General features: G+C 68.4%; 34 protein-coding genes and 1 tRNA gene. 19 read left to right on the top strand and 16 right to left on the bottom strand.

Annotated elements, in window-relative coordinates:
* The first annotated feature begins 239 nt into the window (after positions 1 to 239).
* Entirely contained in the window at positions 240 to 1,466 is a 1,227-nt protein-coding gene (locus OWR29_RS27035) for a DUF4407 domain-containing protein (protein WP_267566059.1), read from the top strand.
* A gap of 82 nt (positions 1,467 to 1,548) precedes the next feature.
* Here OWR29_RS27035 and OWR29_RS27030 read toward each other — a convergent pair whose 3' ends face one another.
* The 6 genes from OWR29_RS27030 to efeU all read right to left on the bottom strand — a co-directional run bounded on the left by OWR29_RS27030 (position 1,549) and on the right by efeU (position 11,863).
* Complete coding sequence (locus OWR29_RS27030; protein ID WP_267566058.1) at positions 1,549 to 6,303, bottom strand: ExeM/NucH family extracellular endonuclease; 4,755 nt, start codon at positions 6,301 to 6,303, stop codon at positions 1,549 to 1,551.
* 197 nt (positions 6,304 to 6,500) lie between these two features.
* Entirely contained in the window at positions 6,501 to 8,069 is a 1,569-nt protein-coding gene (locus OWR29_RS27025) for a DHA2 family efflux MFS transporter permease subunit (protein WP_267566057.1), read from the bottom strand.
* Positions 8,070 to 8,216: 147 nt separating this feature from the next.
* On the bottom strand, positions 8,217 to 8,600 hold the full coding sequence (locus OWR29_RS27020; RefSeq protein WP_267566056.1) for a BlaI/MecI/CopY family transcriptional regulator: 384 nt from the start codon (positions 8,598 to 8,600) through the stop codon (positions 8,217 to 8,219).
* Between the two features lie 31 nt (positions 8,601 to 8,631).
* Positions 8,632 to 9,867, bottom strand: a complete 1,236-nt coding sequence (efeB, locus tag OWR29_RS27015) for an iron uptake transporter deferrochelatase/peroxidase subunit (protein ID WP_267566055.1) — start codon at positions 9,865 to 9,867, stop codon at positions 8,632 to 8,634.
* A gap of 15 nt (positions 9,868 to 9,882) precedes the next feature.
* Positions 9,883 to 11,019, bottom strand: coding sequence for an iron uptake system protein EfeO (gene efeO, locus OWR29_RS27010; protein WP_267566054.1), 1,137 nt, complete (start codon positions 11,017 to 11,019; stop codon positions 9,883 to 9,885).
* 7 nt (positions 11,020 to 11,026) lie between these two features.
* Positions 11,027 to 11,863, bottom strand: coding sequence for an iron uptake transporter permease EfeU (gene efeU, locus OWR29_RS27005; RefSeq protein WP_267566053.1), 837 nt, complete (start codon positions 11,861 to 11,863; stop codon positions 11,027 to 11,029).
* Positions 11,864 to 12,110: 247 nt separating this feature from the next.
* Here efeU and OWR29_RS27000 point away from each other — a divergent pair, with 247 nt between their 5' ends.
* Both OWR29_RS27000 and OWR29_RS26995 read left to right on the top strand, forming a co-directional pair.
* Entirely contained in the window at positions 12,111 to 13,718 is a 1,608-nt protein-coding gene (locus tag OWR29_RS27000) for a glucuronyl esterase domain-containing protein (protein ID WP_267566052.1), read from the top strand.
* 141 nt (positions 13,719 to 13,859) lie between these two features.
* The gene (locus OWR29_RS26995) at positions 13,860 to 14,813 is read left to right on the top strand and encodes an FAD-dependent oxidoreductase (RefSeq protein WP_267566051.1); all 954 of its coding nucleotides are present in this window, start codon (positions 13,860 to 13,862) and stop codon (positions 14,811 to 14,813) included.
* Here the strand turns inward: OWR29_RS26995 and OWR29_RS26990 are convergent.
* Complete coding sequence (locus OWR29_RS26990; RefSeq protein ID WP_267566050.1) at positions 14,800 to 15,813, bottom strand: alcohol dehydrogenase catalytic domain-containing protein; 1,014 nt, start codon at positions 15,811 to 15,813, stop codon at positions 14,800 to 14,802. The genes OWR29_RS26995 and OWR29_RS26990 overlap by 14 nt on opposite strands.
* 121 nt (positions 15,814 to 15,934) lie before the next feature.
* On the opposite strand from OWR29_RS26990, the gene OWR29_RS26985 reads away from it, so the two are divergent.
* Complete coding sequence (locus OWR29_RS26985) at positions 15,935 to 16,816, top strand: helix-turn-helix domain-containing protein (protein ID WP_267566049.1); 882 nt, start codon at positions 15,935 to 15,937, stop codon at positions 16,814 to 16,816.
* 15 nt (positions 16,817 to 16,831) lie between these two features.
* Positions 16,832 to 17,767 carry an aldo/keto reductase gene (locus OWR29_RS26980; protein ID WP_267566048.1) on the top strand — a complete coding sequence of 312 codons (936 nt, stop codon included), beginning with the start codon at positions 16,832 to 16,834 and terminating at the stop codon, positions 17,765 to 17,767.
* Here OWR29_RS26980 and OWR29_RS26975 read toward each other — a convergent pair.
* Positions 17,764 to 19,377, bottom strand: coding sequence for a methyl-accepting chemotaxis protein (locus tag OWR29_RS26975; protein ID WP_267566047.1), 1,614 nt, complete (start codon positions 19,375 to 19,377; stop codon positions 17,764 to 17,766). The two genes, OWR29_RS26980 and OWR29_RS26975, sit on opposite strands and share 4 nt — an antisense overlap.
* Positions 19,378 to 19,511: 134 nt before the next feature.
* Positions 19,512 to 20,594 carry a glycoside hydrolase family 19 protein gene (locus tag OWR29_RS26970; protein WP_267566046.1) on the bottom strand — a complete coding sequence of 361 codons (1,083 nt, stop codon included), beginning with the start codon at positions 20,592 to 20,594 and terminating at the stop codon, positions 19,512 to 19,514.
* A gap of 144 nt (positions 20,595 to 20,738) precedes the next feature.
* Between OWR29_RS26970 and OWR29_RS26965 the strand changes: the two genes are divergently transcribed.
* Both OWR29_RS26965 and OWR29_RS26960 read left to right on the top strand, forming a co-directional pair.
* Positions 20,739 to 21,374, top strand: coding sequence for a hypothetical protein (locus tag OWR29_RS26965; protein WP_267566045.1), 636 nt, complete (start codon positions 20,739 to 20,741; stop codon positions 21,372 to 21,374).
* Complete coding sequence (locus OWR29_RS26960; RefSeq protein ID WP_267566044.1) at positions 21,371 to 22,222, top strand: hypothetical protein; 852 nt, start codon at positions 21,371 to 21,373, stop codon at positions 22,220 to 22,222. Before OWR29_RS26965 ends, OWR29_RS26960 begins: the two co-directional genes overlap by 4 nt.
* A 43-nt stretch (positions 22,223 to 22,265) precedes the next feature.
* On the opposite strand, the gene OWR29_RS26955 is transcribed toward OWR29_RS26960, so the two are convergent.
* Complete coding sequence (locus OWR29_RS26955) at positions 22,266 to 23,495, bottom strand: WD40 repeat domain-containing protein (RefSeq protein ID WP_267566043.1); 1,230 nt, start codon at positions 23,493 to 23,495, stop codon at positions 22,266 to 22,268.
* 190 nt (positions 23,496 to 23,685) lie between these two features.
* Here OWR29_RS26955 and OWR29_RS26950 point away from each other — a divergent pair, with 190 nt between their 5' ends.
* The 4 genes from OWR29_RS26950 to OWR29_RS26935 all read left to right on the top strand — a co-directional run bounded on the left by OWR29_RS26950 (position 23,686) and on the right by OWR29_RS26935 (position 28,724).
* Positions 23,686 to 25,329, top strand: coding sequence for an SdrD B-like domain-containing protein (locus OWR29_RS26950; RefSeq protein WP_267566042.1), 1,644 nt, complete (start codon positions 23,686 to 23,688; stop codon positions 25,327 to 25,329).
* Positions 25,330 to 25,379: 50 nt separating this feature from the next.
* Entirely contained in the window at positions 25,380 to 25,946 is a 567-nt protein-coding gene (locus OWR29_RS26945) for a hypothetical protein (protein WP_267566041.1), read from the top strand.
* A 127-nt stretch (positions 25,947 to 26,073) separates the two neighbouring features.
* Entirely contained in the window at positions 26,074 to 27,048 is a 975-nt protein-coding gene (locus OWR29_RS26940) for a hypothetical protein (protein WP_267566040.1), read from the top strand.
* A 56-nt stretch (positions 27,049 to 27,104) separates the two neighbouring features.
* Complete coding sequence (locus OWR29_RS26935; RefSeq protein ID WP_267566039.1) at positions 27,105 to 28,724, top strand: hypothetical protein; 1,620 nt, start codon at positions 27,105 to 27,107, stop codon at positions 28,722 to 28,724.
* 84 nt (positions 28,725 to 28,808) lie between these two features.
* Here OWR29_RS26935 and OWR29_RS26930 read toward each other — a convergent pair whose 3' ends face one another.
* The 4 genes from OWR29_RS26930 to OWR29_RS26915 form a co-directional block, all read right to left on the bottom strand.
* Entirely contained in the window at positions 28,809 to 29,792 is a 984-nt protein-coding gene (locus OWR29_RS26930; protein ID WP_267566038.1) for a hypothetical protein, read from the bottom strand.
* Position 29,793: 1 nt separating this feature from the next.
* On the bottom strand, positions 29,794 to 30,306 hold the full coding sequence (locus tag OWR29_RS26925; protein WP_267566037.1) for a SigE family RNA polymerase sigma factor: 513 nt from the start codon (positions 30,304 to 30,306) through the stop codon (positions 29,794 to 29,796).
* A 143-nt stretch (positions 30,307 to 30,449) separates the two neighbouring features.
* Positions 30,450 to 30,539, bottom strand: a tRNA-Arg gene (locus OWR29_RS26920).
* Positions 30,540 to 31,484: 945 nt separating this feature from the next.
* Complete coding sequence (locus OWR29_RS26915) at positions 31,485 to 31,697, bottom strand: hypothetical protein (protein WP_267566036.1); 213 nt, start codon at positions 31,695 to 31,697, stop codon at positions 31,485 to 31,487.
* Between the two features lie 486 nt (positions 31,698 to 32,183).
* Here OWR29_RS26915 and OWR29_RS26910 point away from each other — a divergent pair, with 486 nt between their 5' ends.
* On the top strand, positions 32,184 to 34,748 hold the full coding sequence (locus tag OWR29_RS26910; RefSeq protein WP_267566075.1) for a 5'-methylthioadenosine/S-adenosylhomocysteine nucleosidase family protein: 2,565 nt from the start codon (positions 32,184 to 32,186) through the stop codon (positions 34,746 to 34,748).
* 80 nt (positions 34,749 to 34,828) lie between these two features.
* Here OWR29_RS26910 and OWR29_RS26905 read toward each other — a convergent pair whose 3' ends face one another.
* Positions 34,829 to 35,803, bottom strand: a complete 975-nt coding sequence (locus tag OWR29_RS26905; protein ID WP_267566035.1) for a hypothetical protein — start codon at positions 35,801 to 35,803, stop codon at positions 34,829 to 34,831.
* 385 nt (positions 35,804 to 36,188) lie between these two features.
* Here OWR29_RS26905 and OWR29_RS26900 point away from each other — a divergent pair, with 385 nt between their 5' ends.
* The 3 genes from OWR29_RS26900 (at position 36,189) to OWR29_RS26890 (ending at position 40,394) form a co-directional block, all read left to right on the top strand.
* Positions 36,189 to 37,343, top strand: a complete 1,155-nt coding sequence (locus tag OWR29_RS26900; RefSeq protein WP_267566034.1) for a hypothetical protein — start codon at positions 36,189 to 36,191, stop codon at positions 37,341 to 37,343.
* Positions 37,344 to 37,467: 124 nt separating this feature from the next.
* Positions 37,468 to 38,883, top strand: coding sequence for a tyrosine-type recombinase/integrase (locus OWR29_RS26895; RefSeq protein WP_267566033.1), 1,416 nt, complete (start codon positions 37,468 to 37,470; stop codon positions 38,881 to 38,883).
* Positions 38,884 to 39,245: 362 nt separating this feature from the next.
* Positions 39,246 to 40,394 carry a DUF4238 domain-containing protein gene (locus OWR29_RS26890; RefSeq protein ID WP_267566032.1) on the top strand — a complete coding sequence of 383 codons (1,149 nt, stop codon included), beginning with the start codon at positions 39,246 to 39,248 and terminating at the stop codon, positions 40,392 to 40,394.
* Between the two features lie 46 nt (positions 40,395 to 40,440).
* Here OWR29_RS26890 and OWR29_RS26885 read toward each other — a convergent pair whose 3' ends face one another.
* Entirely contained in the window at positions 40,441 to 41,718 is a 1,278-nt protein-coding gene (locus tag OWR29_RS26885; protein ID WP_267566031.1) for an MFS transporter, read from the bottom strand.
* Between OWR29_RS26885 and OWR29_RS26880 the strand changes: the two genes are divergently transcribed.
* From OWR29_RS26880 to OWR29_RS26865, 4 genes are all read left to right on the top strand, one after another.
* On the top strand, positions 41,673 to 42,158 hold the full coding sequence (locus tag OWR29_RS26880; protein ID WP_267566030.1) for an arsenate-mycothiol transferase ArsC: 486 nt from the start codon (positions 41,673 to 41,675) through the stop codon (positions 42,156 to 42,158). The two genes, OWR29_RS26885 and OWR29_RS26880, sit on opposite strands and share 46 nt — an antisense overlap.
* A 63-nt stretch (positions 42,159 to 42,221) precedes the next feature.
* A complete protein-coding gene (locus OWR29_RS26875; protein ID WP_267566029.1) occupies positions 42,222 to 42,953 on the top strand; it encodes an aquaporin in 732 nt (243 codons plus the stop codon).
* Positions 42,950 to 43,369, top strand: a complete 420-nt coding sequence (locus tag OWR29_RS26870) for an arsenate reductase ArsC (RefSeq protein WP_267566028.1) — start codon at positions 42,950 to 42,952, stop codon at positions 43,367 to 43,369. Before OWR29_RS26875 ends, OWR29_RS26870 begins: the two co-directional genes overlap by 4 nt.
* A gap of 131 nt (positions 43,370 to 43,500) precedes the next feature.
* Positions 43,501 to 44,967, top strand: a complete 1,467-nt coding sequence (locus OWR29_RS26865) for a hypothetical protein (RefSeq protein WP_267566027.1) — start codon at positions 43,501 to 43,503, stop codon at positions 44,965 to 44,967.
* Positions 44,968 to 45,529: the final 562 nt, after the last annotated feature.

The following is a 45,529-nucleotide window of genomic DNA, read 5'->3' as shown; positions in this document are numbered from 1 at the left end:
CTTCAACGTCGAACCGGGAGAACTCGACGACAACCGCCGCGAGACGCTGACCAGTGGCGAGAAGGCCGCACTGACCGACGGCGAGACCGACGAACAGGATCCGGGACTGCGTGAGGAAGATGTCTGAGACCACGGTCATCCTTCCCCGCCACGGCTCGGGGGCGGGTGACGATGACGATCGCCGCGATCCGCTGCGCCCGGCCCGTCCGCAGCACGGGATCGGCCGGCTGCTGCGCCGGGTGGCCGGTGTCGACGAGGACATCCTCGACTGGGTGCCGGAGGAACGACCGCGCTACACGCGGCTGGGCGCCATCGTGCTCAACACCGGCGTGATGGCCGCCCTGTCGATGAGCGTGCTGCTTACCAGGGTCGACATCGCATCGTGGCTGATCCCCCTCGTCGCCCTGGTCTGGGGCTACCTCATCGTCAGCTTCGACGGCTGGCTGGTTGCCAGCACGCACGGCGTACTCGGCATGGCAAAGCTACGCATTTTCCTGCCGCGTCTGCTGATCTCGGTGTTGATGGGTGCGGTCATCGCCGAGCCGCTGCTGCTTCGCGCCTTCGCGCCCGCCATTCACACCGAGATCAACGAAAGCCGGCTGCAGCAGGTCGCCGACTACGAGAGCGAGTTACGGCGCTGCAACCCGGTCGAGTCGAGCACGACGCCGGCCGGGTGCGACGGCTTCGTTCTCAATGTCGGCAGCAGCCCCACCGGCGTACGCCAAGAACTGACTCTGGCGACTCGGGAGCGGGATCGGTTGAAGACTCTCATCAACGGCATCAACACCGAGCTGACCAGACGGGAGAACCTCGCCCGAGCCGAATGCAACGGCGATCCTGGTCCCGGTCTGACCAACCGCCGCGGCGAGGGCCCGAACTGCCGGCGCAACCGGGCGGAGGCTGACCGCTATCGGGCATCCAGCGGGCTGGACCGGCATCAGGCCGATCTGGTGACGCTCAACCGCCGGATCGACGACCTGACCGGCCGGGTGGGCTCAGCGAGCACTACCTATGCCGCCGCCCTCAACGTTGCGATCACCGACCAGGTTGATCAGAAGAGGAGCAGCCGGGAAGAGATCGGGATTCTGGACGAGGACAAGGCACTCGGTGTTCTGACCTCGCAGAGCATGTTCGTCCTGATCGGCTCTTGGCTCCTGCGGCTGCTTCTTATCGTGATCGACTGCCTGCCCGTGCTGACCAAGCTGATGAGCCGGACGACGACCTACGACGCCTTGGTCGGCCGGCAGCTCAACATCAGCAACCGCTTGCACGACAAGCGCAGTGCCCAATGGGCACAGGAGGACGTCGGTCGCGCTGACGTGGCGATGTATCGCAACGAGCATCAGACCCGCCTCGAGAAGGAGGAGATCGACGAGCGCACTCGCAAGGCTCGCGCTCGGCACGAGGCCGATCTCGACAACCAGATCGAGGATCTGGCCCGGCGACTCCGCGACGCTCGCGGTTGAGGCACGGTAAACGCCGCATGAACCCGTAAGCGAAAGCCCCCGCCTCCGGTGGTCGGAGACGAGGGCTTTCGCGTTGTCCGGACTATTTGGTGATCTTCACCGTGTAGGTCTGGGCCGCGGCGGTGTTACCCGCTCGGTCCGTTGCCGTGTAGGTGACCTTCAGGGTGCCCTTTTCGACGCCCTTCACGTTGACGGTCCAGTAGCCCAGCAGCAGGGACGGGGTGTCGGTCAGGACCTTCGCCTTGGCCGCCGCGTCGGACTGGGACGACGTCTTGAGCCACTTGCTGCCGTCGTAGAAGTGCCACTGGCCCGCGCGCTCCTGGATCAGGGTGACCCGGGCCTGGGCCACGCCGACGCCCTTGTCGAGGGCGAAGCCGGAGACCGAGCGCCACGAGGACGCCGACGCCGGGTTGCGCGGCGCGTCCAGCTTGACGATCGGCGCCGCCGTGTCGGCCGTGACCTTCACCGAGCCGGCCTTCGCCGCCGTGCCCGCTCCGGCCGCGTTGTGCGGCGTGACCGTGACCGCGTACGTGCCGGCCTTGCTGTAGGTGTGCGTGATCAGCGTGCCGGTGGCCGGCACGTCGGCCGAGGCGCCGTCGCCCCAGGTGACGACCAGCTTCGAGGCGCCGCTGACCTTGCTCACCGCGAGCACCGTGAACTGGCCGGCCCAGATCGACTGCGGGGCCAGCAGGTACTTGCCCGTCGGCTGGGCGGTGACCTTGACGACGGCCGCGCCCTGGATGGTGGCCGTCGCCTTGTTGCCCGCCTTGTCGGTGAGCTGCACCGACACGGTGTAAGAGCCGGGCTTGGCGTACGTGTGGGTCAGGCCCTCCGAAGTGGAGCCGTCACCCCAGTTGACGACGACCTGAGCCACGTCGTCGTCCAGCGCCACCTTCGTCAGCGTCACCGACTGGCCGGCCCAGAGCGCGGTCGCGCCCAGCTTGAAGGTGCCGGTCGGCGGCGTGGTGTCGGGCGGGGTGGCCGTGCCGGGCGTGCTGCGCGGCGTGGCGTCGGCGGTGACCGGCGTGTTGGCCGCGAAGTAGTTGACCAGCATCGTCAGGTCGTTGTCGCCGGTGGTGACCTTGTTGGTGCCCTGGCCGAGCGTGACGAAGTTGTCGCCCCCGGCGGCCAGGAACGAGTTCGACGTGACGCGGTAGGTGCCGGCCGGGTTGAGCACGACGCCGTTCAGCTTGAGCGTGGACGCGATGATCCGCGAGCCGCGGGGCTGGTTCACGTCGTACGAGTAGGTCAGGCCCTTCGAGACGCCGAGGTGCAGCACCGGGCGGGACGCCCCGTCCGGCTGCCACTGCTCCTCGAGCACCTGCTTGATCTGCGCGCCGGTGAGCGTCTGGGTGACGACGTCGTTGGCGAACGGCTGCACCGAGAAGGCGTTGGCGTAGGTGACCGTGCCGTCGGTGCCGTAGAGCAGATCGGCCCGCAGACCACCCGGGTTCATGAAGGCGATCTGGGCGCCGCCGCGACCGGCCGCGCTGGTCTGGTCGAGCTGCACGTCGGCGATGAAGTTGCCGAGCACCGACTCGGCGCCCCGGTCCTCGGCGCCGGCGGCCGAGTAGGCCCGCTTGATGTCCGCCGTGATCTTGCCGAGCGGCTGCTTGCCCAGCTCGTCGGCGGTGACCTTGGCCTTGGCCACGATGTCGGCGACCGCGGCGTCGGCCGGGAAGCCGGTCACGTTGAGCAGTTCGGCGGTCGACTTGGTGACCGTCTTGGTGGCCGGGTCGACCGTCAGGACCGCCTTGCCGACCCGCAGGCCGTAGTCCTCGGCCTGGATCACCGGACGGGTGCGGTCGGTGCCGGGAACCGGAACCTCGAACGCGTACGGCTGGTGGGTGTGCCCGCTGAAGATGGCGTCGATGTCGGCGCTGACCCGGGTGAAGTCGCCGAAGACCGGGTCGGCCTGCAGCGCCGCCGCCGAGCCGATGTTCTCGGTCGCCGCGCCCTCGTGGGCCAGCAGCACGAGCACGTCGGCCTCGCCGTTGGCCTCGTTGCCGTCGGAGAGCTGCGCGGCCAGGGTGTTGGCCTCGGCCACCGGGTCACGGAACTGGACGCCGGCGATGCCGTCCGGGCTGACCAGCGACGCGGTCTGCTCGGTGACGACGCCGATGTAGCCGACCTTGACCCCGCCCAGCGTCTGCACGCTGTAGCCGGGCAGCACCCGCTGGCCGTCCTTGTAGACGTTGGCCGCCAGGTAGGGGAACTGGGCGCGGTCCTCGACGCGACCCTGCAGGTCGGCCAGGCCCTTGTCGAACTCGTGGTTGCCGACCGCCGAGACGGCCAGCCGGCCCGCGTTCAACGCGTCGATCGTCGGGTTGTCGCCGTCGATGGCCGAGATGAAGGTGGAGGCGCCGATGTTGTCGCCGGCCGAGACCCAGGCCGTGTTCGGGTTGGCCGCCCGCAGTTGGTTGACCATGCCGACGAGCTGAGCCGCGCCGCCGTTGCCGGCGGTGGGCTGCTCGAGGCGGCCGTGGAAGTCGTTGATGCTGAGCAGCTGCAGGTCGACCGGGCCTTTGTTAAGAGACAGGCCGACCACTACCGGGTCGTGGTCGCTGGCCCGGTACGGGCCGTCGTCGTAGAACGGCGCGTAGCCGTCGTACTCGTAGGCGAACGACTCGACCGAGTTGATGTTCCAGACGTCGACGCCGGTCACCTTCGACGCCAGCGACGCGCTCGCGAGGGCGTGGTCGAGCGAACCCGACTCGCCGCCGAAGACGTACGACGACTGGTCGGGGTCGGCGACGTTCTGGTAGCCGGCGTCGGCCAGGACCTGAATCGGGTCTTCCTGGCTGTACGCGTTGAAGTCGCCCAGCAGGAGCACGTCCTCGGTCCCGAGCGACTTCACGAACGCAGCCAGCGCGGCCGCCTGCCGCTTGCGGTCACCGTTGTACGCGCCCTGACCGTCCCCGGTGTCCACGTTGTCGCCGGTCGGCTCGACCGAGGCGCTCTTGGACTTGAGGTGGTTGGCGACCACAGTGAAGGTGGCCGACCCGGCCGTGAAGGTCTGGGCGATCGGCTCGCGCGCGTTCGACCACACCGACTCGTCGTTGACCGAGCGTGAGGCGCCCTTCGGGGTCACCGCGGCCGGCTTGAAGATGATCGCGGTGGTGATGAAGTCCTGCTGCTCGGCGGCCGGCAGGTCGGCCGGTGAGCGCACGTAGTCCCACGTGCCCGCGCCGTCCTTGGCGTTGAGCGCGCCGACCAGCGTCTTCAGGGCCACCTGGGGGTCGTCCGGCTCGAAGCGGACCGAGTTCTCGATCTCCATGAGCGCGACCACGTCGGCGTCGAGCGCGCTGATCGCCGAGACGATCTTCGCCTGCTGCTTGGCCAGGGCGGCCGCGTCGGTCGCGCCGCGGGCCTCGCCACCGAAGTGGACGAAGTAGTTCAGCACGTTGAAGCTGGCCACGCGCACGTCGCCGCCCACGTTGGCCGGGGCCGCCGTACGCGGGTGGCTGTCCTTGAAGGTCGTGCCGAGCGCGGCCGGGTCGGTGGGCTGCAGGCGCCACTCGCTGAAGCCGAAGCTGAGCACGCTCGGGCCGAACTTCTCGACGGCGTCGCCCACCCGGATCGGGTTGTCCTTGGTCAGGTAGGCCGGCGGCAGCCCCGCGGTGGCGAGGTTGGTCGTCTTGCCGTCGTCGAGCAGGATCCGGCGGGCCTTGTTCCCGGCCTTGATCGCGTTGGCCTCGGCCGAGCCGGGACGGGCCAGGTCGGTCGGGATCCGGGCGACCTCGTTGCCGGCGGCCAGGATGACCTCGCCGTACCGGTTGGTGTTGTAGACGTCCGAGACCGTGTACGCGCCGACGGGCGCCACCAGCATCGACTCGACCGACTCGCGGGCCGCGTCGTCCAGCGGCAGGCTCAGCGCCACCGGGGCGGGCAGCGCCACACCGGTCGCGCAGACCGCCGTGTCGCCCTTGGCGGCGGTGGTGATCTCGGTCAGGCCGTTGAACTCGGTGACCGTGCCGGTCACCCGCACCTGGTCGCCGATCGCGACGGTGGGAGCGTTGGCGGTGCTGGTGCCGAAGTAGACGAACACCGCGTCCGAGGCGGTGGCGGCCGCGACCGGGCGGTCGCCGCCGGTGCCCGCGGTCTGCACGTAGACGCCGTTGTAGCCGCCCGCGCGGTGGTCGGCGGTCACAACGCCCTCGACGGTGACCTTGGTGTTCGCCACGGGGGTGTCGGCGCCGGTGCCCTGCACCTGGGCGATCGTGTGAGTGACGGCGGTGTCGCACGAGGCCGGCGGCTCTTCGGGCTCTTCCGTTCCGGCGGCGTTGATCTTGCCGAAGCTGGCGGCGGCCGGGGCCTGCCACTTGCCGTCGATCTTCTGCAGCGAGTGGCCGACCGGCGTCGAGTCGATCTCCGAGACGCCGATGTCGGTGCTGGTCTGTCCGTTGGCCGGGCCGCCGGTGGCGGTCAGGACGCCCTCGTAGCTGAGGAACTCGGCCACCGAGCCGTCCGGCTTGACCAGGGCGACGCCGTCGGGGGCGCCGTTCTGGATGCCGTTGGCCGGATAGGTCTGGACGACCACGCCGGCCGCCGGGACGGCGCCGCTGAGCGTGGCCGTGTTGTAGACCGCGCCGCCGCTGCCGTTGTAGAGAACGATCTGCCAGCCGGTCAGGTCGGTGCCGGCCGGGGCCTGCACCTCGATCGCCTCGCCGCTGTCGGTGCCGGCGTTGTCGTAGTGGATCTCGCTGATGAACGGATCGCCGGGCTCGGCCGCCACGGCCGGTCCGGCCAGGCTGGCGCCGACGACGGTCGCGAGGGCGGCGGCGCCGATCGCTCGCAACGCCGTCGCGCGCGAGCCACCGCGCAAATATCGATGCATGGAAGATTTTCCTCCGAAGAAGGTGATTCGACGGAGGCTATGTATCGAGCATGACGAAGGCCGCTCGTTACGGTAACGAAAAGGCATTGCAGCAGGTGAATGGCCGGTGATCAGACCTGATCGATCGTTTTGCCCGGGCTATAGGAAAACGCCCCGCCTCGCCGGAAAGCGAGACGGGGCGCGGTGAAGCGGACAACTCAGTGCATCATGACGGGCGTCTCGACGGCCGGTTCGCCGCCCGCCTCGCCGGCCGGGCGGCGCTTGCGGGGCAGGAAGGCGATCGGGATGAACGTCGCCAGCACCAGCGCGAAGCCGACCCAGAACGTGGTCGCGAACGAGTCGGCGGCGAACTGCAGGCCGCGCTGCAGGATCTCGGGCGGCAGCGGGAGCTGCGCCCCCTGCTGCACGGCGATGGCCGCGCCGGCCTCGGTGATCGGGTCACCGGTCTGCGGGTTGGTCAGGCCGGGGATCTCGGGCGAGCCGTTGAGCTGGCTGGTCAGGATCACCGACATGATCGCGGTGCCGATCGAGCCGCCGATCTGCTGCAGGATGTTGACCAGCGTGGAGCCGCGGGCCACCTCGAGCGGCTGCAGGGTGCGCAGAGCCGAGGTCATGATCGGCATCATCGTGCCGCCCATGCCCAGACCCATCACGAACAGCGAACCGCACAGGAACAGGTACGACGTGTCCGTCTCGACCTGGGTGAAGCCGAAGAACCCGACTGCGATGAGCGCCATCGCGAACGGCACCGTGCGCCCGACCGGGATCTTGTCGGCCAGCATGCCGGCGATCGGCATGGTCAGCACCGCGCCGATGCCCTGCGGCGCCATCAGCAGACCGGCGTCGAGCGTGCCCTCACCGCGGACCTGCAGGAAGTAGCTCGGGAAAAGCAGGCCGGCGCCCATGAAGGCGATCACGAAGACGAACAGCGAGAGCGACGCCACCGACAGGTTGCGGTTCTTGAGCAGGCGCAGGTCGAGCAGCGGGTGCTTGGGCCGGAACGAGTAGATGACGAAGGCGACCACGAGCACCGCGCCGATCAGCATCGTCGTCCACACCTTGGTCGCCGTGATCGTGCCCTCCTCGGGCAGCGACGAGACGCCGAACAGGAACAGGGCCAGACCCGGCGAGAGCATCAGCATGCCGACGAAGTCGAACGACTCCGAGGCGTGCGGCTCGTCCTTGGGCAGCGCGAACCACGCGTAGACCAGGGCGATGGCGCCGATCGGCAGGTTGATCAGGAACACCCAGTGCCAGCTGGCCGCCTCGATCAGCCAGCCGCCCAGGATCGGGCCGCCGATCGGGCCGAGCAGCATCGGGACGCCGAGCACGGCCATCAGCCGGCCGATCCGCTCCGGGCCGGCGGCCCGGGTCATGATCGTCATACCGATCGGCATGAGCATGCCGCCACCCAGACCCTGGATGACGCGATAGGTGACCAGCTGCTCGATCGAGCCGGCGGTGGCGCAGAGCACCGAGCCGAGCGTGAACAGCAGCAGGGCCATCATGTAGAGACGTTTGGTGCCGAAGCGGTCGGCGGCCCAGCCGCTGAGCGGGATCACCGTGGCCAGAGCCAGGGTGTATCCGGTCATGGTCCAGGCGACCTCGGCGTACGTGGCGTCGAACTCGGTCTGGAACGTCGGTAGCGCAACGCTGACGACGGTGATGTCGAGGATCGACATGATCGCCCCGAGCACCACCACCCCGGCGACTTTGAGCACCGCGGCGTCGAGCTTGGCCGGAGGCGCGGCGGTTTGGTCGGTCACGAGTGAACTCCCCCAGATTCTGCCTGTTTCAGGCCGCGCGCCTCTTGAACCCCCACGCGCGCACAGAAGCGTCCATGCTGCCACTGCTTCGTTTCGAGCAGCATCCCGTTTTCAGCATGCCCTCAGGAAGCGAGTCACCCGCGCCTTTCAGCCTTCGGAGGGATCCTCATCCAGAAGTTCACGCAGCAGACGCTCGTCGTCGGCACTAAGGTTGCTCACGAAACGGCGCAAAACCGTCGCCCTGTCGGGTTCCACCGCCATCAAGCGGCTCATTCGGTCGGCCACGAGGCCCGCCGGGGCACTCAAAGCGCCGTACCGGAAGGCCCTTCCGTCCCGACGACGGGCCACCGCGCCCTTCTCGAACAGTCGCGTGAGAGTCGTCACAACGGTGCTGTAAGAGAGCGATCCGTCCGATTCGAGAGCATCGCGCACCTCGCCGGGCGTCAGCGGTCGCACCGCCGCATCGAGGACCGTCATGATCTCGGTCTCGAGCTGACCGGGCCGGCGCCGTCCGCTCCCCGTGGGCGTCACCGGGCGACCCTATCGATGCTTCCTGTGAAGATCATGCAAACAAGCTGCGACCCCAGAAGTCGTCCGCCGCGCGCAATCCGGGCGGACAGGCGAAGAGGCCGCTCGATACGTGCCGGATGTATTCGTTCAACTGGTCCTGCCGGGCGAGCTTGGTCTGCACCGGCACGAACTGGCGGCGCGGGTCCCGCTGGTAGGCGATGAAGAACAGCCCGGCGTCGAGCCGGCCCAGCCCGTCCGAGCCGTCGACGAAGTTGTAGCCGCGGCGCAGCAGCCGGGCGCCGTTGTTCTGCGTCGGGTGGGCCAGCCGCACGTGGGCTGTCGTGGCGATCACCGGCTCCCCGCCGTCACCGCGTACGGCGAAGTCGGGCTCGTCGAACTCGCCGTGGCCGCTCAGCGGTGCGCCTTGGCCCTTGTCGCGGCCGACGATCGTCTCTTGCTCGAGCAGCGAGGTGCGGTCCCACGGCTCGATCAGCATCCGGATCTTGCGGGTCACCATGTAGGAACCGCCGGTCATCCAGTCGGGCCCGTCACCCGTACGCACCCACAGGTGGTCGTCGAGCAGCGACGTCTCCTCGGCCTTCAGGTTGGCGGTGCCGTCCTTGAAGCCGAACAGGTTGCGCGGGGTCGCCTGGGTGGTCGAGGTCGACGACGTACGCCCGAAGCCCAATTGCGACCAGCGGACGCTCACCACACCCATGCCGATGCGGGCGAGATTGCGCACGGCGTGCACGGCCACCTGCGGGTCGTTGGCGCAGGCCTGAACGCAGATGTCGCCGCCCGAGATGGCCGGGTCGATCGTGTCGCCCGGGAACTTCGGCAGGTCGGCCAGGGCGGCCGGTTTCTTGGCGCGCAGCCCGAACCGGGAGTCGAACAGGCTCGGGCCGAAACCGATGGTGAGCGTGAGATCGGCGGCGGGCAGGCCGAGCGCCTCGCCGGTGTCCTCGGGCGGCGCCTCGGGCGAGCCGCCGACCGCGCCCAGGGTGCCCGCCTCCTGCCCGCGGGTCATCCGGGCCGCGGCGGCCGTCCATGACTCGAGCATGTCGACCAGCGCGGCCTTGTCCTTGGTGATCACGTCGAAGGCGACGAAGTGCAGCCTGTCCTGGGCCGGGGTGATGATCCCGGCCTGCCGCTCGCCGTAGAAGTCGATCATGTCGGACGGGGGTGGGGCCACCGGTTCGCCACCGGTGGCCCGGATCGCCACGGTGCCGGCCGTCGCGGCGGCCACCGCACCCGCGCCGGCCAGCCCGATCACCTTGCGCCGCTGCATTCTCAATCCCTCAGGTCACTTGCCCGCGACCAGCGCGGCCACCTTGCTGATCGGCTCGGAGAGCGCGTTGATCTCGTCGCTCAGCGCCTTCAGGTCGGCCTGGCTGAGCGTGTTGTGCAGCTTCCAGCCGTCGCCGTCGCGGTGCTTCCCGAGCGCCGCCTCGACCGAGGCGAACCGCTCGTCGAGCGTCTTGACCAGCGCCGGGTCCTTCTCTTCGAGGGCCGGGCGCAGGGCCGCGATCGCCGCCTGCGAGCCTTCGACGTTGGCCGCGAAGTCCCACAGGTCGGTGTGCGAGAACGTGTCCTCCTCGCCGGTGATCTTGCCGGTGGCCACCTCGTCGAGCAGGCCCTTGGAGCCGTTGGCCAGCTGCACCGGCGAGAGCGTCACGGTGTTGGCCTTGTCGACGATCGTCTTGACGTCGGTCAGCAGCTGGTCGGCCGTCGGGCCCGACTTGCTGACGTCCTTGGCGACCCACATATCCTTCTCGATCTTGTGGAAGCCGGTCCACTTCTGGCCCGCCTCGAGGTCGGCCTCGCGGGCGTCGATCTTCGGGTCGAGGTCGCCGAAGCTCTCGGCCACCGGCTCGATCCGCTCCCAGTAGGTGCGGGCGATCGGGAACAGCGCCTTGGACTTCTCGATGTCGCCCGCCTTGACCGCGGTCACGAACTCGGTGGTCTTGTCGATCAGGGCGCCGGTCTGGCTCTTGACGTACCGCTGGTAGTCCTTGGTCGCCTGGGCCAGCTTGGCGTCCTCGGTGAGCGGCGCGGCCGAGCCGCTGACCTGGAACGCGTTGCGGATGCCCTTGCCGATCATGCCGGGCTTGCAGGCCGTCTCGTACGTGCCGGCGGCCAGTTCGACGATCAGCTCACGGGACAGGCCGGGCGCGATGTTCTCGACCTCGCCCATCACCCGGTCGCCCGGCGCGTAGACGTAGAACTCGGTGACCTTGTTGCCCTTGTTGGCGACGGCGAAGGTGACCGTGCCGGCGTCGGACTGGCCCGCGGCGACCTTGCAGTCGGTGTCCGAGGCGTCGACGGTGATCTTGCCGCTTCCGCCGGCGGCGGCATCCGAGCCCGAGTCGTCGCCGCACGCGGCAAGGGGGACCGCCGCGGCGGTGGCCGCGACGAGGGCCAGCAGGCGAGGGGTGCGCATGGTTCTCCTATTTGCTGAGTGCAGGCTCTGGCGTACGAACGGGCTTGGCCCTCTGGGGCCAGAGGAAGATCACGAGAACCGGGATGCCGTAGGCGAGCCACGCGATGGTCTCGAGCACCGTTGGGGCCGGGGTGAAATTGACCATGCCGCGCAGCAGTTCGGCGTACCACGCCTCGGGCGGCCACGATCCGCTGATGTCGAAGGCGGTGTTGTTGAGGCCGGGCAGCACGCCGGCCTCCTGGAAGTCGTGCACCGCGTACTTGAGGATCCCGGCCGCCACGAGCACGAGCAGCGCGCCGGTCCAGGTGAAGAAGCGGGTGAGGTTGATCCGCAGCGCGCTGATGTAAAGCAGCCAGCCCAGCACGATTGCGGTGAGCAGGCCGAGCGAGATGCCGATCAGCGGCCGTACGCTGTCCGTGGTGCCCTGAGCTGCGGCGTAGAAGAGGATCGAGGTCTCGAGCCCCTCCCGGATCACCGCCAGGAAAGCCACGCCGACGATGGCCAGGGGCCCGACCTGGATCGCGTCCTCCAGGCGGCCGCGCAGCTCCTGGCCCATCTGCCGGGCCATGCGGCGCATCCAGAAGATCATCCAAGTCACGAACGTCACCGCGACGAGCGACGCGATGGCCTCGAACAACTCCTGGTGCATGAACGACAGCCGGGTGACCCCGAATTGCAGCAGGGCCGCGAAGCCGACCGAGAGCGCCGCCGCCACCGCGACACCGCCCCAGACCCACTTGAGCAGCGGCCGGCGGTCCGACTTGACGAGGAACGCCACCAGGATGGACACCACCAGGGTGATCTCCAGTCCCTCGCGGAGGCCGATCAGGTAGATGGCCGTCATCGGTCTCCTCAGGTAAGCCAACCCTTACTACGTTGAGCCTTACCTTCTTTTATTCGCCTGTAGAAGTCAACTCGCCTGCTCGCGGCGGCCTCGCCGTGGAAGTTTCGGCCGGGCTCGACGAGCGACAACTGTCGATCGCTGCGTGACGATTGCTGAAAGTTCCGGCAACTATTGACTTCTTTCGATGACAGAATGGACACTCGACGGCACACGGGAGCGCTCCCAAATCCCCGGAAGGAGAAGCCTCGTGACCACCCGTCCCCGGCTCCGCTCGCCGATCGTGGTGCTGGCCACCGCACTCACGATCGGCGCGGCGGCGACCGCCGTCCCCGCGTTCGCCGCCCCCGAGAACGAAGGCGCCGCGTGCGCCGTCCCCACCCTCCCCGACGCCGGCGCCCTGCCGGCCAACGCCAAACTCCCCGACCCGTTCAAGAAGCTCGACGGCACCCGCATCACCTCCCGCTCGGAGTGGACGTGCCGCCGCGAAGAGATCAAGAGGCTGGCCGAGAAGTTCGTGTACGGCGCCAAGCCGGCCAAGCCTCAGTCGGTGACCGGCACGGTCTCCAGCAGCTCGATCACCGTCAACGTCAGCGACCAGGGCCGCAGCTCCAGCTTCACGGCCCGCGTCGAACTGCCCAGCGGCACCGGCCCGTTCCCGGCCGTCGTCGTCCTCGGCGGGTTCGGGGCCGACACCGCCGCGATCAAGGCGGCCGGCGCGGCGGTCATCAACTACGACCCGTACGCCGTCGGCAAGGAGGGCACGGGCCGCACCAACAAGCAGGGCGCGTTCTACAGCATCTACGGCGCGACCAGCCCCACCGGCCTGCTCATGGCCTGGTCGTGGGGCGTCAGCCGGATCATCGACGTGCTCGAGCAGTCCGGCGGCAGCATTCTGCGGGCCGACGCCACCGGCGTGACCGGTTGCTCCCGGTTCGGCAAGGGCGCGTTCGTGATCGGCGCCTTCGATCAGCGCATCGCCCTGACCATGCCGATCGAGTCGGGCACGGGCGGCGCGCCGATCTTCCGCGGGGTGCCTGGCGAGGGCGCGCAAAGCCTTTCCTCTGCGTACGGGGAACAACCCTGGCTGGGCGACGCGTTCGGCACCTTCACCGGCAACCCGAACCGGCTGCCGGTCGACACCCACGAGATAGCCGCCATGGTGGCCCCGCGCGGACTGTTCATCATGGACAACCCGCACATCGCCAACCTCGGGCCGCGCTCGGCCAGCGTGGCCGCCCTGGGCGCGGCCGAGGTCTACAAGGCCCTCGGCGCCGGCGACAACATCTCGTACTGGTCCGACGTCAGCGACGGCACGCACTGCGCCAACCGGGCCGAGTGGCGCACGCCGCTGCAGCAGAACATCCGCAAGTTCCTGCTCAAGAGCGGGAACGACCCCGGCGCCATCCGCATCTCGAGCCGGGCCCAGGGCCGCCTGGCCGACTGGGTGGACTGGTCGACGCCGGCGCTGGACGGCAGCACGCCGACCACACCGCCGCCCACGACGCCTCCGCCGACCACCCCGCCGCCCACGACGCCTCCGCCGACCACGCCGCCGCCGTCCGGGGGCGCGTGCACGGCGACGGCGTCGCTCAACGCCTGGACCGGCGGTTTTGTGGCCACGATCAAGGTGACGGCGGGCGCGGCGCCGGTGAACGGCTGGAGCGTCGCGGTGACCCTGCCGACCGGCACGACCATCAGCAATTCCTGGAACGTGACGCGCAGCGCCACAACGGGGTCGGTGCGGTTCGGCAACGTGGACTTCAACGGCCGGATTGGGGCCGGTGCGAGCACCGAGTTCGGCTTCCAGGGCTCGGGTACGTACGGGAACCCGGTGTTGACCTGCACCGCGACCTGAGAAGCAGGAAGGCCGGGCACCTCAGGGGGGTGTCCGGCCTTCCGCCGCGGCCGGATCGCGTTGCGGCGAAAGCGTTGCGGCGGGCGGTATGACGGTGAAGGCATGTTAACGGAAGTGACTTCGTGCCGTTACGCTCGGCTGATGAGACGCCGCTCCAGGGACGCCATTGTGGTCGGTGGTGGCGTGTCCGGCCTGACCACAGCCGTGTGCCTGGCCGAAGCGGGCTACGCCGTACGGGTCTGGGCCGCCGAACAGGCCGCAGACACGACGTCATACGCCGCCGGCGCCATCTATTCGCCCTACCTCCTCGACGACGACCGCGCCCCGGAGTGGGCCGAGCGGACGTTCGACGAGCTGCGGATGCTGGCGAGCGACGAGGACGCCGGCGTCTCGATGGTCTTCGGGCAAGAGGTCAGCCGCGCCCCGGCTCAACCGCCCAGCTGGGCCACCCGGGTGCCCGATTTCCGGCAGTGCGAGCGCGAGGAACTGCCAGTCGGCTTCACCAGCGGCTGGAGCTACACGGTGCCGCTGGTCGACATGCCGGTCTACCTGCGTTATCTGCAGAAGGTGCTGGTCGAGAAGCACGGCGGCACTGTCGAACGACGCCGGGTCTCCACGTTGGACGAGGTCGCCGCCGAAGCGCCGGTCGTGGTCAACTGCACGGGCCTGGGCGCACGCGAGCTCGTACCCGATCCGGCCCTGCGGCCCATCCGCGGCGAGCTGGTCGTGGTCAGCAACCCGGGCATCAACCGCTTCGTCGCCGAGCACAGCCAGATCGACAGCGAGCTCACGTACCTGCTTCCCCACCGCGACGTGGTCGTCCTCGGCGGCACGGCCGACGAGCGACGGTGGGATCTCGCCCCGGACGACAAAGTCGCGGCCGGCATCATCGCCCGGTGCGCCCGGATCGAACCCAGCCTGCGCGGGGCGCGGGTCCTGGACCACCGGGTCGGCATCCGCCCGGCCCGCGACCGAGTGCGGGCCGAGCGCACGAGCCTGAACGGGGACGGCACGGTGCTGCACAACTACGGCCACGGCGGCGCCGGGGTGAGCGTCTCGTGGGGCTGTGCCCGCCACGTCGTCAGCCTGCTGTGAGCACCATCCGGTAGCGGGCGTCGCCGTTGAGCATGCGGTCGTAGGCGGATTGCGCCTCGGTCAGGGGGCGAGTCTCGGTTTGCGGGCGGATGCCGGTGAGGGCGGCGAAGCGCAGCGTCTCCTCGACCTCGTGGGCGGTGCCGGAGGGGTGGCCGTGCACCGAGCGCGACGTCGCGATGATCTGGAACGGGCTCACCTCGATCGGGGCCGGGTCGGCGCCGACGACGATCAGCTGGCCGGCCGGGGCCAGGCCGTCGATGGTGGCGCTCATCGCGGCCGAGTCGCCCGCGGTGGCCAGCACGACCCGCGGGCCGCCCAGAGCCTGCAGCTGGGCCGCCACGTCGCCGGCGGCGCTGTCGACGTAGTGGTGGGCGCCCAGCTCGGCGGCGACCTCGGCCCGGGCGGCGCCGCGGGCGACGGCCACGGTCTCGAAGCCCATCTTCGACGCGAACTGCACCGCCAGGTGGCCCAGCCCGCCGAGACCGAGCACGGCGACCAGGTCACCGGGGCGGGCGACGCTGCGGCGCAGGCCGTTGAACGTGGCCACGCCCGCACAGCCCATCGGGGCGGCCTCGACCGCGCTGATGACGTCGGGTACGCGGGCCAGGGCGGTGGCGGGCACGACGATCGCCTCGGCGTAGCCACCGGGGTAGGCCCATCCGGGTACCTGTAGCCGTACGCAATGAATGAAGTCACCCGAGCGGCAGGGTGCACAGACGCCGCAGTTGCCGCCGAACCAGCCGACCGCGACCCGGTCGCCGGGCGCCCAGCCGGTCACGTCGTCGCCCACGGCGTCCACCCGGCCGGCGATCTCGTGCCCGGTGACCAGGGGGAACGACACCGGGAAGGCGGCGTTGACGAAGGCGGCGTCGGTGCGGCAGACACCGCAGGCTTCCACGGCGATGCGCACCTGACCGCGACTCGGAGCCGGCAACTCACTCTCGACGATGCGGAACGGGGCGCCGGGCGCGTCGACCTGGGCGGAACGGAAAGTTGTCATGCCACCATCCGACCTCGCCGGCACCCCGTCCGAGCTGCCTAAACAGGGTCGGGTCAGCCTAGGAACACCGGTACCAGGTTGCGCCGCCGGCGACGGCCCGGCCGCGCCGATACTTGATCCCATGGCTCACAACGCTGACCTCAAGGAGTTCCTGCGGTCCCGGCGTGCCCGCCTGCGGCCCGAGGGTAAGACGCCCGGCATCCGCCGCGTGCCGGGGCTGCGGCGCGAAGAGCTGGCCGCGCTGGCCGGGGTGAGCGTTGATTACTACGTACGCCTCGAACAGGGCCGCAACCTCAACCCGTCGGAAGCGGTGCTGGACGCCATCGCTCGCGCCCTGCGCCTGGACGACACTGAGCGGGCGCATTTCTTCGAGCTCGCCCGGCCCCGCGGGACCCGCCGTCGTGCCCCGCGCCGGCCGCAGCGGGTCGCCCCGGCGACGTACCAGCTGCTGGAAACGCTCGACGAGGCTGCCGCACCCGCGTTCATCGTGGGCCGGCGCATGGACGTGCTGGCCGTCAACCACACCGCGCGTGCCCTCATCTGCGACTTCAACGCGTTGCCGGCCCGCGAGCGCAACTACGCACGGTTCATCTTCCTCGACGAGAACGCCCGCGAGCTGCATTCGGACTGGGCTGTGATCGCGGCCGAGACGGTGGCCACGTTGCGGGTCGACGCCGGTCGCCACCCCGACGACCCCGATCTGTCGGCCCTGGTCGGCGAGCTGTCGGTGAAGAGCGAGGAGTTCCGCCGCTGGTGGGCCGACCACCAGGTGCTGGCCCGGACGAGCGGCACCAAGCGGTTCCACCATCCGACCGTCGGCGACCTGACGATCACGTATCAGGCGCTGGCGATGCCCGGCGACGCCGAGCAGACGATGTTCGTCTACACCGCGCCCGCCGGCACGGCCGACCAGCATGCTCTGCGACTGCTCCGGATCAGTCAGGGCGACCAGGCTCACGCCCATGAAACACAGGAGGTGGGTATTCGATCGGTCAGACAATAGAGAGAGGATGACCCCATGAGCACTCTGGGCAGCAGTGGCATCGAGGTGTTCCCGCTGAACCTCGGCGGCAACGTCTTCGGCTGGACCAGCGACGAGGCCACCTCGCACCGGGTCCTCGACGCCTTCGTCGAGGCCGGCGGCAACTTCCTCGACACCGCGGACGGGTACTCGGCCTGGGTGCCGGGCAACTCCGGCGGCGAGTCCGAGACGATCATCGGCAAGTGGCTGTCGAGCCGGAAGAACCGGGCCGACGTCGTTGTCGCCACCAAGGTCAGCCAGCATCCGCAGTTCCGTGGTCTGGCCGCCGCCAACATCGCCGCCGCGGCCGACGCCTCCCTCGCGCGGCTCGGCACCGACTACATCGACCTCTACTACGCGCACTACGACGACGCCGAGACCCCGCTCGAAGAGACCGCGGGCGCCTTCGACGCCCTGGTCAAGGCGGGCAAGGTGCGCGCCGTCGGCGTCTCCAACTACACCGCCGAGCGCATCCGTGAGTGGTTCGAGGTGGCGCGGCGCAACAACTTCGTGCTGCCGGTGGCCGTGCAGCCCCACTACAACCTGGTCGAGCGCCAGGCCTACGAGCAGAACATCGCGCCGGTGGCGGCCGAGGAGAACCTGGCCGTGCTGCCCTACTACGCCCTGGCCAGCGGCTTCCTCACCGGCAAGTACCGGACGACGGACGACCTGGCGAGCGGCCCGCGCGGCGGGGGCGCGAAGAAGTACCTGACCGAGGACGGGCTGGCCGTGGTCAAGGTGCTCGTCGACGTGGCCGACGCGCATGGTGTGGAGCCGGCCTCAGTGGCGCTGGCCTGGTTGCGTACGCGCAAGCAGGTTGCGGCCCCGATCGCGAGCGCCCGGACCGTTGAGCAGGTGCCGGCGCTCATCGCCTCGGCCACGCTCGAGCTGACCGCCGACGAGATCGCGGCGCTCGACGGGGTGTCCTTCTAGAGCCGGTAGGTCGCCACGGTGCTCTGCAGGTCCGCCGCCGTACGGGCCAGCTCGGAGGCCGTCCGCTGGGTCTCGGTCGCGCCCGAGGTCACCTGGTGGGCGGCCTGGGCGACGCCGGTGATCGTGTCGGCGATGCTCGACGACCCTTCCGCGGCCTGACCGACACTGCGCGCGATCTCGGCCGTCGTCGCGGTCTGCTCCTCGACAGCGGCCGCGATCGTCGTCGCGTAGTCATTGATTGTCCCGATGACCTCGGCGATCTGCCGGATCGCGTCGACCGCGTTGCCCGCCTCGTCCTGAATCGCGCCGACCTGCTCGGTGATCTGCTGGGTGGCGCGGGCCGTCTCCTGGGCCAGGTCTTTGACCTCGGAGGCCACGACGGCGAACCCCTTGCCGGACTCGCCGGCCCGGGCCGCCTCGATCGTGGCGTTCAGCGCGAGCAGATTGGTCTGCTCGGCGATCGAGGTGATCAGCGCGACGACCGTACCGATCTGCGCCGACGCGTCGCCCAGCCGGGCCACGCTGGTGTTGGTCGACTCGGCCTTGCGCGCGGCGTCGGCGGCGACCCCGGCCGCCTCGTTCGCGCTGTTCGAGATCTCGCGGATCGACACGCCCATCTCTTCCGCGCCCGCCGAGACCGCCTGCACGCCCTGAGAGACCAGCCCGGCCGAGTCCGAAACGGTGTTGACCTGCACGGACGTCTCTTCGGCGGAGGCCGCGAGCTGCGACGATACCGACGACAGCTCTTCGGAGGCGGAGGCCAGCAGATCCGAGTTCGCGTGCACCCGCCCGACCGTGCCGGCCATCGCCTCGGCTGTCGCATTGAGCGTACGGGCCATATCGCCCACCTCATCCGCGCTGTCCACCTGCACGCGCACTGTCAGGTCGCCCGTGCCGACCTGCTTGAGCGCCCGCACACACGTCGACAGGGGCCGCACGATGAGCCGGGTGATGCCGACGGCCAGCCCCACGCCCAGCACGCCGCCCCCGACCAGGATGAAGATGACCAGCCACTTCGTCGACTGGTAGCGGCTCTGCGCCGTGGTCTGCTGAGCCGCGGCGGCCCGGACGGTGAGGTCGGACAGCTTCGTCATCGGGGTACGGACCGCGGCCATGGCGTCGGCCAGCGGTCCGGCCCGGGCGACCTGCAGAGCCGCCCGGTCACGCAGGGCCCCGGCGGTCAGGATGCGGGTGGCGAGCACATCGACGTACGAACCCCAGGCGGTCTTGAAGGTGGCCTCCGCGGCGCGCATGTCGGCGCCGACCGGGTACGCCTCGAAGGCGCCGGCGTACTGCTCGACCTCACCCTCGGCGTTGGTCAGGGCCGCCTTCGCTTTGGTGCGCCCGGCATCGTCGACCTCGAGCAGATAGTCGTTGGCAGCCAGCCACGTACGGTTGACGGCCGCCCGCAGATTCCCGACTGTCTCGAGCTCGAGGCTGTGCTGATAGCCGGCGCCGACCTGCGCGTTCGTCTCGCCCAGGCTGCGCAACGCGATCACGCCGTCGACCACGCTGAACAACGTCACCGCGACGACCGCCATCATGATCTTCGTGCCCACCCGCCGGTCGGTCACGAATCGCAGCAGGCCACTTCTGTTGTCAGCCGTCACACCAGGCTCCCGGTCGGGGTTCAACGCCCTTTTGTTCGCGTCCCCAGCGAAACACGAACCGCGTTTCGCACGCCCCGGAAATGCGGAAACACGAGTGCCGCCGGGGTTTCCGGCGGCACTCGCTCCAGGCCGGCTCAGCAGCTCAGATTGCCGCCGGTGGGCACGCCCAGAATGCCCGCGAACCGCGTGTAGAGGTTGATGCGGCTCTGCACCTGGCCGGTGTTGCCGCCATTGCATTCGATGCTGTTGATGGCCTTGATCGTGGTGCCGAAGCCGTTGCCGTTGACCATCGCGTTGTGCGAAGTGGTGCCCGCGGCGCCGGTTCCGGTCATCCAGTACCAGAGGCCGGTCTGCCACGAGATCGACGAATTGGTGGCGACCAGATTCGGGTTGTTGAGCAGGTCGATGCCGAGCGCGTTGCCGGCCGCGTAGTAGTTGAAGTTCCAGCTCAGCTGAATCGGCCCGCGACCGTGATAGGCGGACTGACCGGCCGGGCAGCCGTACGGCTGGGAGTAGTCGCAGTAGTGCGGCCAGTTGGCCTGGTTGATCTCGTCGATGTAGACGAGCCCGCCGGTCTCGTGGCTGACGTTGGCCAGGAAGGCCGCCGCCTCCTGCTTCTTCACCGTGTCGCTGCCCGAGGTGGCGAACGACGGGTACTTCTTCATGGCGTCGGTCAGACCGGCGTACGTATAAAAGCCGTTCCGGCCCGGGAACATCTGATTGAACTGGGCCTCGCTGACGACGAAGCCGCCTGTGTTACCGCCGCCGTTGTTGCCGCCGCCGCCCGTGCAGGAATAGGGCGACCAGTACCAGGTGCTGATGACCGGGTCATAGCCGGGATTCTCGTGCGTGGCCTGGTAGTACAGCCCATTCGTGTAGCGCACGATGGCGCCGGCCGGGTAATACTGCTGCGCCACCCAATTCGGATAGTTGCAAGTGGACCCGCCGCCACCGTTGCCACCGCTGTTGCCGTCACAGCCGCCGTCGTCTCGCCAGACGTTCGAGCCGCCGGTGCTGGGCGCCTCGCCCTGCGTCCACCATTTGGCGGTCCAGTTGTGGCCGTTGTAAGACGCGGTCATGCCGCCGGTATAGACGGCACTGTTGTTGTACGGGGTTACGCACGCGGCGGCCGCTTCGGCCGTCACCATCGGCACCAGAGCACCGACAACGCCCAGCGTGAGCGCGGCCAGCATCGTCAGCAGACGTTTTCTCTTCATGGCGGACCTTTCGTGCGCCGAGGGGGATGATTGCCGCGCGACACATCGACCAGACCAAATGTCTGCCACTCAAGTCAACATCTGTAAAGAAACTTTAGTCATTCGGGCAATCAAGGCCTCGACCGCCGCCGCTACCCTGCGGCCATGCCCAAGTCCCACCCCCACGGTGGCAACGGCAACGACCCACCTCCACCCCCGCCCCGCCGCCCCAGAACCGCCGGCGCCGACGAGCCCGACAACATCGCCGCCGCCCAGGCCCGGATCGCGCGCGTAGCTGAGACCGGCCGTCCCTCCGAAACACCGACCCGTGCCGACGTCGTTCCGGAAGCCGGCGGGCCGCCGTGGCCAGCGGCGAACGACATACCTGGAAGCGCCCGCGGCCGGGATCTCAACCCGCCGCACCGGCGGCACACCATCGCCGGCGCACGCAACGGCATCGTCGACGAACAGAACACGGTCTATCTCCGCGGGCATGAAGGAGTCGCGGCGGCGGACGTGCGAGGGATCGCGGCGGGCGACGGCGTATGGGATCCGGTCAGCCAGCGGTACGAGATCAACGGTCGCACCTACGGCGTGGAGCCCAGCGGAAGAGTCTTCCCGGACTCCGGCGCCGGTATGGTCAAACTCGACCGCAACGAGTACGCGGCGCTCAAAGAGATAGTCCGGGCCGGGGGCGACCTGAGCGCGGCCCCGCAATTGAGCAGAAACCCGCGTTTCACCGCCAATCCTGAAGCGGTGGCGAAAGCCAAGGCCATCTACGACGGGACGTATGAGCCGTGAACTACGGGTTTTGGATCCACGGCGAGCTTGACCGGGGCCGCCTCGCAGTCGCCTTGGCCGAGACGCTCGCGCTCACCCCGGACAAGGTCGACGTCGGGGATGACGGAGACGACGACCGCGACTGGGATGCGCCGGTGAGCTGCACCGTCACCAGTGTCGCGGGCGACCTTCACTGGCATCTCGACGTCTACGTCGGCGAGGCGGTCGGGAACCAGCCGGCCGAGCCGCTGGCCGCCGCCTGGCTCGCCAATCGGCTGGGGACCGTCGTGGCCTATCAGGCTCTGCCCGCCCCGCCCAGCGCCTTCTACCTGGTCGGGCCGGACGGCACACGCGCGAGGGCTCGCATCTATGAAGACGACGACGCTCCGGTCGTCTTCCGCATCGACGCCGTCGAGCAGCCGCTGGCCGCCCTGCCCGGTCTGCCGGTGGCGCCGATACCCGAGGTGATCCGCGAGTACCGCATGCCGACCCCGGTCCGTGATCGTCTGGCCGAGCGGTCACCAGCGATACGCGACTTCACGATGCGCCTCGGCGCGTGGGAAAGCATGGTCGCCCGGCTGGCGGAGGGCTGGGCGCCCGACGGCTGGTATCCGGCCGACTATTACCGGGAGGATCTGCTGATTCGGGACGAGTTGGCGGCCCGCCTGGGCAGCCTGCCGGAGTCCGTCCGCGCCGACGCGGCCGCAGCGCTGGCCGAGGTGGACGCCCGCTTCACCGACCTGACCCACGAGGACGGCGGAAGGGCGCTGACATCCGAGACCGGGCCGCTGCCGGCAGGCCCCTCCGCCCGATGGTGGTGGCACCGAATCTCCAGCCCGCTGCCTTGGCAAGGCACCCCCGGCCGATAAAAAGGCCGCCACCGCGTTGTCGCGATGGCGGCCCCTCGTCAGGTCAGGCGGCGGGCTTGGTGGGGACTCGCCACAGGCGGGCTTTGTTGTCGGCGCCGGCCGTGATCAGGCGTTTGGCGTCGGGGGTGATGCGGACCGACCAGACCGGGGCGTTGTGGCCGGTCAAAGGTGCACCGATCGCCGCGCCGGTGGTGGCGTTCCACAGCCGTACGGTTCCGTCGTCGCTGCCCGTGGCCAGCTGCTTGCCGTTCGGGGTGAAGCGCATCGCCCGCACCGGGCCCGTGTGACCGCTCAGGGCCTCGCCGGCCGCCTGGCGCGTCGCCACGTTCCACAGCTGCACCGTGTTTTCACCGCCGGACGAGGTGGCGAGCAGCTTGCCGCCGCGGCTGAAGGTCAGCGCATAGACGGGGGCGGAGCTGCTGGTGAGCGGCTTGCCGGCGGGCCGGCCGGTGGCCGTGTTCCACAGCCGTACGATCTTCCCGCCACCCGAGGCGGCCAGCAGCCGGCCGTTGGGGCTGAAGCTCATCGCGTACACCGGCCCCGGATTCACTGTCAGGGCCTCGCCGATCGGCTGGCCGGTGGCGGTCTGCCACAGCCGTACGGTGTTGTCGTCACCCGCGCCGACGGAGGCCAGCCGGGCGCCGTTCGGGCTGAACACGACCAGGCGCACCGCGCCGGCGTGGCCGTTCATGGTGTAGATCAGCTTTCCGGTTTCCCGGTTCCACAGCCGGACCGTGCCGTCATCGCCGGCGGTGGCCACCAGCTGGCCGGTCGGGCTGAAGGCCACCGAGCGGACGGGCCCTACGTGCCCGGCCAGCGCCTCCCCGGCTCGCTGTCCGGTGGTGGCGTCCCACAGCGCCACCTCGCGGCCGGCCACGGCGAGCTGCCGGCCGTCCGGGCTGAACACGACCGAGTTGACCGGACCGGTCAGCCCAGCCAGCGGCGCCCCGACGCGACGGCCGGTGGTCGTGCTCCACTGCCGCACCGTTCCGCGGACGGTGGCGAAGACCTTGCCGTCCGGGCGCAGGGCGATAATTCCGGCCGCGCCGGGCACGACCGTGCGGGCGCGAGCGGCAAGAGCCGCGCCGGTGCTGTGCGCGACCAGCTGGGTGTCCGGGGCGAGTGTGGCCTGCGCGCCGGTGCGCGCGATGGTGATGCCCGTGAGCGCGAGCAGCCCGACCAGGGCGGTAGCGACGGCCCAGCCGGCCCGATACTGGCGGCCGGCGACCGTACAGTCACTGGCCGTGTCTTTACGATCTCTCTTGGTTGTCACTCGGGAACGGTAACTAGCGCTTACGGCGGCTTTCGGGGGTATTTCCCGCAGTTCATCCGGCCGAGTTGCCGACAGGCCCGCCCCCTCCGATCGATGATCATGCACTACGCTCCCGGCGCATCGGGTGTCGCCGATGGACGGTGGCTCCGGAGAGTCGGGGGATCACGTGTCGTTCCTGCGTTCCTTGTCCATGCCTTCCGCGCTTCTGGCCGGCCTGACCGGCGCGTTCCTGGTCACCGGTCCCGCGTCAGCGGCCGCCGACACCGCCAACGTGGTCGTCGAGGTTCAGGCGCAGCGCAACATCCTGCCGGCGGGCGGCTGGTCCAGCATCGACGTGCTGATCCGCAACGACGGGGCACTTCCGGCGGCCGGGGTGAGCGTGACCCTGACGCTGCCCGCGGGCCTGAGGGTGTCCGGTTCGGAAAGCACCAGCGACTGGGAATGCGACTGGGGTTCCCCGGTCATGACGTGCACCCACATCGGCGACTTCGCGCCGGGCGAGTCGAAGCGGGCCATTGCTCGTACGGTCGGCGTCGAGGGTATATCGGCGGGCTCCACGCTCGTGGTCGGCGCGACCGCCACGACCACAACGCCGGAGAGCTCGACCTCCGACAATGCGGCGACCAAGGCGATCCGTGTCGTCGCGACCGGGGAACTGCGGGGCGCCGTCTTCAACGACCTCAACGCCGACGGAATCCGGCAGGCGGGCGAGCCGGCCGCAACCGACGTGGGGCTGTCGATCCGCTCGCAGGACGACGAGGACGGCTACGGCTTCTCGAACTCCTGCAACGGCACGTACCGGTACGACGTACCGACCAAGCGTTATCAGATCTCGAGCACGCTGATCCGGAACAACTGGCGCTTCACGAAGCCGAATGTCGGCAGCGACGCCACCGACTCCGACCTGCGGATGATCTCGGAGACGCAGTACGAGCAGAACGGCGAGAGCCCGGTGTTCGTGGTGACCGCGGCGACGCCAACCGTCGTCGACCTGGGCGTCGTCGCGGCCTACCGCCCGACCGGCATCGTTCCTTCGTCCGGCGTACGGGGAACGACCCCCACGGTGAAGCTGACCGGCGACGCGTTCAGCACCAGCCTCGAGGTCAAGCTCACCCGGGCCGGCGCCGACCCGATCGCCGGCACGATCACGACCGTCGCCGCCGACCGCAAGACGATGGACGTCACGTTCCCGCTGGCCACGGCCGCGACCGGGGCGTGGACGCTCACCATCGACCGGCTGTACGGCCCGCACGCCGAGGTGGCGAACGCGTTCACGATCACCACGCCTCAGCTGAAGGCGACCAAGAAGCCGGTCATCTCCGGCACCGTCGCCGTGGGGTCCCCTCTCAAGACCACGCCCGGCACGTGGACTCCGGCCGCGACGAGCTACCGCTACCAGTGGCTGGCGAACGGCGCCGCGATCAAGGGAGCGACAAGCGCGTCGCTGACCGTTCCGGCGTCGGCGGCCGGCAAGCGGCTGACAGTCCAGGTGACGGCGGTGCGGGCCGGTTACTCCAACGGGGTTGCGGTGTCGCCGGCGACGGCAGTCACCGCCAAGGGCAAGGCCGCCAAGGCGACCAAGAAGCCGGCGATTTCCGGTACGGCGAAGGTCGGCCAGACGCTGACGGCGAGCACGGGCTCGTGGTCGCCGAAGCCGACGTCGTACTGGTACGAGTGGCGAGTGAACGGGAAGCTGGTGCGCAGCTCGTCCGCGCGCACGCTGAAGATCAGCTCGGCCTGGCGCAACAAGACGGTCACCGTGACGGTGGTCGCCAAGCGGACCGGCTACTACGACGGCCGTTCCACCAGCGCGGCCGTGAAGATCACCAAGTAGTCGGATCCGCTCTTTGGTGGTTCTTTGGCGGTGCCGCTGATCCTTTCGATGTGAGCCGATATCGCAAGTCAGCCACCGCCACCGCTCTTCTGCTCGGCGCCGCGACGCTGTCGGGATGCGCAGCCGTCGAGCCGACCGCCTCGGACAACGTCGTCCGCAGTGCCGCTGTCACTCCCTCCGACGCTGTTGCCGCCCCGGATGTCACCGTGCCGGTGTCCCCGGTTCCTGCCACCACTGTCACCGTCACGACGTCGCCGTCGGCGAAGAAGCCGGCCAAGCGCGGCCCGCGGATCGTCTACCTGCGCATCGCCCAGAAGCCCAAATGCGCCGAGGGCACGGCCGTCTTCCGCGCCGACCCCGTCCCCCTGATCATCGAATGGAAGATCACCGGCGCCACCGGCGGAGCCCTGTCGGTCGACGATCCGACCAACACCCCAGGCACGTACGGGCCGGTGGAGCTCAAGGGCTCGCAGGAGTTCGTGTTCTCGTGCAACGGCGAGGTGGGCAGCAAGGAAACCCACACGTATGCGCTCTACACGGTCGGCAACGGGAAGGTCCGGTCCAAGACCATCACAGCTTCGGCCACGGTCCTCGACAAGGGTCTCGGCGCCAACTAGCGCTCAGGGTCCGGCCGCAGTCCTTGACCAGCCGGTCCACCCCGACCAGCCGGACAGAGGACTGTGGCCGACGCCTGAGGTCGATAGGGTTCCCGCGCTTTGACTTGATCATCGGGGGAGCCACCGCATGAAACACCTGATCCGCGCGCTGAGCGCCGTCGCCGTCACCGCCGCCACGATCGCGCTGCCGTCGACCGCGCAAGCCGCCGCCGCCGAGCCGGAGCCGCAGCTCGTGGCGCTGACCAACGCGAGCGCGGGCGACCTGCAGACGTACCGCCCGTTCCAGAAAGGCCAGACGCTGGCCGTGGCGGCCGGCATCGCGAACGTCGGCGCCACACCCGTACGCGGGGTCGTCGTCGACCTCTACGTCTCGGGCGAGATGGAGCTGCCGCGCGACTGGACCAACTGCGAGTACTACGGCGACGACATCGTCAACGGCGCCTGGTGCGAGTTCGACACCGACCTGCAGGCGGCCACGAGCTACCTGCTGGCGCCCCTGACCATCGCCGGCAAGGCCGACGCGAGCCGCATCAAGTACCCGCACACGCTCAACTTCAGCTGGTACCCGAAGTCGTACGCCGCCGAGAACGGTGGCATCAGCGGCCTGGCCCGCAACGCCGCCTCCCAGGAGGGCCGCGAGCCGGTCCGGGGCACCAAGACGCCGCTGACCCTGCAGAAGGCGAATCTGCCTCTTCCGACCGGCGAGGGCAGCAACAACCCGCGCGGCTCGGTCGGTTTCTACTTCGTTCTCCGTACGCCCACCCCGACCAGCACGTCGCCGACGCCCCCGCCGCCGGGCAGCCCGATGCCGACCGTGCCCTCCGACGCGCCGGAGCCCACCGAGACGGTCACCACCGAGCCGACGCCGACCCCCACGTCCGCGACTCCCTCCACCCCGACGACCACCGCGCCGCCGACAACCGAGCCGACGGCCGGCCCCGCCGCTCCGGCCGACCCGGCCGACGGCGAGGGCGGTGGCGGCGGCCTCGCGCTCACCGGCTCGAACACGGCGCTGGTGGCCGGCGGCGGCTTGGTGCTCCTGCTGGCCGGCGCGGGCGGTTTCCTGGTCGCCCGTCGCCGCCGGACTAAGTTCGTGGCCTGAAGCGCTTCCCGCCGGACGGGGCAGCGCAAAGATCGATAACGATGTAAAAGATTCTCATGAATCTGCGTTTCACCCGCGGGCTCCTCCGCGGTGCCCTGGTGCTGGCGTTCGCGGCCGTCACGACCGCGACCGGCGCCACCGCGGCTCAGGCCGCCGCTCCCCGCCTCTCCCTCACCGCCCTCGCCTTCGAACAACCGACTGTCGACGCCTCGGCCGGCACGGCCATCGACAACCTCACCTGGACGATCAAGAACACTGACCCGGACGCCGAGAATCTCTTCGGCTCCGTCACGTTCCGGATGCGCAGCAGCGTCACCGGCGCGTATGTCGGGCACGAGAAGACGGTGCAGTTCAGCTACGGCGACACCTGCTGCAACGGCGCGAGCTGGGTTTCCGGTACGCCGCAGGAGTCCACGTACGAATACAGCCTCGGCGTTCCGCGCTGGGCCGACGCCACCACTACGACGTGGGAGGTCACCAACGTCTCGGCGACCACCAACGGCCTCACGCTCTCGGTCGGCCGGGCCAAGCTGGCCGACTTCGCGTCGACCGTCACGGCAACGACCAGCATCGACAGCAGCGGCCCCAGCGTCGAGACGCTGACGCTTCAGCGGCCGTCACCGCCGTACCTCTACGTCGGCGACGGTTCGCGCGAGGTCACGTACGACTTCGGCGTGCAGGATGCGCAGTCCGGCTTCTGGAAGGGCACCCTGAAGCTGGCCGGCCCGGGTGGGCAGAGCGTCAGCACGCCATTCACCTGGGAGTACGAGGAATACAGCACCGGCACGCGCTGTGGTTCCGTCTCCGGCGGCGACCTCTGGTACATGTCGTGCAACATCTCCGTGACCCTTCCGGCGGGCGCCGCCGCGGGCAGCTGGCGGCTGGCGCAGATGGTCGTCTTCAACAATGTGGGCGGCCGATCCACGTTCAAGAACCCGCAGTCGTCCCCGTTCACCGTCACCTCGAACGCCGTCGTCAGCGCGAGCAACTTCGCGATCAGCCCGGCCGAGGCCGACAACTGGCGCGAGGACGTCGAGGGCGAGGTGACCTTCGACGTGGCCGGGCTGCGCAAGGGCCTGTCGTCGGTCAACCTGGAGTTCGGCCCCTACGGCCGCTGCCGGCAGGACGGCCCCGCATCGCTCTCGGGCAGCACGGTCACCGCTGAGTTCGTGATGTTCGAGCGCTCCACCGACTGCACCGTCACCGGCTTGGCCATCGTCGACGGCGCCGGCGCGGTTGCCGTGTACGGCAGCGACTACGGCGCCCCCGATCCGAAGCTGACGGTACGCCGCAAGCCGAACACCACGCCGCCGTCGATCACCGGCGCCACCCTCGACCCGTCGGTTGTCGCGCTGAGCCAGATCGGTGACCGCGCGCTCCACCTCGAAATCAAGGCCAAGGTCCAGACCGCGCCGATCAACCAGTATTCGGTACGCGTCTACAACGCCGAGGGCGACACCGTCTACCAGGTGTTCGGGGGGACGGGCCAGCAGTCGGACGGAACCGTCGACAGCTACATCTACCTGTCGCCGTGGGAAGTCCAGCCCGGCACCTACACCGTCGGTTTCCGGCTGACCGACGAGAGCGGCCTGTCCACCAGCTGGGACCTGCCGGACTACCCCAACTCCCAGCCGGTCCCCGGCGGCCCGGTGACCCTCACCGTCACGGCCGACTGACGGCACGAGAAGTACCCGGCCATGATCGCCGGGCAGCAGAGGGGCCGAGCCGCGTACTGCGACTCGGCCCTTCTTCGGTGGTGATCAGAACTTTCCGGCGGCGACGTCGGCGAGCGTCACCCGGGTGACCGTGTAGGTGACGGTGACGAAGGTGTTGGTGTACTTGAGGGGCATGCCGCTCCCGGCGTCGACGACCACGCTTTCCGGGCTGTCGACGGCCGGGGCACCGGCGGTCAGAGTGAGGACCTTCCGCCCGTCGAGAGTGCCCTCCTTGATGGCGATTTCCGGCATCTGGTCCAGCAGCCGCAGCACACCGGCCCGGACGGCCGGATCGCCGGCGCCGTCGCGCAGCGCGTCGACCGACGTGTTCCACACCCAGTTGTCGGTGTAGTTGCCCGGAACCGCCTTGGTGCCCGACATCTTCGCCTTGATCTTGGCCCCCTCCGAGAGCGGCTTGACGGCGCCCGGAGCCTCGATGGGCACCGGGTTGTCGCCGGTGTAGAAGGCACGGGCCATCCGCTTACGGGCCTCGTTCAGGTCGCCCTTGGCCGCCAGCTTCGCCGCGGCGACCGCCCGCTTGCGGCCGGCCTCGTCCGCCTTGTCCATCTGCGACCGGCCCTTCGCGACCCGGGCCGGGAGTCCGGCGCGGGTCGTGGCGAAGAAGTAGTCGCCGTTGTCGGCGTGCAGGTCCCAGACGTCGATCTTCTTGCCGTCGGTGTAGGCCTGGCTGCGCGAGATCAGCGTGGCGTCGCCCTCGGTCTGCTTGAGCGTGGTGAGGTGGCCGACCAGACGCACCACCGGAGGCTGCTCGGCGGTCGCGGACGAGCCCGGGGCGGCGAGGTTCGGCGCCGGCGACCGGGCCGGGACGCCGGTGCCACCAGCGGCGAGAGCCACTGCCGTGACCGCAGCGGCGGCAAACGTACCGCCGGCCGCGGCGCGCCAGGCGATCCGCCGACGGCTGATCTTCTTGCCCCGGTCCAGGATCTTGTCGACCTCCGGCGAGTACGACAGGTCGGAGCGGAAGCTTTGCAGCGCCGTGGTGAGGCGATCCTCGGTGTCGTGGGACATATCAGTACTCTTCCTTCAGAACGGACTTCAGCTTGATCAATGCGCGGCTCGTCTGGCTCTTGACGGTGCCCTCGCTGCACCCGAGGGTCGTGGCGGTTTCCCGCTCGCTCAGGCCCTCGAGGAATCGCAGGACGACGGTGGCCCGCTGTCGCGCCGGCAGCGACTGCAACGCGTGCAGCAGCTCGGCCCGGTTCACGACGCCGTCGGCCATGTCGGCGACCGCCGGCTCCGGCACCCGGCCGCCCGACTCCACGGCGTACTTCCGGTTCTTCCGCCAGCCGCGCCGCGACTCGTTGATCAGGATGCGGCGGACATACGCGGACGGACTGTCGGCCCGCTGGACCTTGCGCCAGTTGCTGTAGGCCTTGGCCAAAGCCTCCTGAACAAGGTCGTCAGCCAGGAACCGGTCCCCGCACAGCAGATAAGCGGTGCGGTACAGCGAATCGGCGATGCCCTGAACGAAGACGCGGAACTCGTGCTCCGCGCCGTGCGTCCCGGCCGCTCGATGGCTCATAACGGTGGTCACAACCGGTAAGACCCACGTGCCGGGGAAGACGTTGTCACCGACCCGAAAACTTTTCCGGTGAACCACGCTGAATCCGGAAACGAAAGAGGCCCTGAGCGACGCTTTCGCGACTCAGGGCCTCTGCCTTGCTGTGCGCCCGAAGGGACTCGAACCCCTAACCTTCTGATCCGTAGTCAGATGACTAGTGGTCATTAGTACAGTCCGTTACACTCTTCTGGCGCATTCGATGCGAAGGTGTTTGGGCAGTTCAGAGCGTGTTTTCGTTTCCGCAGGTCGCGGCCGAGTCCATGAAGAGGCTCCTACCGGGGTCGTTAGCGCCCGATCGGCCGTGCTGATTCAGCCGCGGTAGTACTGGAATGGTCGCCAACATCCGATCACCCACGGATCACCCGCGGAAGCCATCACCCTGCGTAAAGCCAGTGCCCCTGACGCCGGTCAGGGCGTTATGCACCGGCCGGGCGGCCTGGCTGCCGCACACGCGGCCGGCCAAGCCGCAGCACAGGATCACCGCCGGGTCACCACACCCGTCGCTACCCGGCCCGACGGCGGTCGAAGGCATCTGCCTCGTAGGCTGGAACAGCATCTGCCACCGAGGATCACCAGACCCGACGCCGTGTGCCGCCCGCCAGCGTGCATATGAGTGTTCGTCCCTGACGGTGGTCGCCTTCGATCGATGGATCTTGCACCGCAGTGGTAGACGAACGCCACGCGCCGGACCCTCGTCGCAGTGCCCGGCGCTGCTGCCGTAGCGGTGACAACTAGCAGACCGCCGCGCTCCCGGCCTGGTCGCGTTTCCTGCCTGGCCGACTGCACGAACGATCGCGTGATCACGCCCAACGTTCAAGTTCAGGACCGACCGCATTCTTGGTCGAAAACATCTGATCGCGCGGCTTCTCTCGGGGCTGAGACTCACCCGTGGGAGTTTGGGCAGTTCGGAAGCGTATTGCTGGTGCGCGACACCTGTTCCGCGGAGGCGCCGTCGCAGAACAGATGTCGCGCGCATGGCTTGTCAACGGTGGGCTGTTCTGCGGCGTGATCTAGACGGGCCGACTTCTTTTGGGACCTCCTGGAGAGAGTCAGCAGCCCGGTCGCGCTGGAATGTTCGGGGCTCTCTGAACAGTAGGAACCGCAAGGTCCGGTCCGCGTCTCGCCGTTGATCAATATGCTCAGATCCTGTTGCCTTCCTGACTGCGAAGAGGACTGCCGAGCTGTAGGCGCTGGCGACGGCAAACAGTCCGACGCCGAGGGCCAGGCTCCCGCTCGGCGAGCAGCCGGTAGCCCATCGAGATGAGAATGAACGCCCCGAAGACCCAGAACGCGTGGGGGCCGGGCAGCTGGGCGAGGATCTTGTTGAAGACCTCGGCGTTGAAGTCGGTCATGCCATCGGATCTCGCGAACCACGGAATCCGTCTAGTCTTCCGCCAAGATTTTTCCGCGACGCCCGAATCCCCGTGCCAAGGCGACCGCCGACCTCTCGGCGAGACTCTAGCCGATCTGGTCAAACCGGGCTGCTTGGGCAGCGACTCGTGTGGCCGGCAGAGGACGATTGGCTGATTGGGAACGACTCCTGGGTGCTCTCGTTGGTCTCCTGTTCGCTCGCCGTGCGGCCGTCGCGCCGGGTCTCCAACTGGAGCTGGACAAGTCCGAGCATGTCGATCAACCAGCCCGGGCCGCCGGTGACTCCGCGTGCGCGAAGAAGTAGATCGAGCTCGTTGCTGGCGGGGGGCTCATGTGGGCGCGGAGTGGTGTTGTTGCGGAATGCCTCTTTTGGGTGCCGCCTCGAAGTGGCTGAGAGCTGGGTAGATGACGAGCCCGGACCTGGCCGTTCGGCGGAGTTCGCGTTGGCGGACAATCGCATCGTGACGATGCCCGAGCCGGTCAACAAGGACCAGCAGCTCGCCCTGACGGTGATCTGGGACTTCCTGGTACGCGAGGGCCGCTGGCCCACGTTCCACGCGCTCGATCAGCGGCTTAACCGAGAGCACGAGCTCGACGCGGCACAGTTGCTCCCGCGGGTGCCGTCTGGCCTGCTCTACGGCGTCGCCCACGGGACCAACGTGTTCATCGGTACCGATACCCGAATCGGGCTGACGGTCGCCGGCGCCGCAGCGACAGAGAGGGCACAGCGCGAGCTTGACCTGTTCCTTGATGTCGTGCGCCACGCGGTCAAACTGGAGCGCGATTTCGACCCGCCAGCCGATAACCCTCATCTACGGCCGGTCCTTACCTCAACCGACGCAGCAGAGCTTCTCGGCCTCACATCGGCGCAGGACCGGTATCTGCTGAATCGACTAGGTGCGCTCCTTGTAACGGAGCAGTGGGGATCCACTGGCTTCGGGGGTATCGGCTCCCCCTCCTGGCAGGCCACTATCGGCCGGGACGTCCGCCGTTTCCGACGGGTCGAGAATCTGGACACCTACTGGGAGCTGCGTGCGAAGTTCTGGGAGCCCGACCCCCGACCGGCAGTCCCCAGCCCGGCGCAGGCAGCACCGGCGATACAGGGATCAGGTGGCGTGATCGCTCCAGGGTTTGGCCTTGCCCCTCCGGCAGATCGTGAGACGCACGCCGACAGCGCTGACCAATCCAGACGAACCGGGAACGGCGTCGATGTGCTGGTCATCGCGGCCCTGCTGGAGGAATTCGAAACGGCTCGCGACGTCGCTCTAGCCGTCGACCCAGACGGTCCTGGCGTAGCCCGGTGGGAGCAGCGAAGCCAGGACGGATGGCCGTACCTGTGGGGCGAGTATCGCGTCGCTGGTGAAACCCGGTTCACCGTGGCACTGGCCAGGCCGACCCAGATGGGCGGCCGCGTGACGGGCACGTTCGCCGCCACGATCGCCGACCGGCTACGCCCGCTGGCGCTGGCCATGTCCGGGGTATGCGCCGGTAGTCCTGAGGAAACGGCCCTAGGCGACGTCGTAGTCGGCGAGCCGGTCTTCGAGTGGGATGAAGGCAAACGCTCACCATCGGGCTTCCAAGGCGATCACCGCCAACTATCGATGGATGTCCGGTGGTTGCGTGCTGCGCAGGAGTTCGACCCCACCGGTTTACCCAGCTACGGCGAAGCCACCGAGGACGAGGCATTGCTGTGGGTTCTGGAGCAGCTGTACAGGGAGCAGCAGCCACGCAACCATCCCGCGCTCAAACGCTACTTTCCTAGCGGGACCTGGAAGCCGCGCCTGGACCGTCTCGAGAACGACGGCTACATCGTGCGTGACACGGCAGGCAGGCCAACACTGACCACCGCCGGGTCCGATCGTGTACTGCAGCGGCTCTATGAGGACATCGACGGCCCGCAGCAACTACCGTTCCGAGTCATGGCCGCCCCCATGGCCAGCGGCAGCTCGGTCATCTCCGACCCTAAGCAATGGGCTGATTTGAAGGCGATGGGTGTCCGGAAGATCACCGCGATCGAGATGGAAGGCGCAACGATCGCGACCATCGCCCACGATCGACGCCTGCCCTGGCTGGTCGCCAAGGGCGTCATGGATCACGCAGACACCAAGAAGGACGACCGTTACAAGCAGTTCGCCGCCCGCGCCTCGGCGCAGGTGATGTTCGCCCTGCTCGCCGAGCTGGTGATCGGCGAGGCCGCAGCGCCCGACGTGATCGACTCCGCCGAGCCTCCGCCCTTGCCGGCCCCCCTCAGCGGTGCCGGCCACGCGCCGGTGCGCGTCGCCCCGCCCACTGCGGCGGAGATCAGGTCGCTGCTGGATAATCTCGCCGCCACCGATCCCACGCCCGACACCGCCGAACGGCAGAACGGCCGTCTTTTCCTCATAGTTCACCCGGCGGGTACAGCCGTGGACGCGCTCGCCGAGGTCAGCAGCATGTCCGCGACCGGTGAGCTGGACACTGCCATCCAGCGCGCGATCGCCGCACGCGGTGGATCGTCGTTCTCGCCTGATCTCGGTAGAGGGGTGTGGCGGCGCCGCAGCAGCGGCATGGTCAGCGAAAGCGGGGTGCGCGAGGACGGCTCGGTCCGGGAGGACTCGCTGCTGGCCGTGAAGGTCGCGGAGAACGGTCAGATCGGGGTGATCTGCGGCCGTGCGAGCGCGATGGCACCACCAAGGTGGCGGCGGCTCGGGGACACAACTGTGCCCGACATGCACCGGGTGATCCTGCCAGCCTTGGTGATCGGCCTGGTGGACGGCGCGCTGCGGCTAGCCGGTGACCTCGCGCATCGCTACGCAGGCTACGACGGCCCATGGGGCATCGGCCTACGCCTCACCGGCATTCGAGGTGCAATTGCCTACGACCACTTGGAGAACGGCGATGAGGACACGATGCCGCCGTACGACGACGACACCTACGAACGGATCCTCACTGCGCAAACCGCTGAGCTGCTCACCACGCCGGACGCCATCACCGGCCAACTGGCCGGAGCCTTACTCCGCGGTTTAAGCATCGAGAATCGATACCTGCCGTAGCGGAAAGTCTGAACCACACCCTCAGGCAGCGACGGACGGTCTCCCGTCAAGGCAACGCGCGTCGCCATGACGGTTCAGCCTTACCGGGCTTCTTCACCGAGGGCAAGCAGCTCACCGGCAACCAGATATGTGTGAATGGCGCAGAGCTCGGCTTCCGGCACACCAACCTCGGCGTGCACACCTTTGTTAGCGAGCTTGTCAATCGCGTTAAATCGTTCGATCAAGCCTCCCAACGCTGCGTTTACCGTCTCGGCTGTGGTGTCGCTCGAAGTGTGAGTCTTCACGTACTCGTACACACGGTTGCGATACGCGGCATCGTTGAGTGCATTTCCTGCGTCCGTTTTAGCACCCGGGACGCCAGGAAGCACGTGGTCGGCGACCGCCTTAAGGATGCGCCGACACGTGGTGATCGCCTGTGAGAGCTCCTCGGCAACCGGCGCGGCGGGGTCGTTGGTTGCTGCTCGCAGTCGCCGGTACACGGCAGAAAACTGATCAAGCAGAACCGGAGCGCCCTGCGCCAGCATGGAATCGACTTGAGAGCGGAAGCGCTCAAAGATGCGCTCGTTGACGTTGGCGTAGGTCAGTTGCCGTTCCCACGCGCACAGGGCAACAAAAACGGAGTGCTTCACCCTTTCCTTGACATCTCGCATGAGTTGCCTACTGAACGCCGCGTCGTAGTTCGGTACCTCTTCTGGGAACATGTGAATGAGACTTTCCACGTTGCCCAGGCTGTGAGCAGCCATCATCCCCTTCTGAGGGCCTGACGGGATCGTTCGCGAGGCCAGGTAGCGGGTCATGGCTCCCTCGGCCGGCCCGTCCGGATCACCCCACAATGATGGGTCTTCCATCAAACGCCTCGTGTCCTCCGCATTGGCAGGCGGGTGGCCGCCGGTCGACTTGAGCTCCATGCCGAGATAGACAGCGAACTCGGTCTCGCCCAATAACGAGGCAATCCTGGCCGCCCGCCGGGCCGAGACATCGATCGGCCGATCGTCGATCTCGTCCAGGGCACGCTGGACAAGCGTCAGCACGTAGTCATTGCCCATATTCGCCACGGGTGGACCATACCGGCGTGCCGTACGACATGCTGTCGAACTGGTTTGGACCCTGGCTGTCAGCCGTGGCGTATCTTGCTGATAGCGAGATGGCGAACGAGCCCGAGGGGCGAACAGGTCGATACGCCGACGCTCGCTGACCAGTAACGCAGGTGGTGCCTACGGTCGACAGAGGTACCTTCATCGAATGGCTAGGTATGCCTCCAGGCCCGGGTTCTGGTCTTCGCCTGAGGCGTGGCCCTACCAGGTTCTGCGGCGCCGAAGACGTGCCCGGCGGCTGGACCTCGAAGGCGAACCTGAGCAGAAGGGTCGCCGCGGCACAGCGACGGAGTCGTCGTATCGCCGCCAGATAGCCGATCAGCTTCGCCGCATGAAGCAGAGGGCAATGACCGGGTACGTCGCTCTCGACTTGGAGTTCTGCTCTGCCCGGAAAACACCGGCGGCGATCCATCACATGACGAAGTGGACTCTCGACGTCTTGGGCGAGACACAGCGCCGGAACGATCCGAGGCTTCGTCACGAGCCCTGCCTCTACCGCGATGATCGGCAGATCAAGCTGCTGCACGTCACCCTCCGCCAAGACTGGCCGGGCCCGGACAGTCCAGGCTACGAGCCCAGGGCAGGCTTACGCGTCTTCGCCCAGCCCCTACGCGACGCGCTTGAAGATATCCGGGTGATGCGGGATCTGCGATCCCGTCGTGACGTCGGTGACTTCGCGCTCGACGAACTGATGGATGAGGACGACTACTCCGAAGTCGAACAGTTTGAGGAGTGGGACACCCACCTTCCTCCGCCAAGTGAGGATACGGTTCAAAACCGTATCAACGACTTCTTCGCCAGGTGGGGTGCCTTCCGGAACGCGGAGAACGCACAAAAGTCAGCTTTGATCTCTATGGACCGGCTCGTAGACCTCGCTCTGTCGATCGGCACGCGCAAGATCGCTACGCGGTCATCGACACAGAGTCCAGCTTCGGCGAACGCTCGTGAGCTTGAGGAGGTCAAGGACCAGCACGCTGCGACTCACTGGGGCAACGTCCTGCGGTCTCCGTTTTCGATCTCCTTGCCGCCATTGCCGCAAACCGGTGCTGAGCGGGAGACGTTCAAAGCGCGGGTGGAGACGGCTCTTACCGAGTACCACCGCCGGTGGCTGCGGTGGGAGTTCATGCTTGTGCCGCTGAAGGTCACGCTGGTCGTCATCCCTCCGGCGCAGGGGAAGGACCTCGATAACTTGGTTCTCGACGTCCTGCCGGCGGTACACAGAGCCTTCCGTCCGCACATCGAGCCGTGGCTGTTCGCGCCGATCCCAGCGAACTCAGCGGATCTGGAGGCGAATCGCGCCAAGGCAGTGAAGAGGCTGAAATCCCTTAACGGTGACAGCGTGACCGCCTTTCAAGTCATCGAGCTTCGGCGTTCGTCGGACGATCCGGCCGCTGGGATGCTTCGGCTTGTCCTTGGGTTGGGACACGGGTACGACCACGCTGCGCAAAGCCTCTGGCAGCGCAACGACGGCAAACTCTGGAACATCGATCTGACGCCTTGAGCGTGACGCGTCGGATACCGACGCCATCCCGGCTGGCAAATCCCGTGTACCTCTCCCGGGTGAACCCTTCAAGAGAGCCGCAGGCGTCATGCTCGATTGACGAGCGCGACGGCGGAGGACAGCGATGGCCAGCACGAGCAGGACCTTCAAGCGATGCGGATGCCGTAACCAGGAGGGCAAACGCCTCGAGCAGATTTGTCCCCATCTACCCGAGCGGGGGCACGGCTCCTGGTACTTCCAATGCTCGGCGCCGAATCTGTTCGGCCGCTCCGAGCGGATCCGCCGCGGCGGGTTCGCATCGCAGGCCGCCGCCCGACACGCCCGGGAAGCCTGCCTGGCCGACACCGGCGCCCGCCGTAGCGGTGACGGCTGGACCGTGGAACGGTGGCTGCGGCACTGGCTCGACACCCGGACCGGGATCCGGCCGACCACCCGGCTGGCCTACGCCCGCGACGTGGAGCTGGTCCTCATTCCCCGCCTCGGCACCTACCGGCTCAGCGAGCTCGACGGGTCACTGCTGCGGGTCGTGTTCGCGGAAATCGCCCAGACCGTCAACGCCAAGGGCCTTCCCCAGTCTGCGTCAGCGCTCAACCACCTACGCACCACCCTGCGGGCAGCGTTGAACCTCGCCGTGCGGGAAGAACTGATCGAGTCCAACCCGGCCCGGCACATCGAGATCGCGGGCTACCGCAAACCGCACGCCCAGGTCTGGACCGACGGGCGGGTCGAGCAGTGGAAGCTGACCGGCGAGCACCCGCCGGTCGCGGTGTGGACCGCCCAGCAGCTCTCCACCTTCCTGGGCGGGGTGGTCGAGGACTCGCTGTTCGCGTTCTGGTGGCTCGCCGCCCTGCGCGGGCTCCGCCGCGGCGAGCTCTGCGGCCTGCGCTGGGCGGCCGTCGACCTCGACCGCGGGCTGCTGTTCGTCGAGCGGCAGCGCACCACCGCCGGCCACGAGGTCGTCGAGGGCGACCCGAAGACCGCCGCCGGCCGGCGGGCCGTCGCCCTGGACAAACACACCGTGGCGATCCTGCGCGAGCACCGCCGCCGGCAACTCCAGCGCCGCGACCGCCGGCACGCCACTAAAGCCCAGTGGAACGACTCCGGATATGTATTCACTCGCAAGGACGGCCAGCCGATCAACCCGAACTACGCCACCACCCGGTTCCGCAAACTCACCGACCGGGCCGGGCTGCCCCCGGTGCGGCTACACGACCTGCGGCACGGCGCCGCGTCGCTCGCCCACGAGGCCGGCGCCGACCTCAAGACCCTGCAGGACCTGCTCGGGCACTCCAGCATCGTGGTCACCGCCGACACCTACACCAGCGTCCTGCCCGACGCGCAACGCCGCTGCGCCGACGCCACCGCCGCCCTGGTGCTGGCCGCCGACCGCCACACACGCCAACGGATCAAACAGAAAGCGGCGAAGAACCGGCCGACGGGGCGCGCCGAAAAACAAACCACCCCAGCGGATAAGCCCGGTCAGAAGAGCCGACGTCGCAGGTCACGAGCCCGTAAACACCCGTATCGTCGCGGAAAGTGACGACACCCATGTGCCACCCACACGCCACCCAACCTCCACAAAGGGCTGGAAACACGAAAGGCCCGAACCGCGTCTCCGCAGCTCAGGCCCTTCTTTATTCGGTGCGCCCGAAGGGACTCGAACCCCTAACCTTCTGATCCGTAGGCCGCGGTAGTACTGGAACGGTCGCCAACATCCGATCACCCACCGATCACCCACCCAAGGCCGTCACTCTCCGTTAAGAGTGCTCTCAATGCGGCCAGAACACGAAGGATCCAGCGTGCTCGGCAGAACCCGATTGCACGCGTCGAAAGTCAGCGGAACGATAAGGCGCGCTGGCACGATGCAGTAGCCGTGCCATGAGCCAGCTTGAGGCAGGGCGTATGACTAGCAATTCACGATGGTGGCAGACAGACGATGAGCTGCCTCCTACTTGGCTCGATCATCTGGCCGCGGCGTACCCCGAGATTGAGCACGACGCACAAGAGTGGTGGAGGTTGACCTCGCCGGAAACGATGGTGGGCAGCCGCCACCACACCGTCCCTCGCTTCTACCTTGAGCGGTTCGCCAAGAACGGCCAGTTGTGGGTGCGAGACCGGGTCACCGGCGACGGTCGGATGAGCCCTACGACGAAGACCGGGGTCATCAAGGACTTCTACACGTTCATCAACATCGACGGGGAGAAGGACGGCCGGCTTGAACGGATCCTCGGCGTCATCGAAGACGGCGCCAAAGATCTGTTCGATCGGATGCTGAGCCCGTTCCATTCTCCTCGGCCACTCGCCCCTCAGGAGTCAATGCACCTCGGCTTTTTCCTGGCGTTCCAGCTGCAGCGGACGCCTCAGCACCGGCGCATGGTGGAGCTGCTCGGCGACTTCATGGCGAAGACTCAGCACCCACACCTGCATGGCATTGACCAAGTTCGGGTGGTGCCCGAGCCCAACCTTCACCTCGAGCAGATGACCAAGATGGTCCCCCGGCTCAGTGAGTTGTTCTTCGACCGGCCAGCTCTCCTCGTGACGCTCGACCAACCCCTGTTCATCACCTGCGACGAACCCGTCGTCCTGGTCACCGACGGCTCAAGCCATATCAAGCACGCGGCATCATGCTTCAAAACGCAGAAGCAGCGCAGGAAGGCAGCGCGCAGGCCGAGCCGGAACCGCTTGCGCAACGCAGACATCGTGCACGTCTATCCAACGCGGCCCACAGCTGGCACCGCCGTTGAGGTCGCGTTGCCATTGAGCCCCCGGACGCTGCTCGTTCTCGGGCCGCGCGGGATGGCCGGCCCTTTGACTGTCAGCCTGAACGGGGCAGAGGCAATGACGTACGCAAACGATGTGAACGCTCGTCTGATCGACCAGGCCTACGGTTGGGTGGCTGCACACCCTGATCATCCAACGTTTCGGTCACTCGAGTTTCCGCCGCCCGGCCCGCTCGTGCAGGCATGTGACGGCGGAACCAAGTTCTCCCAGGACCTCGACAAAGCACCGAATCCGCGCCGACCAGAGCTACTGGGCCGGAGTTGGCAATAGGAGAGCCCGCGCCTACGCCGCTGGCCCCGTGGTCCTCAAGCTGCTGTCACTCGCTCCCGCGTTCGGTGTCCCGGAGTTCCTTCGACCTGCGGGTGGTCCGATCGCGCGTGGTGGACGGAACCGAGGCGAGGGCGGTGCTGGCTATCGCGCAGGCTCCGGCGACAGCGAGAAAGACCGCGCCGTACCCATCGTTGATCGTGTGTAGTGCTGCGGCGGCCAGTGGTGCGGTGGCTTTGGCGATGGTCATGGGGACCACGAGGATGCCGGCGATGGTGGCGTAGCGGCGGGTGTCGTAGCGCTCGGCCAGCAGGAAGGGTTTGGCGATGCTGCCGACGCCGAAGCCCAGCCCGAAACCGATGACGGCGATGACGGCGGCGACAGCGTCGCGGCCGACGATGGCGAGGGCGGCCGCGGAGACGCCTTGCAGCATGAAGATGGTAGCGACTACGGAGGTGGTGCGGTAACGGCGTTGCAGGCCGGTGGTGACCAGGCGGCCGGTGACCGACAGGACGCCGAACAGGCCGGCCGTGGTGGCGGCGAAGGCCGCTGAGTGTCCCCAGTTGATCAGGGCGGCGACGAGCAGGACGCCTGCGGCGGCGATGGCGGCGGTGTGGGCGGTGAAGCTGACGGTCAGCAGCCAGAATCCGCGGTCGGTGAGGACGGCTTTGAGTCGTTCGGGCTGGCGGTGGGCCGTGGCGTCCGGCTGTGCGTGGTGTGCGGAGGGGGCCGCGCGAATGACCATCGCGTGCAGCGGGATCGTGAGGACGGCTTGGATGGTGGCGAGGATGAGCAGGGTGGTGCGCCAGCCGTGATGTTCGACCAGCCAGCCGGTCAGCGGCAGGAAGATGGTGCTGGCGAAGCCGGCGACCACGGTCAGGGCGAGCAGGGCCGTCGAGCGTCGTTGGGCGCTGTGCCAGGCGATGATGACGACGAAGACGGCTTCGTAGAGGCAGGCGGCTGAGGCGAGGCCGATGCCGAGCTGGACGGCGTAGAGCTGCCAGAGGCTGTCGACCTGCGACCAGGCGACCAGCATGACGGCGCCGCCGACAGACCCGGCGGTCATCAGGGCACGGCCGCCGTGGCGGTCGAGCCAGCGACCAATGGGAATGGCCAGGGCGGCGGAGGCGAGGACGTTGGCGGTGAAGCTGCCAGTGATCGCGGTGGTGGAGGCGTTCAGGTCGGCGGCGAGCGGGACGAGGAAGACGGCGAAGGCGTAGTAGAGGGTGCCGTAGCCGACGGTCTGGGTGACCGCGAGCGCGGCGACGATCGCGGGGGCGCGTGAGCCGTCGAGCCGGTGGCCGCCGACACTCGGTTCGGCGGCCACCGTGCGAGACGTTTCCACCGGGTCAGCTGCAGACCGCCGAACGCGTCGTATTCGTCTGCACCCACAACTCCGCCCGCTCCCAACTGGCCGCGGCCCTGTGGCGCGACCGCGTCGGCGGCACCGTCGCCTCGGCCGGCACCAAACCGGCCGCCCGGGTTCATCCCCGCGCCATCAAGATCGCCCACCGGCACGGCTTGCGGCTCGACCCCACCGGCACCGCTGATGTCGCCGATGTCGTGCACGACGGCGATCTGGTCATCGCCGTCTGCGACAACGCCCACGAAGACCTCTCAGGTCCCGTGCGGCCCCAGCTGCACTGGTCCGTGCCCGACCCCGTCCGGGTCGACACCGACGCAGCGTTCGAAGCCGCCTACACCGAGCTGGCCCAGCGCATCGACCGCGTCGCCCCAGCCGTGACCCACGTTCCCACCCAGAACTGAGCATTCCGCGCCACACACGCGCTCGACCGCTCCCGACCGCGCAGAGACCGGAGTTTCGTATCCATGCACACCATCGCTGCCTGGCGGCGCCTGCTGGCCGAGTTCACCGGCGCAGCGTTGCTGGTCACCGCCGTCGTCGGCTCCGGCATCATGGCCACCACCCTGTCGCCCGATGACGTCGGCCTGCAACTGCTGCAGAACTCGGTCGCCACGGCGTTCGCGCTCGGCGCCCTGATCCTGACGTTCGGGCCGGTCTCCGGCGCCCACTTCAACCCGGTCGTGTCCGCAGCCGACTGGTTCCTCGGCCGCCGCACCAAAAGCGGGCTGTCCGGCGCCGACCTCGCCGGCTACGTGGCGGCCCAGACCGCAGGAGCGATCGCCGGATCGGTGCTGGCCAACCTGATGTTTGACCTCGCGCCGGTCACCTTCTCCGGCAAGGACCGCACGGCCGGGCACCTGTGGCTGGGCGAGATCGTCGCCACCGCCGGGCTGCTCCTGCTGATCTTCGCGCTCGCCCGATCCGGCCGCGCCGCCCTCGCCCCGGCCGCCGTGGGCGCCTACATCGGCGCCGCGTACTGGTTCACCAGCAGCACCAGCTTCGCCAACCCGGCCGTCACCATCGGCCGGGCCTTCACCGACACCTTCGCCGGCATCGCGCCCGCCTCCGTCCCCGGATTCGTCATCGCCCAGCTCGCCGGCCTGCTCATCGGAGTCGGCCTGCTGCTCGCCCTCTACCCGAACATCGGACAAGCCGCCGACGACATCGTCGTCCCCACCGAAAGGCTCCCCTCATGACCGGCAAGCCCAGCGTCCTGTTCGTCTGCGTCCACAACGCCGGCCGCTCCCAGATGGCCGCCGGCTGGCTGCGACACCTCGCCGGCGACGCTGTGGAGGTTCGCTCCGCCGGCTCCGCCCCGGCCGACACCATCAACCCCGCCGCCGTCGAAGTCATGCGTGAGGTCGGCATCGACATCACCGATCAGACACCGAAACTGCTCGAGTACGAGACCGCGCAGGACTCCGACGTCATCATCACCATGGGCTGCGGCGACGCCTGCCCGATCTTCCCCGGCAAACGCTACGAGGACTGGAAACTCGACGACCCCGCCGGCCAGGGCGTCGAAGCTGTCCGCCCGATCCGCGACCAGATCAAATCCCGCATCGAGGCGCTGCTGGCCGACCTCATTCCGGCAGGCAAGTCGTTCACGTGAGTGTGACCTCTGCTGGTCCGTCACAAAAATGCTGAGCTGCGACGACCTGCTCGCTGTCATCATGGGTCGCCCGATGACTACTGTTGTCTGAGACCAGGTGCCCGGTGATCCCCCGACTCGACTTCAACGGCATGACCTCGAACCTGCGGGGAGGTTGGCCCGCCGACCCCGACCGGATTCCCCGCTCTCCTTTCGAGTCGAGGCCTCCGCTGCGGCATCTGCGGGTTGTAGTCGATGCCCGGGTGCTCGACGGCGGCGACCAAGATCCCTGGTCGCGGGAGCGGCTCCTGCAGGGACTGCTGGGCCATCCCCACCTTAAGGTGGTCCGCTACAGCGATGACGGGCCACCGGTTGACGCGGCAACTGTCGACGTTCCCCACGGCACACCGAAGGCGATCGGATGGGTCACCCCGTCAGTACCGCCTGCCGACGGCAGCAACTTCTGGTATTCCGACGGCGACCATCTGGTCTTCACCGGATACGACTCGAGCCTGACGGACTGGATCGGCAACACCGTCACTCCCGCGTACACGAACCTTCCCCCCGATGAAGCGCAGCGACAGCGCCGAAGCGATGCCGCCGCCATGGCCACCGCTCACACGATCAAGCCGGATCTGTTCATCACTGACCGATCCCACCTGCTGCACCGCACCTTCACCGCCCGCGGACTCACGACGTGCGACGTGCGCGGTGGGCTCGCAGTGCTGGGGCTCTATCTACGCAGCCAGAACGACCACCGGATCTGGTCCGACCCCGGCGGCTGGGACACCGTCGACCTCGGCCGGGAAATGTTCTTCTGGGTCGCCGCCCGCGAGCTTCTCCCCGAGGCCTGGCGATGGGTAACGGCCTGTTCCCAGCACGTGCAAAGCGCCCAGGACGACAGCCTGCTCTATCTCGCGCTGTCTACACCCGAGCGTCTGACCCAGGTCCTCAAGAGCCGTGACGACATCCACCGCGAGCTCAACCAACTGCGTCCTCGCGGCCGGTCCGGCAGCGAAGCCATCCACGCCTTCGAGAATGCGCTGATGATGCTCGTGGCCACCCTCGACCTCACCGCCGTAGTCGCACACCGCGTCCTGAATGTCGGTGGGTCGGACCGGTACGCCGGCTGGCAGAACCCAGGCTGGGCCGCGAAGCTACCGGCAAACCTCGGCGGGCTCGTGGCGCCCGATACGCCGCTTCGTCACGCACTGACGGTCGTGCAGCATTTGCGCAACTCCATCCACGGCATCGCCCTGCAAGGCCTTGGTGTCCACGACGGCGGCGGCAAGCCGCGGCGAGCCCTCATGGGACTGCCTCGCGCCAAGCAGGCCGAACTGATGGCGGCAGTCACCGCGCTGGGCGACCCGGCGGACTGGGGCATCGAGGTGGTACGCGCCAACGAGTTCCACGCCGACCCCGGGATCCTGCTGGATCGGCTGCTACCGCCGATGTGCGAACTGCTCAACAGCGCCATGCGCGAAACCCCGGTCGAACAACTGGCCAACGTGCGTCTCACCCCGGCCGACCTACTGCCACCGCAGGAAGGAGCGGGCACCGTCGCCGACATGTTCAGCGCTTCACAACGCGCCTGCATCCGAGCACTCCTCGGACTGTGACCCCATTGCCCGCGACCATGAGCCGCTCACCGATCCGGCCGATGTCCTGGCGCCGTGGACACGATCGGGTGAAGTGGGACGACGGTACGGCCGTGCGGATGGAGATGGTCCCGGCGGCCACCGCCTACCGCCCATATGCGCCGTACCGGACTGCCCTGGAACCTACGACCTGCGAACCGCACCCCGGCATGCCGACAGTGTGCTCATGCACGGACTCTGCGTCCCCGTCGCGTGGACACTGCCACGCTCGGTCGCGGTGTCGACGCCTTGACCGAACCCGCCACCGAAGGATTCGGGACCGGACGGCCAGACGATCACCCGGCCGAGTGACTGCCCTTTGCCAACGTGCCGGCTCACCGTAAACCCAAGCCGGTGACCAGCGAGGGCGGTGCCACATGTCGAGCCCAGGTGTGATCTTCAAACGATGCGGCTGCCGCGATACCAACGGAAAACGGCTCGAACAACACTGCCGGCGCCTCACCGACCGAGGCCACGGCACCTGGTACTTCCACTGCTCGGCGACCAACCTGCTCGGCCGCCAAGAGCGCGCCCGCCGCGGCGG

The organism is Paractinoplanes pyxinae (assembly GCF_026626335.1).
Lineage (GTDB): Bacteria > Actinomycetota > Actinomycetes > Mycobacteriales > Micromonosporaceae > Actinoplanes > Actinoplanes pyxinae.
The sequence above is the reverse complement of the archived record's forward strand: the minus strand, read 5'-3'. Positions and strand labels throughout refer to the sequence as shown.

Excerpts from the sequence above, each read along its gene's own strand:
- OWR29_RS26970 (WP_267566046.1), bottom strand. The coding sequence starts at position 20,594 with ATGAAGAGAAAACGTCTGCTGACGATGCTGGCCGCGCTCACGCTGGGC.
- OWR29_RS26875 (WP_267566029.1), top strand. The coding sequence starts at position 42,222 with ATGCACACCATCGCTGCCTGGCGGCGCCTGCTGGCCGAGTTCACCGGC.
- OWR29_RS26935 (WP_267566039.1), top strand. The coding sequence starts at position 27,105 with ATGAATCTGCGTTTCACCCGCGGGCTCCTCCGCGGTGCCCTGGTGCTG.
- OWR29_RS26910 (WP_267566075.1), top strand. The coding sequence starts at position 32,184 with ATGCCCGAGCCGGTCAACAAGGACCAGCAGCTCGCCCTGACGGTGATC.
- OWR29_RS26870 (WP_267566028.1), top strand. The coding sequence starts at position 42,950 with ATGACCGGCAAGCCCAGCGTCCTGTTCGTCTGCGTCCACAACGCCGGC.
- OWR29_RS26925 (WP_267566037.1), bottom strand. The coding sequence starts at position 30,306 with ATGAGCCATCGAGCGGCCGGGACGCACGGCGCGGAGCACGAGTTCCGC.
- efeO (WP_267566054.1), bottom strand. The coding sequence starts at position 11,019 with ATGCGCACCCCTCGCCTGCTGGCCCTCGTCGCGGCCACCGCCGCGGCG.
- OWR29_RS26915 (WP_267566036.1), bottom strand. The coding sequence starts at position 31,697 with ATGACCGACTTCAACGCCGAGGTCTTCAACAAGATCCTCGCCCAGCTG.
- OWR29_RS26990 (WP_267566050.1), bottom strand. The coding sequence starts at position 15,813 with ATGACAACTTTCCGTTCCGCCCAGGTCGACGCGCCCGGCGCCCCGTTC.
- OWR29_RS26895 (WP_267566033.1), top strand. The coding sequence starts at position 37,468 with ATGGCCAGCACGAGCAGGACCTTCAAGCGATGCGGATGCCGTAACCAG.
- efeU (WP_267566053.1), bottom strand. The coding sequence starts at position 11,863 with ATGACGGCCATCTACCTGATCGGCCTCCGCGAGGGACTGGAGATCACC.
- OWR29_RS26965 (WP_267566045.1), top strand. The coding sequence starts at position 20,739 with ATGCCCAAGTCCCACCCCCACGGTGGCAACGGCAACGACCCACCTCCA.
- efeB (WP_267566055.1), bottom strand. The coding sequence starts at position 9,867 with ATGCAGCGGCGCAAGGTGATCGGGCTGGCCGGCGCGGGTGCGGTGGCC.
- OWR29_RS26865 (WP_267566027.1), top strand. The coding sequence starts at position 43,501 with ATGACCTCGAACCTGCGGGGAGGTTGGCCCGCCGACCCCGACCGGATT.
- OWR29_RS26940 (WP_267566040.1), top strand. The coding sequence starts at position 26,074 with ATGAAACACCTGATCCGCGCGCTGAGCGCCGTCGCCGTCACCGCCGCC.
- OWR29_RS26980 (WP_267566048.1), top strand. The coding sequence starts at position 16,832 with ATGAGCACTCTGGGCAGCAGTGGCATCGAGGTGTTCCCGCTGAACCTC.
- OWR29_RS26995 (WP_267566051.1), top strand. The coding sequence starts at position 13,860 with ATGAGACGCCGCTCCAGGGACGCCATTGTGGTCGGTGGTGGCGTGTCC.
- OWR29_RS26900 (WP_267566034.1), top strand. The coding sequence starts at position 36,189 with ATGACCGGGTACGTCGCTCTCGACTTGGAGTTCTGCTCTGCCCGGAAA.
- OWR29_RS26985 (WP_267566049.1), top strand. The coding sequence starts at position 15,935 with ATGGCTCACAACGCTGACCTCAAGGAGTTCCTGCGGTCCCGGCGTGCC.
- OWR29_RS26930 (WP_267566038.1), bottom strand. The coding sequence starts at position 29,792 with ATGTCCCACGACACCGAGGATCGCCTCACCACGGCGCTGCAAAGCTTC.
- OWR29_RS26890 (WP_267566032.1), top strand. The coding sequence starts at position 39,246 with ATGACTAGCAATTCACGATGGTGGCAGACAGACGATGAGCTGCCTCCT.
- OWR29_RS27030 (WP_267566058.1), bottom strand. The coding sequence starts at position 6,303 with ATGCATCGATATTTGCGCGGTGGCTCGCGCGCGACGGCGTTGCGAGCG.
- OWR29_RS26950 (WP_267566042.1), top strand. The coding sequence starts at position 23,686 with ATGCCTTCCGCGCTTCTGGCCGGCCTGACCGGCGCGTTCCTGGTCACC.